Raw genomic sequence first — 53,957 nt, forward strand, 5'->3', positions numbered from 1 at the left:
GCTGCGGTTCTCGTTGCGTCTGCCGCGCCGTCGATGGCCGCCGATCATCAGATTCAGATGCTCAACAAGGGCGCCGAGGGCGTCATGGTCTTCGAGCCTGGGTTCGTCAAGATCGCTCCCGGCGACACCGTCACCTTCGTACCAACCGACAAGAGCCACAACGTCGAAACGTACAAGGGCCTCATTCCGGACGGCGCGGCGCAATTCAAATCGAAGCCGAACGAGGAATTCCAGACCAAGTTCGACGTCCCCGGCGCCTACGTCGTCAAATGCACGCCACATGCCGGCATGGGCATGGTCGCACTGATCCAGGTCGGGGACGCGCCGGCAAATCTCGATGCCATCAAAACGGCAAAGGTGCCGAACCCGGCGCGCAAGCGCCTCGACGCCGACCTCGCCCAGGTCACCCCGTAGATTACAATTCTGGCAAGATCAGGTGGCGGCACAAGCCGCCACTCAGAATGGGTCGAACTTGCCTCCTCCAAGAAGCAACGCCACTGAATGCGCCCCGTGACGCCCGCCGCTCGCGGCTATCGGCTCAACATGGCACTGATGGGAGTTTCCTTCCCGGTGTTCATGAACGTCAGCAGCTTGTCATTTCCATAGATCGGGTTCGTCGCCATGCGTACGCATACCAAGGCGAAACCACTCGCGCAGCTCGGGCGTAATCAGGTCCAAGACGTCTTCTGCGATCTGCTGATAAAATGACGCGTTTCGGCCCTCCATTGAGGTGCCCTGAACCGCGGTGACAGTCAATGTCCACAGGCCCGACACGGCGGGCATCCGCATCGCCTGCACCCACGTCGGATGCTTCAAGCCTTCGAGATATTCGATTAAGCCACCCCCGCCCACCGTTTCCCAATAAGGAAAGCTCGGGCAGAAAACTGCCGACCACAATGGCTGATCAAATTCCAAGACCCGAGCGTCAAGGGAAACAACCTAGGACGCAGGAGCGGGAATCTTGTTTCCAGCCTACTAAGCTTTATAGATAAGCAGCTAGGCCGCTTCAGCTTCAGGCTGGACCGCTGGATCGCCAGGAGGATTATTACCGCCAACGGCCTTCCGGATCATCCGCAGGATTTCGCGTTCGGCCTTAATATGCTTGCGCATCGAGTGGAAGAACGAGCGTAGCAGGTAGCCTACCGCATCCCATGACATGCGGCATCCGCCGTCCTTCAGGGCCGACAGTACCTCTACCACCTCGCGACCGTTGTCCAAGTCGAAAATCCGTTCGCACCTTCTGCCTTCCTCGGCTTCGGCCCTTTCTCCTTCTCCAATGACGAGATGCAGACCTGCCGAAATTACCTGCTCCTCCAGGCGGTGCGTCGCCTGCAATAGCGGAACGAGGCCGATCGTTATCGTATCGCAAAGCCGCTCGTCGACGTGACACGGCAGGAAGTCGGCGATCGCCTCAAGGAGGTCGCACCACGACGCAAGTTGCCCGTAGCAGCCCTCGAGGTCGGCGAACTTTTCGGGATGATGGTTATGCATAGTCTACCTTTGCAGAAAGAGGCTCGCGGCGATGCCGACCGTGGCGATTACGGCAGAAATCACACCGGCGCGCTGGAGAACGCCCATGCGATAGAGCGCTATCGCAAATATGACGATCACCGGAGTGGCGATTGATAGGCCCGTCTGTGCGTCGGTCATTGAGGTTCTCCTTTGCAGTTGAACATATGGCGGCTCGCAAGACCGGTCTTTGAGATCGATCAAACACGGAGAAGATGCGCGAAAAGGGGATCGCGAACGCGAAGGCTGAGACCTTCTCGCTCAGATGGGCTGCCCGGAATACCGGCTAGCAGGTTTGTCCAGCGTGACCGTCGACCTTTGCACCGATCAAGGCCCGCTGCTTCCCGCGTCTTCAATCCTTGCCTTTCGGCAAAGAAGGATGCCGACATAGGTTTTATTCGGAGTGCATGACAGTGACGACGACGCGCTATGAACTGGAATGCGGATCCCGTGCCACGGGCGACGATCTTCTCGTGTGGATCTTATCCTGGAGCGAACTGGCGGCCTTCGGAGCGCTTCTTTCCGCCTTCGTAGCAGTCTCCTGGATTCATCCAGAAGAGGTTGCCGCCGGTAGGGCGAAACTTCACCATCTCATCCCCATCGTCAACACCGTGGTGCTCCTCACGAGCGGCTGGTTCGCCGCGGTCGCAGGTAGCCAGACGACTGTCCTTAGGCAACGAATCGCTCTACTTGGCGCTTCAGCCGGCGGAATGTTGTTCGTGGCCTTGAAGATACACGAATACAATCTGGAAGGCGCCACGCTCCTCGCGGACGACACCTTCTCGACCTTATATGTACTGATGACGGGCTTTCACCTCGCGCACGTGCTGTTCGGTTCACTCGTGCTTGCCTTGCTCATGCGATACCCCTCGCGACAGAACGTCCATATGATGACGACTCTCTGGCATGTGATCGACATCGTCTGGCTAGTCATGTTCCCCGTGGTGTACTTCTTATGAAAATCGACGCCGCCTCAAAACGAGCAACACGGACACTGGCGGTCCTCCTTGGCCTTACCGCCGCGACGCTGGCCGCCGTCTTCCTGCTACAAGACGCTGCCTGGAAAGCAGGTCTGACCGTCGCCGTGGGATTCACATCGATTTGCAAGGTAAGGCTTGTCGTCCTGGATTTTTTGGGCCTTCGGACGTCGGGCTCGGCGCTCATACTGGCACTGCAGGCCTGGGCCGCCGTCGTCCTGATCCTCGCGGCGGCACGACCTATGGCCGCCGCGTTTGCGCTTTTTTGACCGGCCTTCGATCTAACTCCATACCCATCGAGAGTCTCTGCTTTAGCCTCAAGCGGAGGGCATGGCGACGTCAATCCTTCTCCGGAGCGATCGCGCCACGGCGCCCTCGGCCCCTGTTGGACAGATCTTTCGACCCGATCGCAAAATCGATCGGCTCCTTGCGAATCCACAAAGACCGCCCGCGCTCCTTCGATCATCCCATTTCTGCGAGCCAACGGCTCGATTCCGACGTCAAGGCGGCAGCGCCACTGACCTGAAAGGATGATCGATGGCTGAACGCCTGACCAAAACCGCGGCCCGAAACGTGTTCTACGGCGGCTCCGCATTCTTCTTCGCAATTTTCGTGGGCCTGACGGCCCACAGCCACTACTACATCCGCACCGTCTCCACCGATGAAACGACGCTCACCGAGGGCGTCGCCCGCGGTAAGCATGTCTGGGAGAAGAACGCCTGTATCAACTGCCACTCGCTTAACGGAGAAGGCGCCTACTTCGCGCCGGAGCTGTCGAACGTCTGGATCCGCTGGGGCGGCGACAAGGATTCGTCGAGCGCCCGAGAGGCGCTCCACGCCTGGATGGCGGCACAGCCCTCCGGAGTCGAAGGCCGCCGGCAGATGCCACAGTTCAACCTGACCGACCAGGAAGTGGACGATCTCGCCGACTTCCTCGAGTGGGTGAGCAAGATCAAGACCCAGAACTGGCCACCGAACCAGGCCGGCTGAGCGCGAGAGGATCACAAAGATGAAATACAAGACCCAAAGCGTGGCCATGCTCTACTTTTACGGAGCACTCGGCCTATTCATGGCGCAGCTTCTTTTCGGCGTCCTCGCCGGAACGATCTACGTGCTGCCCAACACGCTCTCCGTCGAGCTACCCTTCAACATCGTCCGTATGATCCATACGAACGCCCTCATCGTCTGGCTGCTCATGGGATTCATGGGCACGACGTACTTTCTCATTCCCGAGGAGTGCGAGACCGAACTGTACAGCCCGAAGCTGGCGATCGCCCAGTTCTGGATCTTCCTGATCGCAGCCGCGGTAGCCGTCGTCGGCTATCTCTTCCACATCCACGAGGGGCGCGAGTTCCTTGAGCAGCCGTTCCTGATCAAGGTCGGGATCGTCGTTGTCGCGCTGATGTTCCTGTTCAACATCACGATGACGGCGCTCAAGGGCCGCAAGACCACGATCACCAATATCCTGCTGTTCGGCCTGTGGGGCGTCGCGATCTTCTTCCTCTTCGCCTTCTACAACCCGGTCAATCTGGCGCTCGACAAGATGTACTGGTGGTACGTCGTCCACCTTTGGGTCGAAGGCGTTTGGGAGCTCATCATGGCGTCGGTCCTGGCGTTTCTGATGATCAAGCTCAACGGCATCGATCGCGAGGTCGTCGAGAAGTGGCTCTACGTCATCATCGGCCTCGCCCTCTTCTCCGGCATCCTCGGCACCGGTCACCACTACTATTGGATCGGCGCTCCCGGATACTGGCAGTGGATCGGCTCGCTCTTCTCGACGCTCGAAGTGGCTCCCTTCTTCACCATGGTCGTATTCACCTTCGTCATGACGTGGCGGGCTGGCCGCAAGCATGAAAACAAGGCGGCGCTCCTGTGGTCGATCGGCTGCTCGGTCATGGCCTTCTTCGGCGCGGGCGTCTGGGGCTTCCTGCACACCCTGTCGTCGGTGAACTACTACACCCACGGCACGCAGGTCACCGCGGCCCACGGTCATCTCGCCTTCTTCGGCGCCTACGTCATGCTCAATCTCGCTGCAATGGCCTATGCAATACCGCAGATCCGCGGCCGCGCGCCCTACAACCAGTGGCTCTCGATAACCAGCTTCTGGATCATGTGCGGCGCCATGTCGGTGATGACATTCGCCCTTACCTTCGCCGGCATAGTCCAGGTGCACCTGCAGCGGGTCCTCGGCGAATCCTACATGGACGTCCAGGATCAGCTCGCCCTGTTCTACTGGATCCGGCTCGGTTCCGGCGTCTTCGTCCTCCTCAGCGCGATCATGTTCATTTGGGCGGTCCTCGTTCCAGGCCGCGCCCGCGTTCACAACGTTGCAGCCCAGCCCGCCGAATAGGCGGGCTTCCCCCACTGGAGATCTGAAATGACCATAGCTCTGAACCTTCCGCTGAACCCAAAGTCGGAAATCCCCCACTATTCGCCCCAGGGCAACGAATGCGCGCTGTTCGAGAGCGCATGGACGCGTCAATTGCCAGTGCTTCTCAAAGGACCGACCGGGTGCGGAAAGACCCGATTCGTCCACCACATGGCGGCTCGGCTCGGACTTCCCGTATCGACCGTCTCTTGCCACGACGACCTCACTGCAGCCGATCTCACCGGCCGCTACCTTCTCAAGGGCGGCGAGACCGTCTGGGTCGACGGACCGCTTACGAAGGCAGTGCGCAACGGGGGCGTATGCTACCTGGACGAAATCGTCGAAGCCCGCAAGGATGTCGCCGTCGTCCTCCATCCCCTCACGGACGACCGTCGCATCCTGCCGCTCGAGCGAACGGGCGAGATACTCGAGGCTCAGTCTGCTTTCATGGTCGTCGTCTCGTACAATCCGGGCTACCAGAACCTGATGAAGGCATTGAAGCCGAGCACTCGCCAGCGGTTCGTCTCGATCGAGTTCGACTTCCTTCCCCGCGACAAGGAGATCGCCATCGTTTCGGTCGAGAGCGGACTTCCGGAAGGCAAGGTCGCGCCGCTCGTCGACCTTGCCCGGCGCCTGCGCGTTTTGAAGGGACAGGATATCGAGGAAGGCGTGTCGACGCGACTTCTCATTTATTGCGCGACGCTTGTCGACGCCGGCATGCCCGTCTCAGAAGCCGTTCGGGCGGCCATCATCGAACCTCTCACGGACGAGCCGGACGTCAAGGCTGCGCTCCTCGAAGTCGCCAAGGCGACGTTTGCTTAGGATCGACATCATGTTGGAATTTCTGGAACTTGAAGAGACCGTCGGACGAGCCTGGCATCGCATAATCGGCGAAACGAGTTCGTGGCCGCACCATCCGGATCAGGCTGTGCATCTGGCCGACGTCAAACCGCAGCTTTCCGTCTGCTTTCGAGCCTTCGGGGGGGCGGCCACTTTTCAGATCCAGAAGTCCCGGCAGAAGACCTCCTCACATCGCCTGCGGCTGCGCCAGGTCGTCGGCCTGGGCGAAGAAAGAAGCGAGCATCCGACCTGGGACGACGCGGCCATACATCTCCCAGGCACGATCGACGTCTTCAGCGATCAAGACCTCAACCGAGACCTCTACTTCTGGCTCGCAGGCTATGTCGCGGTGGCCGTCGCTAAGGATCCGCCTTCCGACGCCGCGCTCGCGGACATCGCCCGCGTCGAAGCCGGCAGGCGGAACTCGCGGCGTCTGGTCAAGACATTTCCAGGCATGGCCGGCCGGTACGTGCGCCTCGCCCACGCGCTGACTCCCTGCCGAAAGCGCGGCAGGCTCCCGCTGATCGAGTCCCGTGTCGAGACGTTTGCGATGACCGCCCTGTCGGTCCCGCTCGAACACGAACTTCCGCTCGACGCCCGACCCGCCATCGACGCCGCCCCCGCGGGCTATCTCCCGATGCTTTCCATCCCCCTCTGGCCAGACTTCCGTGGACGGACGGAGATCCAGTCATCCGATCGTGACGATCTCCCCTCCGACGCCGCGCAACGGGACAGTGAGGAAAGGCTCTCGCACGAGGCGAAGCGGCGGAAGGATAGCGACGACCGCAAGCGCGATCCTTTCATTTTGAACAGGTTCGAGAAGATCCTCGCGATGGCGGAGATGGTCAACGTCGACCGACCGACCGACGATCGCGAGGACGACGAACCATCCGCCGCCGACGAGCTCGACGACATCGCGCTAAGCGAGACGAAGGAACGGCCGAAGTCCAAGTTCCATTTCGATCTCGACCTCTCTCCCGAGGCGGTCGACGCGTCCCGCATCGAAGGCGAACTTGTCTATCCCGAATGGAATTTTCGCAAGAACGAATACCTGGAGGATCATTGCCGCGTCATAGTGGGTACTGCTCCCGACGCCAAACACGCGACTTTGGCGACAGATCAGTCCGTCGTCCGCAAAGTCAAGAAGCAGTTCGAAAACCTGCGCCCTAAACGCGAAGTCCGACGCGCGCAGTTGGATGGAAACGATCTCGACATGGACGCCGTCGTCCGCTCGCGTATCGATCTTCTCATCACCGGCGAGCCGAACGACCATATATACGAGTGCGCTCGGCCGGCCGCGCACGAACTTGCGACCACGATACTCGTTGACGTATCGCTGTCGACCGATTCCTGGGTCGACAATCGGAGGGTTCTCGACGTGGAGATGCAGGCCCTCGACGTGCTTTCCCGTGGCCTTGACGCCTGTGGCGACAGGTTCTCCGTCCAGACATTCACGTCCCGTCGCAGGGACTGGATTCGCATCGACACCATCAAGCGGTTCGATGAGAAGTTCTCGCCGGCGGTCGCCTGCCGCATCGCCAGCCTCAAGCCTGGCTACTACACCCGCATGGGCGCCGCGATTCGGCACGTCTCGGGCCAGCTTGACAAGCAGGGCGCTCGCAAGCGGCTGCTGATGATCCTGACCGACGGCAAGCCGAACGACGTCGACCACTATGAGGGCCGGTTCGCTCTGGAAGACTGCAAGCGCGCCGTCATCGAAGCGAGAGGTCGGGGTCAGGCAGTCTTTGCCGTGACCGTCGATCGGAACGCGCAAGATTATCTTCCCGCCATATTCGGACGTCAGGGCTACGCGCTGGTCTCGAACATCGCAAGGCTGCCGAGCGCGCTACCTGCGATCTATCGGAATCTGACCGCATGACGGCGCGGTGTCGCAACGCCGCAGGTGATCCAGATCAATGCGAGGAACTTTGGAGAACCTTAATGGTTCATTCGCCGACGGCTTCTTCCGTCTTTTGAGATCGGTTCTCCAATGTCGACCACATGCTGCGGCCGTTTCTTCTTCAACATCCGATCTGAACAGGATCTGATCCGCGATTACAGCGGCTGCGTTCTCCCGGACATCGAGGCCGCCATTTCCGCCGCCCTAGTAGGCGGCTCGCAGATCCGTCCCGACGCGGGCTGCTTGCGACACCCGCAGCAATTCGAAATCACGTCCGAGGACGGGAAACTCGTCGCAATCGTGCCAATAGATTATTGAACAGTCGTCGGACACTTCCCTAGTGCGTCGATACGCCAATCACGCAGCTTTGCTATGTGTCCTGCCGAGCGCACCAAAGTACGCGTCGAACGCGGCCGCGACTGCGCGCACCATGAAGCGCGAGTCCTTGGCCACCGTGACGCGACCATCGGCTATGCTCGCCACGCCGTCGCCGATAAGGTCCGCGAGGCGTTCGTTTCGCTCCAGGAGAAATTCCTCTTCGTACCCCGCCTCGTGGCTGAGGCCGGCGAGATCGACCTCGAAATCGCACATCAACCGTTCGATGACCCTGGCGCGCAGCTTGTCCTCTTTCGTTAGAAGGTAGCCTTTCGCCGTCGGAAGGACGCCGGACGACACCATCTCGGCGTATCGACCGATCGCCACATGATTCTGATAGTAGCCGGAGTCAAGGCGCCCGATCGACGACGCGCCAAGTCCGATCAGGGTTTCGCAGTCGTCCGTAGTGTAGCCCTGGAAGTTCCTGTGAAGCTTACCTCCCACGGACGCGATGGCCAGTTCGTCCGCCGGAAGCGCGAAATGGTCGAGACCGATGCGGACATATCCGGCTGCAACGAGTTCTTCAGCTATCGCCTCGGCCTGTTCGTTGCGCTCGGCCGCGCCGGCAAGTGCGGCCTCGTCGATGAGCCGCTGATGCTTCTTGAACGCGGGAACGTGAGCATAGCCGAAGACGGCGAACCTTTCCGGACGAAGTTCGATGGCCATCTGCACCGTCTCGACGCAGGAATCGACCGTCTGGTAGGGAAGTCCGTAGATAAGATCGAAGTTCGTGCTCTTGATGCCGTAGGCCCGCAATCCTGCGACCGCAGCCTTCGTCTGGTTGAACGTCTGTATCCGGTTGATGGCCTTTTGAACGACCGGGTCGAAGCTTTGCACGCCGAGACTTGCTCGATCCACGCCATTCTCGCCCAGCGCGACGATCATTTCGCTGTCGAGGGTTCTGGGGTCGATCTCAACCGCCACGCTGGCGTCTTGTTCGAACGCGAACCGGGTCCTCAGCGTCTTCATTAACGCGGCGAATTCGTGCGGCTTCATGATCGTCGGCGTTCCGCCGCCGAAGTGAAGGTTCTTGACGGGAATGCGATCGCCGGCGGCTTTAGCGACGAGTTCGATCTCCCTGCTCATGACGTCGAGGTAGTCGAGGATCGGCGCATCTTGCTTGGTGATCGTGGTGTGACAGCCGCAATACCAGCACATCGACCGGCAGAAAGGAACGTGCAGGTACAAGGACGCCGGCTCGCCCTTTCCAGCCCCCCGAAGAGCCAGCGCATAATCGTCGGGACCGACCGCGGCTGCGAACGCAGGGGCGGTCGGATAGCTCGTGTAACGTGGGAGGCGGGCTTCGCCGTATTTGGCCACAAGCGCGTTCGACATCTTCTTGTCCCTGGATTTCATCGTCCCCCCTTATGACCGTCGGCAGCGAGACTTTCCTTGTCATAAGTCAATGAACGCGACCGCAGATTGTCTGAAACCTTCCTGGTGTTTGCTCGCTGTCAAAGTTCGATGGGCATCTGCCGAGTATCTTCAGGACCGATCGGGGCGAGCCGCCGCTCCGTCATAGACAGAAAGCGGCGATCGAAAGGAATTCGAGTCACATGTCTGAGGCGCAAACTCAAGCAAGCGAAGTCTCGCACATCGATGTGCGGACCCTGCATCCCGGCGAACGTCATCCGAAGATTTTCGGAACGCTTCACACCCTGACGCCGGGCGGCGTGCTGCACATCACGAGCGATCACGAGCCGCGCCCTCTCCAGTACCAGCTCGAAACCGCGCTGCCTGGCAAGTTCTCCTGGGAATATCTGGAGCAAGGGCCTGAAGTCTGGCGCGTGGAGATCACCAGGCTCGACGCGGGCTGCGACTGCTGCTGCGGAAGCCACTAGAACGGAGAAGCACGATGATCCCTACGGGGACGAGCCTATCGCGCTGGACGATGTCCTATTTCGCAGCGGCGCTCTTCTTTCTGCTGTTTGCGGAGGGCCTGCTGGCGGCAGGAGGCTGGTCGCCGTCGCTGGACGTCGCCGATCCTCGTTCGCTCATCATCGTGCACTCGACCACCATCGGTTGGCTTGCCCTGCTGATGATAGGTGCACTCCTGCAGTTCGGCCCGGTTCTGACAGGTCTCGAACTTCCGAAAGGCAGCCTTGGGCTGGTCGTCCTCTGCGGAATGGTCGTGGGCCTGGTCCTGCTCCTGTCGGGCTTCGGACTGACGAGCGTCGGTTCGGCGCTCGCGGGTCCGGTAATGTGCGCCGCCGCCGCTACGCTGGCCGTCTCGTTCCTTTCGATCGCGGCGGCTCTTTTCACACTGTTCTGGCGGGGACGGCATGCGCACGAGGCGTCGCGATTCGTCCTTCTCGCCATCGCCAGCCTTGTCGCTACCGTCGCACTAGGGGCATTCTTCGCGGTCGTCGTTTCCGGCGTTGCCGAAGCCTTCCCGCTCGTCTCGTATGTCGTCGCCGCCGCGCCGCTGCACGCAGGTCTCGGGCTTGTCGGTTGGATGACTTTCGCCGCGATCGGCGTGAGCTACAAGCTGCTGCCCATGTTTCTGCTGTCCGACGACATGAGGCATTCGGACACACTTCGTCGCAGTTGCTTCGCCGTCGTCGGCCTTCTCGCGGCGGCTGCGGCGTCTATTGCCTTCGACGAGGCCGTTGCCGGCGCCGTCGCGCTGCTGGCGACGCTGGCGTTCCCGGTGGCCGCTGCCGCGTACCTTGCCGAACTGGCGAGGGCCTACTGGGGCCGCCGGCGCAGGATTCTGGAACCGAATACCTACTGGTCGCTCCCGGCCTTCGCCATGTTCGGCGTATCCGCAGCACTTTTTCCCGCCGCGCTCGCACTCCATTCCGGTCCGACAACGTTCGCGGCGCTGGGCTATCTCTTCGTGTTCGGTTGGCTGACCGGTCTGGGCCTGGCGCAGCTTCTCAAGATAGTTCCCTTCCTCACCTGGATCGAAGCGTTCGGTCCGCTTCTCGGACGCCGGCCCACGCCGAAGCTGGCGGATCTGGTGAACGGCGCCCGCTCGTCCGTCTGGTTCAGCGTCTTCTACTGCGCGGTGATCGTCGCGTCCGGCGCCATTTTCCTCAGACTTGACGATGTCTTCAGGATCGCCGCCTTCGCGCAAACCTTTTCGACGGCCGCGCTCGCGACTGAGTTGGCCCTGTCGCGAGCTCTGGCTGGCGTCGACGCGGACGCCAAGAAATCTCCCTTCAAACACCCGGCTTTCTTCTTCGCCGGCAACCATAGAGGTGACGCCAATGGTTCAGCTTCGTGAACTAGACGTACGACAGATCCTGCGCGATGGCGGGATGCCCTTTCAACTGATCATGGACACCTTCGCCAACCTTCAGCCGGGCGAAGGCGTGAGGCTTCATGCGATATTCGAGCCAAAGCCGCTGATGCGGCAGCTCGCGGATCGCGGTTTCGAACATACCGCGCGACGTCTCGCCGACGACGACTGGGAAATCGATTTCGTTCCCGCGCCGACGCAGGAGGAGGCCGAACAGGAGGCTCTCTGGCCGGACCCGGTCTGGAACCTCGATCTCACGGATCTACCGCCGCCGGAGCCGATGGAGCGGATCCTTGCAAGGCTGGAGATGATGGACAGCGGCGAGGTGATGTTCGCACTTCTGAACCGCGAACCAGTCTTCCTCTTCAACGAGCTGAAGGAACGCGGCCACGAATGGGTCGGCAACTTCGATGAAACCGGCAAGGTCTATCGTATCATGATCCGCGCGACACCATCGGATTCCGCCTGTGCCAGAACATGAACTCACGCCTGAGGACGTGCTTGCTGCCCTGCGGGACATCGAGGACCCGGAGGTTGGAACGAATATCGTGGATCTCGGACTGATCTACGAAGTTCTTGTTGCGAGGGACGGGATGGTGAACGTCAAGATGACGACGACGGCGCGCTTCTGTCCAGCGTCGGGGTTTCTTGCCGACGCGGTCAAGGTCCGCGTAGAGCATCTCGCCGGCGTGCGGCGGGCGCAGGTCGATCTGGTCTACGAGCCGGCATGGTCGCCGGAGATGGCGCAGCGTTTTTCGCTCGATGATTAAAAAGGTGAACGCGGCATGGACTGCGCAGAACAGATTGACATTGGGGAGCTGACGATCGACGCCGCTTTTCTGGCCCGCCGGTTCGCCATCTCGCCCGACGCCCTTCGACGTCACATGAAGCTGGGCCTCGTCCGCAGCTTGGTGGAGCGGGGCGAGGGTGAGGACGCTGGACGAACCCGGCTGACCGTCCGCATCGGAAACCGCACATGGATCGCGGTGATCGCTTCCGACGGCGCTGTGGTGAGCGAGCGCATGGCGCATGCACCCGCCCATCTTGCTGCAGGATCCAGGCGATCCTGACGGCTAGCGCCAACGCATTCACACGGTCGCTATTCAGGGAAGGATGGAGGTTCGGAGCGGATGTCGAAGTCGGACAACACGGGCGGCACAACAATCCGCGTTGCGGCGGCCAGTTCATTCCCGCGACCACCATTCCGGCGGCTCTCCGCTGGTCGAGGATGAAGCCGGCGTTCACCGGAGAGACGCGAACAGCCTCCTTGGCGTATACAATTCCATCGCCACCGCTTCGGATCTGGCGCTAAGCACCGCTTAGGCTGCTGGCAGGCTCATGGCCAATCCGCGCTGGAATTACTTCCCTCGGACGGTCAACGGCTTCCTGCCGGTGCACAGCATCGACGCATGCTCCACGATGAAGAGGGAAAAGGCCGCGATCCAGCCCGCCGCGGCCACGAGCAAGACCGGAGCGCTGTATTCCGGTAGAAGCTCGGCAGCAGGTCGCACGAGCGCAACGGCGCCAAGCACCACGTAGGAAATATTGGTGACAGGTGCGGACGTCAGCTTTCTGCCTGTGTGGCCGCGGCTCGCACGGGTCATAACAGCGAGCATCATCAGCGAGATAGAACCGATCGCGAAGACGTGCAGGACGGCGAGTTCCGGAAGCCCTATGGCCTGTAGCGCGATGGCCGCGAATCCAAGCGGAACGAAGGCGAAGGCTGCGTGGAGCACGAATACAATGGGCTCCGACCACGTCGTCCATCCACGCCAGCGCACGAGCCTGATGAGGTTGAGCACGGTGGCAGCCAGCCCAAGCAGGCCGCTCAGGAAGGATTCTGGCCCGATGGACCAGACGCCCAGCGAGGCGGCTCCTATAGTGATGGTCGTCGCGTCGAAGCGGTTGTAGGGCACTGGGAAGTCGGTGCGACCGAACTGGTTGATCCAGTTTCGCGTGAAGCTTGGAAGGATACGACCGCCCACGATCGTCACGAGCAGGACGTAGGCGCCGAGACCAAGGCGGATCGGCAGCTCGGGGCTTTCCCCCTGCACGACCTGAAGCTGGAAGCAGGCATTGGCTACAGACAGGACAAGGAGACCGGCAACGACCTTCAGATCCTTCCACTTTCTCCCGGCCACGACCTCCCGAGTGCAAATCACGAGCATGGCCGGCAGAAAGAGGCCGTCGACGAGCGCCGCGGCCATGACGCCAACCGAGCTGCTGACAAGCATGGCGATCCGGCCCGCGCACCACAGTGAAAACAAAGCTATGAGCCGACGTCCGGCGATCGGCAGTCTACCCGTCCAGTTTGGAATGGCCGTGAGAAGAAAGCCCGTCAGGATCGCCGGAGCGAATCCGAAGAGCATTTCATGTGCGTGCCAGTAAAGCGTCCCGTATTGGGTGGCGACCGGCAGGTCCATGGTCAGAAAGCTCGTCCATAGCAGCATGCTCAGGATCGCCCATAAGGCGGCAGCTAGGAAGAAGGGACGGAACCCGTAAGAAAAGAGGACGAGGCCGTCGCGCGACATGCCGCGAGGAGCCCGCGGTTCGGCGTCCATGGTCTTCTGCATGATCATTGTCTCCAGTTGTCACGCAGCAATGCCTGACATCGAAGAGCAGGTCGTTGAGATTACGCAAATAAAGTCTCGGTCACTTTGCGGTGCAGCAAACAGGGAGTTTGCTCCAAATCAAAGAGTTCCGTGCCGGTTCTACTACTCTCCTCCTCGAAACCGGGCGGTGTTCGCCCGCTCTTCAACTAATGGAGATTGGGGCATGACTAATACTCTGCAGATGACAAGACGCACGATGCTGACGGGCGCAGCCGTCGCAGGGGCGCTGACCCCAATCCTGGTTGCGAGCGCTCCCGCCCATGCCGACGAGCACGCAGCGCCCGGCGCCAAGAATAGCGGCAAGAAAGTCGATCTCTCGAAGCTTCCGCGCGAGAAAGTCGAACTCGTGAAGCCTCCGTTCGTCCACGCACACGGCCAGAAGGCTATGGGCGGACCGAGGATCAAGGAATTCACCCTCACCATCAAGGAACAGAAGATGGTGCTGGACAAGGACGGCACCGAAGTCAACGCGATGACGTTCGACGGATCGGTTCCCGGCCCACTCCTGGTCGTTCACCAGGACGACTACGTCGAGCTGACCCTCGTCAATCCCGATTCCAACACGATGCAGCACAACATCGACTTCCACGCCGCCACCGGTGCGCTAGGCGGAGGCGCGCTGACGATCGTCAATCCCGGCGAAAGCACGGTGCTGCGTTTCAAGGCCACGAAGGCCGGCGTCTTCGTCTACCACTGCGCACCTCCCGGCATGGTGCCGTGGCACGTCACTTCGGGCATGAACGGCGCGATCATGGTGCTTCCGCGCGAAGGCCTCACGGACGGCCACGGAAAACCAGTAGTGTACGACAAGGTCTACTACGTCGGCGAGCAGGACTTCTACATTCCGAAGGACGAGAACGGCAAGTTCAAGAAATACGATAGCCCCGGCGAGGCCTATGAGGACACGATCGCCGTCATGAGGACTTTGACCCCGACGCACATCGTCTTCAACGGCGCCGTCGGGGCTCTGACGGGCGACAATGCGATGACCGCGAAAGTCGACGAGACGGTGCTGATAGTCCACTCGCAGGCAAACCGCGACACGCGTCCGCACCTGATCGGCGGTCACGGCGAATACGTATGGGCCACAGGCAAGTTCAACAACGTGCCGGACATCGACCAGGAAACCTGGTTCATTCCCGGCGGCACCGCGGGAGCGGCGATCTGCAAATTCGCACAGCCGGGCATCTACGCTTATGTGAACCATAACCTCATCGAAGCCTTCGAGCTGGGTGCGGCGGCGCACTTCAAGGTCACCGGCGAATGGGACGACGATCTCATGACCTCGGTCAGAGCTCCGTCGGGCAGTTGATGGTCCGAAGTGAGGGTGCGCGGGGCTGACAGGACCCGCGCACCACCTGTTCACAAGGAGGCGCAACCTGCGATATAAGTAATGACTGGGAAAGACGAGGTTTCGGCGATATCCATAGCCATTCCCCTTGCCCTGCTTGCGATCCTGTCCGGTGCGGTCGCGGTCGCGGCGGGGCTCGTCCCGTTCCACGATGTCGACCCCGCTCTCCCGTCTCCCCAATCTGTCTTCATCGAGGGTCGAACCTTCGCCTATCGCGACTCGGCCGAGTACTTTCGCAACGGTCTTGCGGTCGACGCGCCCCGCAAGGACGTCGAAGTCCGCACACGCCTGCAGATCATGAAGTTTCAGACGACCCGTGGCGAGTACAGGCGATGCGTCGACGACGGCGCCTGCATCCCTGCTGACGAACCGGAAGGCGCGGTGACGCCCGACATGCCGGTCACCGGCGTCAGCTATGAAGACGCGGTACGCTACGCGGCGTGGCTGTCCAAACGGACAGGTCAGACGTGGACCCTGCCCACGGACTTCGAATTCGCCCACGCCGCCGCCGACCGTTTTCCGGACGATGCCTTGGGCGTTTCAGAGGATGAAACGAATCCGGCCGTACGTTGGCTTGCCGACTACGAGCGGGAGGCGCGGAGAGCCGCGTCGATGGACCCGCGCCCGCAGCCGAAAGGCACATTCGGCATCAGCATCACCGGGCTTGTCGATTTCGGCGGCAATATCTGGGAATGGACGTCGACCTGCAACAGGCGAGTTGATCTTGATCAAGGAACCCGGAACGAAAAACCGCCAGTTTCCGACTGCGGCATCTTCATCGCTTCCGGCAAGCACCGCGCCCCGATGAGCAGTTTCATTCGCAACCCAAAGGGCGGCGGATGCTCGGTGGGGGCGCCGCCGGACAATCTTGGATTTCGGCTCGTCCGCCACATGACGCTGATGGAAAGCATCTCGGACTTCGCCCGAAGAACCGCGACCGACATTTTCGCCCGGTCCACGAAGGCGTACATGGAGACGAGCAGCAATGAAGGTTGACCGCGCAGTTTTGAAGTCGCTGTCATTGTTTGAACGCATGACGGATCCGGACCTGGATTCAATGCTCGAACATGCGGCACCGCGCCGGGTCGCTCAGGGCGACGCTGTATTCGAGCAGGGTGGGCATGCGAAGTCTTTCTTCCTCCTTATTCATGGGAGGCTGAAGGTCACGCAAGTCACTCTTGACGGTCAGCAGATCATCGTCCGCATGGTGCACCCAGGCGACCTTTTCGGCTTCGCAATGGCCCTCCGTCGCACCGACTATCCCGGCACGGCGCGGGCTGCGGCTGAAAGCCTCATCATCGGGTGGCCGACCGAGATGTGGTCATGCTTCGTCGAGCAGAACCCCCGCTTGGCAATGACCGCGATGCAAACGATCGGACAGCGCCTCGAGGAGGCCCACACACGCATACGGGAGATGTCGACGGAGGAAGTCGAGAAGCGGGTCGCCCATGCGGTACTTCGCCTTTCAAAACAGGCTGGAAGGGCCGTGCAGGAGGGCATACGCATTGACTTCCCGATATCGCGCCAGGACATAGCCGAGATGACAGGCACCACCCTGCATACGGTCTCTCGCATACTGAGCGCCTGGGAATCCAAGGGCATAGTCGAGGGCGGGCGTCAGAAGTTGACGCTGACGGACCCTCCGCGACTTTTGAGGCTTGCCGATGGCGAGAGGCAATAGCGCGCGTGCCTGTACTGCTTTATCTCGGCTGTCGCTAAACCACCAACGCTCCATACGGCGTCGAATCATTGGGTTTGGACGAGATCGCGGCGAGGCTCCAGCAGACAAAGTCGCAGTCGTCGAAAAGGAGCGCGTCCACGGGACAGTGCTGATGGTCGGCGACGGCGTGAACGACGCGCCAGCGCTGGCGGCAGCCGACGTCGGAATCGCGGTCGGCGTCGAGAACCTTGCGGCGGCAGCGGAGGCCGCGGATATAGTACTCGTCCGCGACGACCTCACCAGGATAGCGACGGCGATCGGCATCGCGCGTCGTTCCCGCAAGATCGCGCTTCAAAGCATCCATGCCGGCATAGGTCTCTCGCTCCTCGCGATGGGGTTCGCGGGAGCGGGCTAACTTCCGCCGGTCGGCGGCGCGGTGGCGCCGCCATCCCAGGCGATGGCGGTCGTATCTACACGAGAGCAGACGCTGGTGGCGGGAAACAGCACGAGGGGTCGGCCACTCCCGAACAGCAGCATCTCGGAAAGCTGCCGGGAGAGCTCCGAGGCCTCGACGATGGAAAGTCCGAGGCCGATTGGCGGAAGGTACCGGCAGAACAGCCAAGTTCGCAGCGGTTGAAATCCTTGCCCCCAATCCTTGTCATAGCCAAGCACCTATTGCCGCGTGAAGGTCTGCATCTCCTCGGGCGTGACCTTGCCGTCCTTGTTCGAATCAACCGCGTCGAATACACGCTTGTGGATCGCAGTCACCTCCTCGAAGGACAAGGCGCCGTCTCCGTCCGCGTCGGCGATTGCAAACATGATCTTCATCATGTGCCCCCGCATGCCCATGGCCGGCATGCTTCCCATCATGCCCGATTGCATCATATCCCGCCCCATCATCCCGCCAGGCACCATGTCGGCACCAGGCATTGCTCCGTGGCCCTGTCCAGCCACGGCATCCGTTCCGGATGGCGAGGCTGCCTGCGACGCGTCTGCGGGATGGTGCGGGTCGGAATCGTTCGTCTGTGCAAGCGCGGAACCTGCTGCACCGAACGCAACAAGCGCGGCCAGCAGTGTCCTGTGTGGCAATCTATTCGTTTTCATGTCATCTCTCCTTTAATTTCTTCGGCTCGCCCTGCACGCCGTATTTCGTGGGGGACGGGCGTTTGGAACGTCGTGATCCGGCGGAATAACCGCCGGGCCACCTAGTCGATCGACGAGCGTCGCAGCCGCAACGAGTTGCCGATCACGCTGACCGACGACAGGGCCATGGCGGCTGCTTGCGCGCTCTGGCAATGCCCTGCAGATCTCCCTTTTCGGCGAGCTGGCTTGCGGTGGCGGTCGGGGCCGCGCTGAGGGCGGGCGTCGACACCACGTCCTTGACGCGCCAGTTTCGGGCCTTCACGTAGGCCGACAGCGCATCTTCACGGTCGCGCGTATGTGGTACCGCCCGTCTCGTCCAAGACGACGCCACCCGGCGCAACAGGTCTCCCTCGGTGACAATGCCCGCGAACCGACCTTCGCCATTGGCGATGGGCACCGCGCCAATCTTGTTGGCGTTAACGATCTCGACGGCTTCCCTGACGTTGCGTCCATCGTCGATCGCCACCACCAGGGTCGCCATGATGATGTCTCTGGCAAGCATCACACTATCTCCTTGTTGACCAGACAATTAGGGAGCCAACACACGTCGAGCGCATTGACGTGGATCAAGCCGCGCAAGGAGCACCACGTAGGCCGCCTTCGCGCGTGGGCGTCTCAGGAGCCGACCAAGTGTGGCATCAGGCACGCCGGTCGATGCGTAAGCATGCAGCCTTAGCAGGATTTGAGACAACGAACGGACGGTTCCTCGTATTCGCGACACACTGCTGCAATGCCATTAGCGATCGACGAGTGCCGCCTCGCCGCGTTGATAAATACTGGATGCGCCGGCCTCGAGGACGCGATGGAATCGCATCCGCTGCAGAGCGAGAAGGGGTCAAACAGGCTGAATCTGACGCTAAAAAGCCTTTCTTTTCACGCGGAAATCCCGCCGAGCGCGAGGCTGCTACCTCGCACTCGAATCGTCTCTCCTGCTGGACGGCCTGGCCGCGACAGTATGGCTGGTGGCAGTTGATACCCAATTCCGGTCATCAGTCACCCTGGGAGGAGCGTGCCCAGCGCCAATTCTGGATCTCCTGCATATCTTCTCCACGCTCCCGCACGAACGCCCGGTGCTCGTCGAGCTTTGCATGCAGGTCTGCGATCACGTCTGGGACCTTTTCGGCGAGATCGGGCACCCGCGCGATCGCCTCGAGAGCGAGATGATACCTGTCCAGCTCGTTCAAGACGGTCATGTCGAACGGCGTCGTCGTGGTGCCCTCCTCCATGAACCCGCGCACGTGGATGTTGCCGTGATTGGTGCGCCGGTACGTCAACCGGTGGATGAGATAGGGATAGCCGTGGTAGGCGAAGATGACCGGCCTGTCTTTCGTAAAGATACCATCGAACCGCGCGTCGTCGAGACCATGGGGGTGCTGCTGGGGGTCCTGCATTGCAAGCAGGTCGACGACGTTCACCGTCCTGATTTTCAAGTCGGGTATCGCCTCGTGCAACAGCATCACGGCCGCGAGCGTCTCCATCGTCGGCACGTCTCCCGCACAGGCCATCACGACGTCAGGCGCGATCGAATCCTTCTCGAAGCTGGCCCACTCCCAGACGCCAATGCCCTCCTCGCAATGCTTCACCGCCTCGTCGATCGTGAGGTACTGGGACTCCGGCTGCTTGCCGGCGACGATCACGTTGACGCGGTCGTATGTCTTCAGGCAATGATCGCCGACCCACAGCAGCGTGTTGGCGTCCGGCGGTAGATAGATGCGGACGATGTCGGCCTTCTTGTTGGCGACCAGATCGACGAAGCCGGGGTCCTGATGCGAGAAGCCGTTGTGGTCCTGTCGCCAGACATGGGACGTCAGGAGGTAGTTGAGAGACGATACCGGCTCCCGCCATTCCAATTCTCGCGAAACCTTGAGCCACTTGGCGTGCTGGTTGAACATCGAGTCGATGATGTGGATGAAGGCCTCGTAGCATGAGAAAAGCCCGTGGCGGCCGGTAAGGAGATATCCCTCCAGCCAGCCCTGGCAGAGATGTTCGCTGAGAACCTCCATGACCCGTCCGTCTCTGCCAAGATGGACATCGTACCCTTCGATCTCTTGCATCCAGACACGGTCCGTCTGCTCAAAGACGGCACCCAGCCGGTTCGACTCGGTCTCGTCCGGCCCGAAGATCCGGAAGTTTTTGGCATCTGCATTGAGCCGCATGACGTCCCGCAGATACCGTCCTAAAATCTCTGTCGACTGGACCTGGGAAGCGCCACGAACGTCGATCGCGACCGCGTGGTCGCGAATGTCTGGTAGCTGCAGCTCCTTGCGCAACCGTCCACCGTTTGCGTAGGGCGTCGCTCCCATGCGCTTCTCACCGGTCGGCGCCATGGCCCGCAACTCGTCCTTGGGCCGCCCGTCCGTTTCGAACAGGTCATCGGGATCATAGCTACGCATCCAGTCTTCGAGGATCTTTCGGTGGCCGGCATCCCCGCGGCAATTGGCGACAGGCACCTGATGGGCGCGCCAGAAACCCTCCACCTTCTTGCCGTCGACCTCCTTCGGCCCGGTCCACCCCTTGGGGCTGCGAAGCACGATCATCGGCCACCGCGGCACGCCGGCCGCGGGCGACCCGTTCCTCGCCGACGCCTGCAAGGATTCGATGATGTCGAAGGCCCTGTCGAAGGCGGCCGCCATCTGCCGATGCATGTCCGCCGGCTCGTGACCCTCTACGAAGATCGGCTCATAGCCGAGTCCGATGAACAGGCTGCGGAGATCCCCGTCGCTTGTCCTCGACAGGATCGTAGGATTGGCGATCTTGTAGCCGTTGAGATGCAGGATCGGCAGCACCGCGCCGTCGCGAGCAGGATTGAGAAACTTCGTCGAATGCCAGGCCGCCGCAAGCGGGCCAGTCTCCGCTTCGCCGTCGCCGACCACGCAGGCTACCACGAGGCCCGGATTGTCGAACGCGGCGCCGAAGGCGTGGACCAGTGCATATCCGAGTTCGCCGCCTTCGTGGATCGAACCGGGGGTCTCCGGCGCAACGTGGCTCGGTATCCCACCGGGAAAGGAAAACTGCCTGAACAGCTTGCGCATGCCATCGGCATCCTGCGAGATGTCGGGATAGACCTCGCTGTATGTTCCCTCCAGATAGGTGTTCGCCACCATTCCCGGCCCGCCGTGGCCCGGCCCGCACACATAAAGGACATCTCCGTCGCGATCCTTGATGACGCGGTTGAGATGGGCGTAGATGAAATTGAGGCCGGGCGTCGTTCCCCAATGTCCGAGAAGGCGGGGCTTTATGTGTTCCGGTCGAAGCGGCTCGCGCAGAAGCGGATTGTCCATGAGGTAGATCTGTCCGATGGACAGGTAGTTGGCGGCCCGCCAGTAGCGGTCGATGAGTTCGAGCTCGCGCTCGGTGGGAGGTAGGCTGTTACGTTCAGGCATGATGTATCCTCAAAGCTTGTGGCGGCTGATGACTTCGATCGCTTCGTCGGCGATCACCTGTTCCTCGTCGGTCGGAATGACGAGGGCGACGATTTCGCTTTCTCTCGCGCTGATTACGGTCGCGTTCATCTTGTTCGCCGGCTCGCTAAACGAGAGACCCAGCCAACCCAGATGGTGGGCGACGCCATTGCGTATCTCCGGCTGATGCTCGCCTATGCCGGCGGTGAAGACGATGGCGTCGACCCCGCCCAGAGAGACCGCGAGCCTTCCTATCTCGCCGGCGGTCCTGAAGCAGAAGAGATCGAGGGCTTCCCTGGACGCCGGATGGAAGTCCTCCAGCAGGACACGGACGTCGCCGCTTTTGCCGGAGACGCCGAGCAACCCGCAACTGTGATAGAGGAAATCCTCGAGACGATCCGCGTCGTGGAAATTGTTGCGCAGAAGGTGGACGACAGCGCCGGGGTCGAGGGAACCAGGCCGGGTCGACATCGGAATTCCGTCCAGCGGGGAGAAGCCCATGCTGGCGTCTATGCTCACGCCGTCGACCATTCCGCAAAGGCTCGCGCCGCTTCCAAGATGCGCACAGATGACACGGCCGGCGGCCAGGTCGGGATCGTGTTTCCTGAGTTCGCCGGCGACGTACTTATAGGAAAGACCGTGGAAGCCGTATCTGCGGATCCCGGCGTCATGCAACTCTCTTGGAATGGCGAGCCGTGCGGCAAGACTGCTCTGCGACGAATGGAACGCGGTATCGAAGGACGCCGTCTGCGGTATGTCCGGATATGCGCTCCGCACTGCGCGGACGATCGCAAGCGCCGGAGGGAGGTGCACCGGCGCGAGGTGCCTCAGATCCTCCATTCTGAGGACGACCTCGGGCTCCAGTAGAACGGGGCCATCGAAGACCCGTCCGCCGTGGACGATGCGATGGCCGGCCACCACGGGGTCGAACCCTCTGCGGACGATGCAATCGACGACCTGCGAAACCAGCCGCGCGTCGATCGCTGTCCCGGACGGAAGATCGACAGTCTCGTCCCCGTTAGAAAATCGGAAGGTGAATCTTGACTGGTCTCCGAGCGTGGCAACACCGCCTCCCAGCCGGAGTGCCCGACCGTCCTTCAGCCTGAAGACGCCGACCTTTAGGCTGGAGGACCCGGCGTTGAAAGTGACGGCAACCCTATCCATGGACCGAACCCTTAGGGCGTGCAGTCCCAGCAGATTTCGTAGCCACCTTCGTTGCTCCCTGCCTGCCTGCCTCCTTGCTTGCCTCTTCGAAGAACTCGCATGCGTACTCCAAGGCGGCCTTCTCGTCTTCCGACGACAGACCGAACGGCGCGCACTGCACCTTCATCGCCCGCAGAACCTTCTTCTTCAACGCGGCGACCGCAAAGGCATTCTTCGAAGCGAGAACCTCCCGCAGGCAGGTTATAGCGACGACCTCCAGGACGACAAGCTTGCCTTGCACCTCCCCCTGGCTCGGTATCGCGAAGCGTTCCCCGCCGCGCTTGCAGTCACGATCCATGATTAACATTGCCGTCTCTCCTCCCTTGGACCGCCGGAGCATCGTCCGGGTCCAGTGCGCGTCGAAGCCTGCGCAGCACGATGGCGCGGCCCTTTTCGTCGGCGACGGATTTCAGACGATCGGACAGGTCCAAAACGAACCGCTGATAGTCGTTGTTCCAGTCGGGCCTGCCGGGCACGACCGGCTTGATACGTGCGGGCGTCCTGTCCTCGATGAGGCGTGGGCCCGCCGGTGAAAGCTCGTAGGCGTCGTCCAGCGACGGGCAGACGACCTTTGCGGAAACTTGCTTCGAGAGACGCGCGGCCATCGCTTCACGAGCGCTCTCCTCTCCATGGACAAGGAAGACCGCGTTCCGGATCGGCTCCCGCTCGGCAACCCACGCATCCAGTTCGCTTGCATCCGCATGTCCGCTGTAGGCGTCGAGCGTGGCCATCCTGGCGCAGACGTGAATCTCCTCGCCCTGGATGCGGACGTCGGTTGCGCCCTCCTGCAGGATGCGGCCAAGCGTCCCCGCCGCCTGGAAGCCGACGAACAGCACGGTGCATTCCCGTCGCCAGAGCCAGTTCTTCAGGCGGTGGCGGATCCGCCCCGCCTCGCACATTCCGCTTGCCGCGATAATGATGTGAAAGCCCCGGACGAGATCGAGCGCCTTCGACTGCTCGGCCGTCTCGGTGAAACGGACGTTCGGCGCGTTGAGCGCGCGAAGGAACGCCTTGCCGTGACCGAGGTTGGCCACATGCTTCTTGAACGCCTCGGTCGCTCGCGACGCGAGCGGCGAGTCTATCATGATAGGGCACCGCGGCACCTCTCCCTCCCCCATGAGGGCGACGAGATCGGTCAGCACCTCCTGCGTCCTCTCGACGGCAAAGGAGGGAATGAGAAGAACCCCGCCGGGGCTGTTCGAGCTCGCCACCACTTCGCGCAGCCGGTCCCGTCGATCTTTCAGGGCGTACTCTTCCCGTTCCCTGTCTCCGTATGTGCTTTCGCAGATGAGGTAATCGACCCCGGAAGGCGCCAGAGGGAGGTTTTCGAACAGCTTGTTGCTCGCGCCGACGTCGCCCGAGAACAAAATTCTTGTCGCCCCGTCGGCGCCGGGCGTCTCGACTTCGATGGATGCCGAACCCATCAGATGTCCGGCATTCCAGTAGCGGAACCTTACGCCGCCGACGGTCTCCCGCCACTCGCCATACTCGACCGCGATGAACTGCGGCAGCATGCTGCGGGCGTCGTCGGCGGTATAGATGGGCTCCACCGTCTCTCGCGCCCTTCTGCTATTCCTTCGGTTGAGCTGTCGGACCTCCGACTCCTGGATGTGACCCGAATCCTGCAGCATGATCGTGCAAAGGTCGATCGTTGCTGCCGTTGCAAAGATTGGCCCGCCGTATCCCGCCTTCGCGAGCTTCGGAAGCAGGCCCGAGTGGTCGATGTGCGCGTACGTGAGCAGCACGGCGTCGATCCGCAATGGTTCGAAGGGGAATGGCTTATAGTTGAGCTCCTTCTCAGACTTCGAGCCCTGGAACATTCCGCAGTCGATCAGAATGCGCGTGCCACCGGTCTCTAGAAGGAGACATGATCCGGTGACCGACCCCGCGGCGCCGTGGAAATGGAGAATGGGATTGGCCATGACAATTCCTACTGTTGTCACGAACCTACGCCGCCGCAGGCGATCGTACGTTGACGAAGGTCAAAGACAAGCTAGACGACGGATCCATAGCAGTCGGACGCCTAAGAGTTGCTGCAGGATGGCCTCATTTGCATCCACAAGAGACGCTGGTGACGCATCGGATGCGGCCGCCTTCGCCATCGAGATATTTTGATCTTGGCGATCGATCGCGTTGCGAAACCTCCGTCGCGTGTAGCCGGTGAAGCCGGGCTCGGCGCATAGACTATCGCGACCCGCAGCGCCCGCGGGCGTGGCCCAACCCCGAGGCGAAGCGTACGGCTTACTCGTCAAGCACCAATTGCCCTAAACGTGTCCCTCCACAATCAGAATCTCATCATCGCCTCCCCGACCTTGGCTTGATCCTGGTGAAGCATCCGGATTGATGCTCGTCAAAGACGGATTGCCTTGGGGCAGATAGGCTCCTGGACACAGCGCCACGACCTCATCCAAAGGAGACGGACATGCGCGAACACGAAAAGACCTGCAAGACAGCAACCGACGCAGCCATGACCATTCCCCCGGTCGAGCGAACCTCCGCAGACCTTGTTCTCGGACGTCGGGACGAGGATCGCTGGGAGGTGACGGCGGCGACGCCGCGAGGCCAGGCATGGGCGAGAGACCATTTCTGCTGCGCGCTCCGGCAATCCTTCACTGGCACCATGTGTCTCGACATCATGAGCGCCGATCGTCTTCTCAAGGAAGCGCATGACGATGGACTGACGACCGAGTTCGTTAGCCTGTCTGGAAAGGACATATACTGACATGTTCGCCACCGTCGTCTGCGCCATCGGCCGGGGATCCCGGCAACGCATGCTCCAGCTCGTCGAAACGGCCCGCGCGCAGCTCACCCCCAACGGAAGCCTCCACCTCGTTCACGTGGTGGAGGGCCTACCGTCGTCGGCCTCGCCGGATGATTGGGCGATCGAGGTGATGGCCGCCGCCGAGACCAGACTTTCGGAAGCTCTGCGGTCGGCTGACACTGCTGCTTCGATACACGTCCGCGCGGGTAACCCGTCTCAGATCATCGTCGCCATCGCGAAGGAGATCACCGCCGATCTCGTCGTGATCGCTTCTCACCGGGACGACGTGCTCGACCGGGTCTTCGGCTCGGTCGTGGATCACGTCGTGCAGCGCGCACCATGCTCCATCCTCGTCTTGCGAACAACCCGGTGACGCTGTGCGCTTCACAAGAGCCTTTTCGCTTCAGCCTCACTGGCCTGACCGGCGGCAACGTCGCGACACAGTTCGGCGGCTTGCGACAACGTTCGTGACCCGGCCTCCCACAGCCGCGCCACCTCCCTGGGATACTCTTCCAACTCGCTCTCAACATAGTCCGAAAGAACCTCGACCGCATCGGCGTGGTCGATACTGCAGGCAAGTCGAGTCAGAAATTCAAGGCATCGAAGCCCTCGCCGGGCGGCGGACGCCGTCAAATCTGCAGTGACCGTGGCTGACCCGGCAAAAATCTCGTCGTGAATCAGAGCGCCCGAGCGAAACGCGGGTGCGAGGTTGAAGTTAAATGTGGCGCTTGGATATAGGCCGCGTAGATATGGCATGTGGTGCTCCGATTGTGGGATGTAGGTTCGGCTCGAGCCTCGACGGTCATTCCGTTCTGACTGCGCTGCGTCCCGACACGGCCGTGACGGCAACGCCGTAGAAGACGTGAGGAGAGCCATCGTGCATGGGAAGCTCCTGGGGCTTCATAGAGCCGATCTCCCACCAGTCCGAAAACTTTTGGAGAAGCGACCACGCATGAAGCCTTTCGCTTCGTCGCGCGTCGCTGTCGGGAAATTCCTCGAACCTGCCTTCGACGACGATGCTCGTCCACCCGCCGACGCTCGAACGCTGCTCGACGTGAAGGCAGACCTTGTCGTTTCCCCGCATCCAGTCGAGCTTCTTGCCGGGCATGGTGAAGCTATAGGCGACGCCGCTGGAAAAGGCGAAATAGATCGCCGCCACGTAAGGCTGTCCATCCTTGCAGCATGCTAAATGACCGAAGCGCTCTTTCTCAAGGATCCGGTAGCACTCACCGGGGTTGATCTCTGTCAGCTTGATCGCCATGGCCGAGTCCTCCAGCTTTGATGAAGGCACGATTATAGGAGCTTCATTGAGCCGCGACATTGACAAAGCGCAATGCGAACTCTCTCGACGGCATGCATCATGACGGCAGTATAACCTCAGGAGTCCAGCATGAAGCCGCAGTTCCATCTTCCGTTGTCAACCTATCCCGACCCGAGTTCGTTCACCATCATCGACAACGCGATCGACCTCGCTCGGCAGAACGACGCCGATCTCGTCGCCAGCATCCCGCAAGTCCGAATCCCTCAGGTCCATCAGCCCTTCCCCACCTTTATCGATGTCGACACATGGCGGGAACGAGCAGAGGGGTATAGCCGAGACAGCGGGACTTCGCTGCGGGCACACGTCGCCGACGCTGTTTCGGAAACTGGCTTCGAGGTGCGAATCCACGGATTCGAGGTCAGGGAACCGTTTGTCTATGAACGCTTTTCCGAAATTGCCAGGTGCCATGACCTATCCATCGTCGAGACTTCGGAACTGTCCCCACAGTTTTCCGAGACGCTGCTGTTCGGGAGCGGCCGTCCACTCGTGCTATTTCCTGCGACCAGCGTCTGCTCTCGTGTGGACACGATCGCCATTGCCTGGGACGGCAGCGCCACCGCAGCACGTGCCCTTTCCTGCTCACACATCTTCATCGAGCGTGCGACCAAGGTGCAGGTCATCTCGATCACCGACGACAAGGAGATCGACGAGGCGAACCGCGCACTCCTGATCTCTTCTTTGAAGCACGCAGGATTGGACGTGGAAGACGTTGCGATCCAGGCAGGCGGCGAGACCGCGACCGCTGCCATCCAATCGGCCGCTCTAGAACGAAAGGCAGACCTCCTGGTCGCAGGCGGATTTGGCCATTCCCGGCTTCGTGAGTTCATCCTCGGCGGCGTCACTCGGGAACTGCTCGTCAAGGCCGAACTGCCGGTGCTTCTCGCCCATTAGAGGGCGCGAAGGGCGTTGAGAATGACCGCGACGTCGATGGCCTCCTGAAGCAATGCGCCGCCGACCGGCGGAAGGTAGCCCGCTCCTGCGAACCCCATCGCGAGGAGCGAGAGACCTATGCCGGCATAGATGCTTTGAAGCGCGATCTTGCGCGAACGACGCGCAATGCCTATCGCCGTCGCTATCCTGGTGAGGTCGTCGCGGACGAGCACGATATCCGCGGCCTCCGCGGCCGCCGCAAGGTTCTCGACGCCGACCGCGATTCCGACGTCGGCTGCCGCCAGCGCTGGCGCGTCGTTCACGCCGTCGCCGACCATCAGCACTTTCCCGTGGACGCGTTCCTTTTCGACGACTGCGACTTTGTCTGCTGGAGCGAGCCTCGCCGCGACCTCGTCCAAACCCAGCGCGCGAGCTATGGCTGTCGCGATAGCCAACTCGTCACCAGAAGCCAGGACTACTCGAGAGATTCCTGACGCCCTGAGCTGGGCGACGAGTTGGATAGCATCTCCTCGAAGACGGTCTTCGAGCGTGATCGTGCCAGCGGGCGTGCCGTCAAATAGCACCTTTACACGCATTGCACTGCCTGACCCGTTAGGCCCGGACGGCGGCGCCTCTCCGAAATACGTGTCTCCTCCGACGCCGACACGCACGCCATCGACGATTCCGGAAATTCCGGATCCCGCGGTCTCGGTCACCTCCGATGGGCGGCTCAGTACCAACCCACGTCTATGCGCCTCGTCCACCAGCGCGCGTCCAACCACGTGCCCCGACGCCTGGTCCAGCGAGGCGGCGAGCCGCAGGATTCTGTCGGGATGCTCCGGACCCGCTATCACGCCGACTTCCGGCTGTCCCGCGGTGAGCGTCCCCGTCTTGTCGAACACCGCCACTGTGGCCTGGGCGAGTGCCTCGAGAGGTCCCGCACCCTTCACCAGAACGCCCTCCTTGGCGGCTTTTGAAGTGCCGGCCGCAAGTGCGACGGGTACGGCAAGGATCAACGGACAGGGGGTGGCGACGACCAGCACGGCCACGATCCTTGAAAGATCTCCGGACATGAATGCCGAGCCTCCTGCAATCGCTACCGTGGCGAAGAGGAACCAGACCGAAAACCGGTCGGCCAGGCGCATCAGCTTCGCCTTGGAACGTCTCGATGCTTCCACGAGCCTGACTATTCCGGCATAGGTGCTGTCCTCGGCGCGGCTCAGAACGAGGATTTCGATAGCGTCCCCCTCGTTCGTGGCGCCGCTCGAAATCTTGCCGCCCCTGGCAATGCGCACCGGGAAAGGCTCTCCAGTCAGCACCGCCTGGTCGATCGTCGCGGCATCGCCGACGAGGGCCCCGTCGGCCGGTACGACGTCGCCCTTGCGTATCAGGAGCATGTCGCCGACTGCGACCGTCTCGATCGGAATTTCTTCGAGACCGGCTCCGGCAAGCCGCAGGGCCGTTCGCGGAACTTGAGCCAGCAAAGCCGACATGCCCTCGTCGGCGCGACGGTGTGCGTATGCCTCCAGAAACTGACCGCCGGAATACATGAGACCGACGATCGCGCCGGCAAGATATTCGCCGAACCACAAGGAGGACCCCATGGCCAGGGCCGCAATCAGGTCCAGGCCGTATTCCTCTTTCCGCAGCTTCCTGGCGATCTCAATACAAAGAGACAGCAGGATCAGGCTGGTGCAGCCCACGAGAACTGAACGATATCCAAGGCCATGATCCGCGAGATAAAAGAGGAGTGCGGCCACAAGCGCAAGGAGCGACGACAGCACCAGAAGGCCCGACCGGGAGCCTGCCGCCCTCAGTCGCGACATGCCGCCGTGAGGCCACGTCCACCTGCCAGCCCTCCAAGCCGCCGCTGTAGCCACCTCTCACCCTCCCATCGATTAGAATTCAGCGGAACGATTTTGCGCAATCGATGCAGAACGGCGTGTAGGGAACGGCCGCAAGCCGCTCATTGCCGATCGGATGGTGGCACTTGGCGCATTGCCCATATGTGCCGCCGTTCAGCCGGTCGATCGCCGCGTCGATGGCCGCGATCTGATCGCGCCCCTCGGCTTGCATCTCGCGAAGAACTTCGTCGTTCTCAACCTGGGTCGCGCGCTCCTCGCTGTCCTTCTCGAGTGCCACGCAGAGATCTGCATCGATCGCTCCAAGACGACGGAGAAGATCATTCTTCATAGTCTGCAACACGCTCTGTGCCGAGCCTTTATTCATTTTGATTGCCTTTCAATCTTGCAGGATCAATCTGGGTCTACGCAATGCCGTCGGAATACCGATCCAAGCGCAGCGTCTTCGAAACGGAGTGGCCGCATAAGCCGCGATCCACAAATCGTCTGCAGCATATCTCAGTCCGGTCGAAACTCCTTGATCCCGGTCAATGACCCATGCGCGGGTGCACGTAGGCTGTCGCGCGAGCTTTCAATGAATCGTTGCGACAAGCCCGGAGCCCATCATGAATCTCACGGCGCAGACACCCGCCCCCACGACGCCCAGAGCGAACGGACTGACGAGCGTCGAGGCCGAGCAACGCCTTGCCGAGCTCGGGCCAAACACGCTGCCCGAGCCTGAGCCCCCATCGCCGCTGAAGGTCTTCCTCGTTCAATTTCGCAACCCGATCATCTACATCCTTTTGCTGGCGTCGGGGCTCTCGTTTGCGACCGGCAGGATCGAAGACGCCCTGTTCATTCTCGTCGTGCTTCTGATCAATGCCTCAATCGGCACGTTCCAGGAGTATTCTGCGGATCGGGCGGCCACCGCCCTTCGCAAGCTCGAGCAGCCGTCGACCAGGGTCATCCGGGACGGCGTGGCTTGCCGGATCGAAGCCAAGCGGCTGGTCGTCGGCGATCTCGTTCTTCTGGAATCCGGCGACCGAATCCCTGCCGATCTGATGCTTGTCGATGCAAGTGATCTCCGGTGCGACGAATCGCTTCTGACCGGCGAGTCGATGCCTGTCCCCAAGGGGCGCTCCGTCGAAGGCTCGTCGGATGAAACTCCCAGTTCCATGCTGCTGCTCGCGGGCTCCCTGGTCACGCGCGGACGAGCCCAGGGCGTCGTGACCGCCACTGGCACGGCGACTATGCTTGGCGGCATCGCCGCCGAGTTGGGAAGAGCCAGTTCGTCGCAGCCCCCGCTCGTCGCCCGTCTGGCCAGGTTCACGAACGCGCTCGCGGTTTTCGTGGGATTGGCAGCTTTGGCGCTGGTCGTCGCGGGCCTGATGCGGGGCCTCCCTCTGCACGATCTTGTCATGATGTCCGTAGGTCTGGCGGTGAGCGCTGTTCCTGAAGGGCTTCCGATCGCGATCTCCGTCGCGCTTGCCGTCAGCATGCGACGGATGGCTGCCCGCAACGTCATCGTCCGAAGCATGCCGGCCGTGGAGGTCCTGGGTTCGACCACGATGATCGCCACGGACAAGACGGGTACCTTGACCAGCAACGTACAGACGGTGACCGAAATTCGCCTGCCTGATGGCACAGACATCGCCCTGGACGCCCATGCCGATCTCGACAGGTGCGAGATCAGGGCGAGCGGCCTGGACGGCGACCTGGTCCGCGAGAGGGCGCGCAGGCTGCTACGCGCTGCACTGCTCGCAAACGAAGGAAGCCTCGTTCGCCGGGACGATCTCTGGGTCGCCGCCGGCGACACGGTCGACGTGGCGCTTCTTGCAGCAGGGCGAAAGGCAGGACTGGCACAGGAAGAGCTGAACGACCGATTCCCGCTGGCTGCAAGGATCGCCTACGAGCCCGAGCAAAAATACGCTGCATCTTTCCATCACGGCAGCGATCGGATCCATGTCTTCGTCAAAGGGGCGTCGGAAGTGCTCATCGAGATGGCGGATCGGATGGACGTTGCGGGCAGCGCGGTCGAGATCGACCGCGCTTCGCTTTTGGCGCAGAAGGAAGAAATGGCTGCTCGGGGCCTCAGGGTGCTCGCCTTCGCCGAAGGGGAAGTCGGCGCGACGCTCGCCGGCAATCTCGGACACGGCCACCTTGTCGATCTCGTGTTCTTGGGGCTGGCCGGACTGCAGGACCCGGTCCGGCCTGAAGTGCCGAATGCTATGAAAGACTGCCACGCGGCCGGCGTGGAGGTCGTGATGGTGACCGGGGACGACCCGCGGACCGCTGCCGCGATCGCCAGAGATGCCGGCCTGGGCTTTCACGCCAGCCAGGTCGTTTCGGGCCACGACATCGATGAGGCTGCACGAGCGGGCGACCGACGCCTAGACGAGATTACGAGAGAGGCCCGCATCTACGCCCGCGTGCAGCCGGCGCAAAAATCGGCGATCGTCGCATCCCTGATCCGCAATGGCCACATCGTCGCGGTGACCGGAGACGGTGTGAACGACGGTCCGGCGCTGAAGAAGGCGCATGTCGGCGTCGCGATGGGGCTCAGGGGAACCGAGGTGGCGAAGGAGAGCGCCGATTTGGTCGTCACCGACGACAACTTTGCATCCATCGTCGCGGGGATCGCGGAAGGCCGGTCAGCCTATCGCAACATACGCAAGGTGGTGCTGATGTCGGTCGCAACAGGCGCCGCCGAGGTCCTGCTCTTCATGCTCGCGCTGCCATTCGGCCTGCCCATGCCGCTCCTCCCCGTTCAGCTTCTATGGCTCAATCTCGTGACAAACGGTATCCAGGACGTTGCTCTTGCAGGTGGCAGGCCGGAAGGAGACGAGCTGGCGGGTCCGCCGCGTTCTCCGCTAGAGCCCGTCCTCGACCGGACGATGATCCGGCGCGTCGTCCAATCGACGATCGTGATCGGCGGAGCAGCGTTCCTCGCCTTCCAGTGGATGATTGCGCATGGATATGGCGTTCCCGAAGCCCGCAACATAACGCTTCTCATCTTCGTGCTGTTCGAGAACGTCCAGACTCTGGCATGCTCCTCCGAAAGACGGTCGATATTCTCAATCGATATCCTTCGGAACCGCTTTCTACTCCTCAGCGTGCTCGCGGCACAGACGATCCACATCTCGGCGATGTACATACCTTGGCTCAGCGGAACTCTTGGCCTTTCGCCGATCACGCTTCTTGAATGGGGTCTCAGCATGCTGATGGCCAGCTCCCTCGTTTTCGTGACCGAGGTCGACAAGTTTTTCTCCCGGAGACGCCGCGATCGTTCATCCCGTGTTGCTTGACGAAGATCAAAGACGTCGCCGCAAGTGCCGTTATCCTCTCGATATTCAACAAGAGAGGTGATCGAAATGTCCATTCGCACGGTTTTGAGCATTCTGAGTCCCAAGTATTTCGGTGACGACCTGAAGGCTGCCGCGGAGTTTTGCGAAGCCTCAGGAGCGCATCTCAGCGCGGTCGTGATCTGCATGGGAGCGTCGCCAACGACGGGAGGATACAGCTCCCTGTCGACCGTCTGGCTGGAAGAACGCCAGCGCGAAATCGAGGAACTCGTCAAGCAAGCCGAAGAGATCAAGGCGTTTCTCTCGAGCACCGAACTGTCCTATGACGTCCAGGACGTCTATACGGAATATGCTTTTGCGCGGGAGGATATCGCAGAACGGGCACTCTATGCTGACGTCGTACTCGTCGGTCGCCAAGCCTGCAAGGACGAAGAACTCCAGAGACGTGTCATTGAAGGCGCTCTGTTCCAGACGCCGACGCCGGTCATCATCAACCGCGGACGGCGGCCGCTCTCTTCCACTTCCAAGTCGATCTTACTGGCGTGGGATTCGAGCGACGAGGCGTCGCGGGCCGCAAGGCAGGCCCTCGACCTGCTGAAGACGGCGGACTGCGTCTACGTGACGATGGTCGATCCAGTCTCGCGAGAGCGGGTGAATGGAGAAGAACCGGGCGCCGACATCGCGAGGTTCCTCTCCCGTCACGGGGTCAAGGTTCAGGTGGACCGCGTGGCCAGCGGCGGAAACGCGGCCGACGAGGTCCTGAGGCGGCATGCGATGGACGTGAACGCCGATCTGATCGTCATGGGAGCATACAATCACCCTCGCTGGCAGCAGACCCTCTTCGGAGGCGTGACGCGCAACATGATCGAGCAAAGCAGCATGCCAATATTCATGGCTCACTGAAGGGATGAACCCGGCGGCACGCGTGCGTCCCGCCGGCTCGCTCAGGCCGACGCTGTTGTCGAGGTGGTCAGCGAAATAGCCGACCGCCGACGTATCTGCCGCCGAGAAGAGCGACGTCAACTCCTTTACGCGGCGCCCGCCGTCGCACGCTCAGTCTCGAAAAATCTGTCGAGTACCGCCTCTTCGGGCGAAGCATGTTCTTTGAAGCAGACTATACCTTGTCGAGGGCCGACTTCACTTGCCGGCACTACTTCCCGGCCGACACTACTTTCCGATCGAGCCGCTCGACAACCAGCGGCCTGCTTTTCCTTGCTCGCGCCAGGCAGTCCGATCAACACGAATCTCATCAACGCAGTTCTTTGCTGCAGATCGGTCTTTAGTTTTTCGTGGCAGCAAGGCGGCGAGGCGTCGCTTCATCGAGCACCTAGTGCAAGCGCGACCGTTCCAGCTTCCACGCGGTGACGTCGCTGGCGGAGACGCTTAACCGGGAGTGGGGGGAACCTTCGTCACTCAGGATTTTCGAAGTCGCTATTTCGCAGATCGCGCCGAGGCTCTGCTGAAGCCGGGTCTCGTCGGCCCGAGGCGGGTTGGCCATCTCGCAGAGCGCGGCGCGATCGACTACGATCACACGATGGGCGCCTGCATGTTCCATCACCACGACGCCCGCCTCGCCGGATGATTTCAGAAACGCGGTAACGAACCTCGGCAGCATCGCACTCTCCATGTCGTGCAGTTGATGGAGAGCATGGTAGACGTCCGCGCAAATCCGTCTTTGAGGGATGTCAAAGAAGGGAACGCTCTCCAAGTCTATAGTCGTTGAAAATCTTGGAGATGAAGATGCGTACCCTGATGATGACGGTCGCCTGGGCCTCGGTCGCCGCTGCAATCGTCGGTATTTTCCTGCCTCTGCTTCCGACGACGCCATTTTTGCTGCTATCGGCGGGAATATTCGCCCGCACCTCGCCAAGGTTCGAGTCCTGGCTTCTGGATCATCCATGGTTCGGCGCTTCGGTAAGGGCATGGCGCGAGCGTGGAGCGATCAGATCAAGGGCGAAGGCTGTGGCGGCGCTGACCATCGCGGCCAGCTTCCTGCTCCTCGTCTGGCTTGATCCCGGTCCCTTGCCACTCGCAGTCGCCGCTACCATCCTCAGCGCCTGTGTCGCATTCATCATCACCCGTCCGTCGGCGTGACCTTTCTGCAAGAACCTCAGCAAAGAACCGTGACAATGCAAAAGAAATCAAGACCATTCGTCGTCGAGATCAAAAAGTCTCGGCAACGGAGGCCGCAGTGCGTCTCGACCCCTCCCGTCGCCGCGCCAATTGGCGACCGCCCGCAAGAGCAGCTCTTGGTCGTGGAATGGTCTTCTACAGGAACGAAGCCAGCCAGGTCGCGCAGAACAAGGCGGTCGCTATGACCGCCGGAACCGTAGCGAGGATGCGGCGGGCGATTTCTTTGCTATAGACGCCCCCAATCCTGAAAAACAGCGCCGACGACCATACGCCGCAAAGAACGACTGCTGCTCCGCGGCTCGCATCGACTCCGGGAAGAACTACGCCATCCGAGCCTAGCTGGCTCGTGGTCAGCGCAAGGAGGCCGCAGAAAAGCGACGCGCTGGCGAGCGGAATGAAAGCCTGCGCGAGATGATTAACGATCCGCCTCGGACGACGAAGGATCGCAGCGGCGGCGGCGAGAGGAAGCGCGAACGCGACGGTGGCGGCGAGCGCACCCAGGCACACGAGTACTAGAAAGGAGACCGCGTCTACGACGTTCATGACGTCGTTGACCGATGGGTAGTTGGTGAGAAGCCACCAGGGAATTCGCAGAGAGAGCGGCCAGGACCAGCTCATGTCGACGCAGAGTTCGACAAGCCATTGCCGAATGGACTGGAACACGCCGCTAGCCGTCCAATGAAGCGCCGTTGGCACCAGACCCAAAAGCACCGGGACGATGAGGATCGTGTCCCAACGGGTCGCCATCCGCCCGGAGCCGAATACGATATCCGAGGACGGCTTGCGCCAGGCGAGCCGTATCGCGCCCCGATGCCCGCTGCAGCGGCCGCACATATGACAGGCCGAACTTCCCTGCATCGTCTTGATCGGAACGAGCGGTGCGCAATTCACACCTGAGCCGCCCACTGCGGCCGAACGTTTCCAAACCTCCGGGTACACTCGAAAATGCAGCGGCGCGATTTTCGAAACGACCCCGAGGACCCCGCTCACCGGGCACAAGAACCTGCACCATACGCGCTTTGACTTGCCATATCGGGCTCCGACGACCGTCGCCGCGAGCGTCGATCCTCCGAGCAGCAGTGCGGCGGGCTTAGGGTACTGGTAGACGCTCGTGAGCTGCCCATAGATGGTGGTCGTAACGAATGCGACGACAGGCCAGCCGGACCATTTCATCCAGCTCGGAATGGCCCGACCTGCACCTCGCTCGCTCGCAAACTCCGAGAGCGATCCTTCGGGGCAAAGGAGTCCGCACCAAAATCTGCCGACTAGCGCCGTCCCCAGGATCACAAAGGGCCACCACACGCCCCAGAATACGAACTGTACGAACCGCGACAGATTATTCCAGATGTAGTCGCTGCTGCCCGGCAGCGGAAGCAGCAGCGGGATGACGAGGAGCGATAGGTAAGCCATGATCATGACCCATTGCGCTCGGCGGATAAGGCCCTGATGCGCGAGAAGGACGTCGCCGAGACCACCGGCAAAACTGCGCGTGACTGTCTGGACAGCGTTCATGCGTGAGCCTTGTCCCCGGCCGCCTGTGCGTAGGCCAGCGACGCCGTCATCCAGTAGAAGCCCAGAGCGAGGAGTGGGAGAAGCTCGGGTCTCGAGCGATAGCCTGCCAGACCTGAGAAGAAGGCGCCCGCCCCCGCCGCATCGTCCAATATCCAGCTCGTGTCCCAAAGCGGCGACGTCAGCGTCGACACGATCCCAAGCGAGATCGCTCTGTCAACCGCAGTCATCATCAGGCCACTTCCGAGGATCAGGATCAGCACCTGGCTCGTCATCGACAGTGCTCTTTTGGAGAATACCGACGCGCCGGATCTAAGGGCCAGGAAGGTCAAACACGCCGTCGCGAGCCCGAGTGCGCCGGAACCGGCCACGAGCGATGCGCTCTCATCCGAGCCGGAAAGCATTCCGTACAGGAAGACGACCGTTTCGGCGCCTTCTCTCGCCACGGCAAGTGCGGAAAGCAGACCGAGCGAGGCCCAGTTCCGGGCTTTCCCAAGTCCGGCAGCCTGCGACTTCAGGTCCCTGGACTGGCTGCGCACGGTCCCCTGCATCCAGAACACCATGCGGAGCATGAGGCAGGACGCCAACGAGGCGAGCACGAGTTGAAGGGCGTCTTCGCCGTCACCATCGAGGATATCGGCTGCGCTGGTCATGAGGAAGGCCAGTCCCACGGCGGCGATCAGTCCGACCGCCGCGCCGCCGGCGATCGACCTCGCCGCTCGCCGCCGGACGGCCGCCCCCTCGTGTACCGTCCAGGCGAGAAGGATTCCGATGATCAGCAGGGCCTCGAAGGATTCCCTCCACACGACGGAAGCGATCCTGAAGGATTGGAGGAGGACGTCCGCTGTCATCGCGCAATCAGTTTGGCTGGTGGCATGTCGAGGTGAAAGTCGTCGAAGAAGGCGTACTCGCCCACCTGCAAAGATCTGAAGACGAGAAAGCTCGAAGCTCCCGGCGCGAGCACTTTTTCCTTGCGGAGCGGGATGCTCTCGAACTCGATCGGAGTGGAACCGTCGTTATGAAGTTCCAGCTTGAAGCGCTTGTTCGCCGGAACCGCGATAACCGCGGGCGAAATCACGCCGTTGCTGAAGTGGACGTCGAAGACCGGGTCCTCGTCCTCGGCGGCCGCAGGAGGCGGCCCGACAAGAGCTGCCGCGAGCGCCAGCGTCAGGACGGTCGAAGGTCTGATCGCCTCCATCAGTAACCGCCCTTCTTTCCGACCCCCGCGAACACGAACTGATAGTCTAAACTGAATGCCTCCGGCCACTCGGCGACGCCAGTTTCCTTGTCGACGTGCCGACCGAACGACATCATCCCGTGCCCTCCCGGATGAACGGTCAGCTCGAGGGCGTAGCGGCCCGGACCCGAAAGTTTGACATTGTCTCCGTAGTGCGGGCCGTCGCTGGCCACCATCGCCTCCAGAGCGCCGGCCGCTTCCGCACCGCTGTCCAGGTTCTTCACTTTATATTCGACGTGAAGATTGGGAACCCAGTCGCCCTCCGCGAATCCATTCGCGTTGTCGCCGGTGGCGTGAATGTCCGCTTCCAGATGGACGTCTGACTCCGCGGCGGGCCGCATCATTCCGGGAGGATCCATCTCGATCGGCTGCAGGTACACCGCGGCCACTTCCATCCCGCCGGCAACCTGAGGTGCGCCAATGGGAAATTCAGCGGCATTCAGGACTAGCGGCATCGCGGCCAAGGCAACGGGAGCGAAACAAATGGAACGAATTCGGAGCATGATCACAGGCCTTCAAAGATGACTAATGCCGTCACCTTTAAGTGGGTGAAAGACCAGGCTCTTTGCGCTGGCGCAAAGACGCACGCAGATCTCGGCGTCGAGCCGGTCCGATCCAACCTGTCTTCGGATTGTCGAGGATTTCAGCCGCACAAGGTGTTGCAGATTATGATTGACGGCGATCAAATTTGGCGGAAGGCGGATCTGCTATGGATGGAGGGTCTCCAGGAGGCCCTCATGATTTCGTTCATTGCTGCATTTGCAGTCTTCCTACTTCTCCATTCCATCCCCGCGATCCCAGCGGTGCGGGCTGGCGTCATTTCACAGGTAGGCAAACCAGTCTATCTGATCAGCTACTCGGTTGTATCGATAGCGGCGCTCGTCTGGCTGTTTTCAGCCGCACTGTCTCTCGATTACGTTCCGCTTTGGGATCTGCGGCCATGGCACGCGGCGGCAGCCTTCGTCCTCGCACCGCTGGGTGGCTTCCTGGTGCTCGCCGGCCTGTTTAGTGAAAACCCGCTTTCGGTCGCAGTGAGGTCCTCGGAAAGAAGCGGGGCCGTGGTGCAGGTGACAAGGCACCCGGTACTCTGGGGCTTCGCCATCTGGGCGTCTGGACATATCGTCGCGAACGGGGACCTCCGGTCGCTCCTGCTGTTCGGAGGATTCGCGCTCTTCGCTCTCGCGGCCATTCCCATGGCTGAGAAACGAGCGCGCCGACGCCTCGGCGGTCGGTGGCGGGCGTTGTCGGAAGGGACCTCGATCGTTCCACTCGCGCGTCTTTTCTCGTGGCGGCGCCCAAGAGTGGACCCGCCCATGCTTCTCGCCGCCGCACTTACCGCCGGAATTTCATGCTGGCTCCTCCTGGGAGACGGTCATGCGACGCTCTTCGGAGCGGACCCGATCGCCGTCCTCGGCTGAACGAAAGAGGCCTCTCCCGTCCATGGTCGCGACTGATGTGGCATGTTAAGGCCGAGGAGGTCGATGGCCCGGCCAGCCAGATGGTCGACGACCTCCTGGAGAGACTGTGGCAGGTTGTAGAAGGCAGGCACCGGCGGCATGACGATGGCCCCCATTTCGGTAACGGACGTCATGTTGCGGAGGTGACCGAGATGAAGGGGCGTTTCACGCGTCAGGAGGACCAGTCGTCGACGCTCCTTGAGTTGGACGTCGGCGGCACGTGTCAGAAGGTTTTCTGACAAGCCCGTCGCGACTGCGGCAAGCGTCTTCATCGAGCAAGGCGCGACGATCATGCCGGAGACCGGAAAGGAACCGCTCGCGATCGCCGCGCCGACGTCCTTGTGGTCGTAGCATCGATGCGCCTTGAGAAGCATCCTGCCGTGAGCCTCGGGGCCGAGCTCGTGTGCCAGGGTGCGCCGTCCGCCGGCTGTGACGACGAGATGCACTCTGACACCTAGGGCCGTCAGTCGTTCCAGAACTGCGACACCAAGCGCCGCGCCCGATGCACCGCTCACTCCTACGACCACGTCGTGATCACCGTGCGAGTCCACGTCCGATCCTTTCCCAGATTTCGTCCGCGCGTTTTGTCAACTCTTCCGGCATGCGAAGTTCCCGTCCCCATTCCCGCTCTGTCTCGACGCCGATCTTGTTGGTGGCGTCCATTCCCATTTTCGTGCCCAGTCCAGCTTTTTGAGATGCGAAATCGAGGTAGTCGATCGGTGTGTTCTCGAGGACGACGAGATCGCGCGCGGCGTCAAAACGTGTCGAGATCGCCCAAAGCACGTCGTCCCATCGGCGGACCGGAACGTTGGCATCGACGATAATGACGAGCTTCGTGTAGTTGAACTGCGGGAGCATCGACCACAACCCCATCATCACGCGGCGAGCCTGGCCGGGGTAACTCTTGTCGATGGCGACGACGGCGGCACGGTAGGAGCAGGCCTCCGGTGGCAGCCAGATGTCCGTTATCTCCGGGAACTGGCGTTTCGCGATGGGGACGAACAGTTCGTTCATCGCTTCGCCGAGTACGGAAGGCTCGTCCGGTGGACGGCCGGTGTAGGTGGTCAGATAGACCGGAGACCGCCGGCTGGTGATTGCGCTCAGATGGAGGACGGGGAAGGATTCCACGCAGTTGTAATAGCCGGTGTGGTCGCCATACGGCCCCTCCGGCGCCGTCTCGTCCTTGGACACGAATCCTTCGAGGACGATCTCCGCGTGCGCGGGGACGGACAGCGGCACGGTGCGACACTTCGTAACCTGGGTACGCGATCCCCTTAGAAGGCCGGCGAAATTCAACTCGCTCATTCCTTCGGGCAGTGGAATGACCGCCGAGAGGATCGTCGCCGGATCGGCGCCGATGACGACCGCCACCGGCATGTCCAATCCCTTCCGTTGCCACTGCCGGAAATGTTTCGCACCGCCCCGATGGGCAAGCCAGCGCACGATCAAGGAATTCCTGTCACGGACCTGCATGCGGTAGACGCCCACGTTGACGTCCTCCGGGTCGTCGGGGCTGCAGGTGATGACCAACGGCCATGTGACGAGCGGCGCTGGTTCGCCCGGCCAGCACCATTGGATCGGCAGCCGACCCAGATCAATTTCGTCTTCTTTGACGACCACCTCCTGACACGGCGCCTTTCCGGAATAGCGAGGACGCATGGCCGACGCGGCCTTTAGAAGCGGTATCTTGCTCCAGGCGTCGACAAGGGATTTCGGCGGGCTCGGCCGCTGCAGCTCCGCCAGCTCGTCCGCGAGACGAGGAAGGCCGCCGGTACAGAGGCCGAAGCCCAGTTCGATCCGTTCCCGCGTCCCAAAAAGATTGGCGACGACCGGCACGTCCGACGTTCTCCCGGAGGCGTCGACCGGCCGCTTGAACAGCAGGGCCGGCCCCGCCTCGTGCAGCACTTTTTGATGGAGGGCCGTAACCTCGTGCACAAGCGACACCGGCTCCTCCACGGCGACCAGCAGTCCCCGCCTCTCCAGGTCGAGAAGGAATCCCTGTAGGTCGACATGCTTCTGAACGTTTCGAAAGTCTTTCAACATCCGTCAGCAATCGCATCGCGAAACGGTCCGGTCTTTGTCGAAGATCAAACAGCTACCCGTCGAACGAAACTAAAGTGCCCCGTCAAACCAAAGAGGCCCCAATGCTCGCTCCAGCCCGCCTGATGGCGACTGCAAGGTTGGTCCCGTTGCCGATCGCGGCGCGGATCGCCGACCTGCTTCTACAGCAAGTCCTACGAACTCACCCGAAACTGTTCGACCGCCTGGGCGAACATCGGACCACGCGTTTCGCGTTCGTTCCGACGGATTTTCCATTTTCGTTTTCAGTTCGGCCCACGGAGCGCTCGGTGCAGACGGCCAGACGTGGCAAGCTGCCCGAGGCGGACGCCACCATCACCGGACCGCTGGTGCTGATGCTGGCGCTCGCCGAGGGCCGGGTGGACGGAGACGCGCTCTTCTTCGCCCGTAGGCTTGTCGTGACCGGAGACATGGAAGCAGTGCTCGCCCTGCGAAACGCGCTCGACGACAACGAGATCGATCTCGTCCGATCGATGAGCAAGCTCGCCGGACCAATGGGCGGCTTGACTGCAAAGGTCATGGACGCAGCTCGACGCCAAGCCCTCAAGACGCAGGGCGTGCGATGGAACTGATCTGCCCCGCAGGAACCCCGGCCTCGTTCCGGGAAGCCGTCGACGCTGGCGCCGATGCCGTCTACTGCGGCTTCCGCGATGAGACGAACGCCCGCAACTTTCCCGGTCTGAACTTCGACGTCCCCGAGCTTCGCGGGGCCATCGCATACGCCCGCGCCCGCAAAGTGAAGACTTTCGTGGCCCTGAACACGTTCATGACCGCCGGCAAGGAGGACCTCTGGTATCGGCGAGCCAATGAAGCGACGGAAGCGGGCGCCGACGCCCTGATCGTCGCCGACTTCGGCCTCATGGCGCATGTGGCCGAACATCATCCGGGGCAGCGGCTGCACGTCTCCGTCCAGGCCTCGGCCTCGAATCCGGATGCGTTGGCCTTCCTTGTGGAAAGTTTCGGAGCGGCGCGCGTGGTCCTGCCACGAACCTTGACGATCCAGGACATCGCCAAGATCGCCCGACGCGTCGCATGCGAGCTCGAGGTCTTCGTGTTCGGCGGGCTTTGCGTAATGGCGGAAGGCCGTTGCTCACTTTCCTCGTATGCAACGGGGAAGTCGCCAAACATGAACGGCGTCTGCTCCCCGGCCAGCCACGTGCGCTATCACCAGTCGGGAAACGACATGGTTTCGGATCTGGGCGGCTTCACGATCAACCGCTTCGAGGCGGGAGAGGCGACGGGATATCCGACTCTCTGCAAGGGGCGATTCGAGATCGGCGACAGCAAAACCTACGCCTTCGAAGATCCCGTCTCCCTCGACGTGATGGACCAGCTCGACGAACTCCGGGATGCAGGAGTGAAGGCGCTGAAGGTCGAAGGTCGGCAGCGTGGCAAGGCTTACATTTCCGAAGTCGTATCTACGCTGCGCGCCACCTTGAAGGCGGCCCCGGCCGACCGCGCCCGCCTGATGGCGCGCCTTAAGGCACTGAGCGAGGGCCAGCAGACGACGCAAGGCGCGTACGTGAAGCGGTGGAGATAGGACGTGATGAATCCCCTCCACCTCACCCTTGGGCCGCTCCTCTACCTTTGGCCGACTGAAAAGTGGCGCGACTTTTATTACAGGATCGCCGACGAGGCGCCCGTCGACGTCGTCGTTCTTGGGGAGACGGTCTGCTCCAAGCGGCTCCACTTCATGGAAGGCGAAATGGCCGCGGTCGTCGATCGGCTAGAAAACGCCGGCAAGATCGTAAGGTTCTCGACACTCGCCCTCGCCACGCTCGACCGGGAATCGAAGTACCAGAGGACGGTGGCCGAAGAGGACACCCACCTCGTCGAGGCGAACGATCTTTCGGCCCTCCAGCTCCTGAAAGGTCGCCCACACTCGATCGGTCCTTTCGTCAACGTCTACAACGGCGCTACGGCGAGGCTTCTCGCACGCAACGGAGCGACGAGTATCTGCCTGCCGCCTGAAATCCCGGCGGCGTCGGTGATGGAGATTACGAGGTCGTGTCCCGGTCCGGAGTTCGAGCTTTTCGCCTTCGGCCGGATCCCGCTTGCCATCTCGGCGAGATGCGCTCACGCCCGTTCGAAAGGCAAGATGAAGGACAACTGCCAGTTCGTCTGCCAGGACGATCCCGATGGCCTACCCGTCAACACGCTCTCCGGACAGCCGTTCCTGGCGTTGAATGGCGTTCAGACGGTTTCGCATGCCTGCCAGGCCCTTCTCGAAGGGCCGGCCGAAATGCTTTCGCTCGGAGTCTCGTCTTTGAGGCTTTCTCCACAGAACTGCGACATGGCGCTCGTGGCCCGGCTTTTTGTCGATCTCTGTCGAGGAAATATCGAATCGGACGAGGCAGCCGCCTGCTTGCGGAACGTCTTTCCGGCCGCGCCGCTTTCCAACGGCTTCCACTACGCCGTGGCTGGTGCGGAGTGGGTATCGAGGCTCAAAAACTCTCAAGGACACACGCGATGACGAGACTGATGGAATCACCGTGCAGCAAAGACAGAGCCTTGTCGGCTCTTCGCCAGATCAAGGCGTTCGCGAAGCAGCCGGAGGTGGGCTGCGGCTGCTCGACCGTCGTGGGCGAGGTCCTGACCAACCTCGGGCCGGCGGAGCGCGCGGCGGTCGTCCGGGAGCTTTTCGCGTCGGCGGTTCGGCAAAGATCGAAAGCGGGGACGCTGCTGGAACTTCTTCGCGAGTTGGATCAGCTCGGACCTGCGACGGACATCGGGGAACTGGAGGAGGCGGCGATGATCTTCGATGATCTCGCCGAGCAGGCACGTCTGGGCTCTCAACTTCTTCGCGCTTTCACCTTCAACAGACGCGACCTCCGTCGACCGCCGGATGAAAGTCCCGCCTTGGCAGCGGAGGCGGGACGATGACGTATTCATGCCGCCAGAACCTCCATCTAGATATTCTCGAACTGGTTAGTTCGGGCGTCTTTCTCGGAGGCGAAGCTCAATCAACCTTGGAAGCCTATCTCCTGGATGCGCGAACGTCCTTCCGCATCGCAAGTTATGCAGCGGCAGCGCCGGATAGCCGCCCGAGAGGCGCTTGGTTCAAGCGGGACCGCCCGTCATGAAGCCGTGGTCGTCCATCGAGTTCGACGGGGGAAGCATGACCGGGAGCCTTTTCTTGCAGATCGGTCAGAAAGCATCGTGCGGAATTGTCGTCAAGGTAACCCGGCGGGCCATCCTAAACGTCGCATCGCCTCCTCGGGCCACCGAGGAACGCTTCGCTCAACACGTCGAATTCTTCAAGACGATCGCATTGGAAAAGTTTCACCGCGTCGCTTCCTGCGGACGGATCGACGTCACCGCCGAAGATGTGCGGGTCTGGCGCAGCCGCTACGGCCCGCCTCTTCCGACCGACGGGCAAAGAAGCGGACGCATCTCGCCTTTGCCGCGAATATCTTCATCGTGATCGCGCAGCCGATTGATCTGCAACAAACGAGAGTGCATCAGCTTCGGATAGTCTATCGGCGTCCAATGAAGGGAGACGTCCATGGGAAGTTTTAGCGCGTGGCACTGGGCCGTTGTACTTGTCGTAATCCTGATCTTTTTCGGACGAGGAAAAGTCCCTGAATTGATGGGCGACGTCGCCCAAGGTATCAGAGCCTTTAAGAGAGGCCTCCGCGACGACCAGCGGACCGATGGCGAACTGGACCAGCAGGACAAGCTCTAGGAGTTGCAATCTCGCCTAAATGCGACGATCGCCGCATGGAAGGCAGATCCGCCATGAAGTGACGCCGGACGTTGACGCAAGTCAATGAGCTTTGTCACCCCAGGCGGACAAATAGCTGACACCCGCGTCAAAGGTAAGGAGACACGAGATGATGCCAGTGGTCGTTCATGCTGCTCTTGACGAACGCGAGCGGTCGGGAAGAATTGAATTCCGTCGTGAGGGGCGAGCGGGTGTCGTAATCGTCTCACGGCGGGCGCTTTTGGCAGTCGCGTCACCCCCGAAGGCCACGGAGACCAGGCTAATTCAATACGCGGCCATCTTCTGCGAAATCGCAGTCGCCCGCTCCAGGATCATCGACGGCAACCGGGACATCTTTCTGGTTACGGCGAACGATGTCATGAACTGGCTCCGGGGTTGGCGGCCTGCGGAGTCGGTTATGTTGCACCGACACACAGCCAGAGCGGCGTCGCCGAAAGCAGAAGTCCTTTCGCCACGTCTCGTTTGGGACGCAGGCAAAGCGGTGTAGAGGCTGTTGCTACCTGCATTGAAAGCGTCCGCGGGCCTGCTGCTTGGAGAGGCCCCGAAGCGAACCGTCGTCGCAACGTCTTCTGTTGGCGAGGATGAGCTTCAACAGCTCCCATTCCGTAACGGCGGTCCGTTTAAACCACGGTTCCGTCGCGATTTCTTCATGAATTCGGCCAACTAGAGCAGCTTCATCCGGTTCCAGATTGAGCACTGAAATTGTCCTTTTCGGTATTTGTCGGTGAAACTGCAGCCCGATCTGAACCGGGTGGATGCACGACAGCTCCTTAGTCGATGTGAGCCGTCGTTGCGTGGAAATGGATGGCCCCTTCTCTCCTGTCAGGGCGGCCATCACTCGGACTTGCCATGGTCATCGGGGAAACTCACCCGAGGTAGCCGATCATCGCTCCCTCGACAATTGGACGTCTTTGATGCAGGTCCACCACGCGTAAGCTTTCAATCGTCATTCTGGAAAAGAGCTGTCGCCAGGTAGCCCCCGCCGATCGTGCTCGCGAAAAGGTAGATGAACAGGCCCTGCGCCAGCCATCGCTCCGAAACGTTCGAGGGAAACATTTCCGAGAGGCCATTGATCCAGACAATGGCGCCCGCGATGCCGCCTATCGCGAATCCGATGGCGAGACGAGTGAGCATGAAAGAGATCAGCGGCGGCATTCGAACCTCCATCCCGATCTCGGGAAACGAGCTCGAAGGCAAGCGGTTCCGAACATGATCTGAATCAATTACACGCACAGAGAAGAGTGCGAGGTAGCGGCACGAAGGAGACAACCGTGGAACATCTTGCATTCGCTTCCGCATCATTCGCCTTGCTCGTGCTTCCCGGACCCACGAATGCGATGCTCGCTCTCTCAGCCACTGAGCTGAGCACGATCCGCACACCTCTTCGTGTCGGAACAGTCGTCGTGGGATATCTTGTAACCATCGTCGGCATCGCCAGTATCGCCGGCCCGCTTCTCCACGATCATGTGGCGGTCGAGCGGATCGTCAAGCTGGCCTCCGCTTTCTGGGTGCTTTATCTGGGGTTCCGCCTCTGGGCCCCTGTGCAGTCTTCGGAAAAGTCTCTGATCGGAAACGTTCGCCTGCTGGTTACCACGCTGCTTAATCCAAAGGGCGTTGTTCTTGGCCTGACGATGATCCCGCCGTCCCAGAACTTGTTGCCGTCTGCAGCGATCGCAACGATTGCCGTCGTCGTGACCGTGACATCCTGTCTGTGGCTTCTCGCCGGTCGCCTTCTCCTCGTTGGCAGTCGTCGCGTCGCTGTTGCTCGCAAGGCCGGTTCCGCGATTCTGTTGCTATTCTCCACCTTGCTGGCCAGCAGCGCCCTATCCTGAGGACCGACGGGTTCCGCGCTCCTCAGGCTTCAATCTCCCACTAGAAGCAAGTTTCGTTATGTCAATGATCGCTCTTAGATATGCTAATGTTGCCATCGACGGTCGCAGGAGGAATCTGATGATCGGAGATGATGGGAACTGGCGGACTCCCTGTCCGCACTTGCAAAAATAGCTATCTCCCGCGGTGATTCGAACCCTTGCCGACGGCGAGATTTCAGTCAAGGCACTTGCCCGCTTGCGTAGGCCTCAACCAGTCGGCCCTGTCGCGGCATTTGAACGTTAACGGGCGCAAACTTCAATTGCCTCACGAGTTCCCTTGCGCAGGAGAAACGGCTGCAGGATGGTTTTCACCCACGAAAGCGCCTTAGGGCGCGACCACAACAAGTGGTTCCAAGGCATTGCGCGCTGCCGGATACATTCGCGACAATTTTCAATGGTTGTCAACGGCTACCCGCTCGATGGTGCCAGGCTAACCGCACGTACTTGAAGTCGGCATCATCTATGTATCTGGCCATCCGTTGCCGCTGCGAACTGCAAGCTGCTGAGGACACTCTCGCGCAGTGGCACCCATGCACGGATCCGTTGGCGCTCCCACGTCACAAACCGATGAAATTGCCTGGCGCCCGATGTACTTCCTGAATGACCCCAGGGCCTTCGAGCCGCCCTTCGACCTGGGCCGCCCGCAAAGATCGACACTCGAACGTCCGATGGTGATCGCAACCACTCAGTCGACCAACCGAAGGATCACCTTGGTGAAGCCGAATTTCAAGGGTTCGAAAGACGAGGAGAATCTCCGTTACAGCGACTCCTGGGGAGCTCGAGAACCTGTGGAGAGACCCTGGATCGGCCAGTTCACACCCTCCCATCTTTTTCGACATCGCATGGACTAGAGGGTCCGGGAAGGGTGCATCGCGGACAGATCAACGTCCGACACCGATACCTGGGGAAATCTGCCTCCAGGGTACGTCGGCCGAAGATTTCATCAGCCAGACGTGCTCTGGCTACGCTAACCTCGGTCGCTGGATAATTCTAAGGAAGCTAAATACCGATGCCCTTTTTTCTGGTCAATCATACCTCCCTTGTCGAGGCGGATGACGAGATTGCAGCTGCCGAAAGGATACTGAAGAGGCTCCGAGATGGAGGTGCACAGACGTTCACCGTCAAGTTCGATGAGGAAAACGTGCACCAAGTTGTTCTACAGGTTGCGCAAGCGGTGCCGCTCTCTGATTCGCATCCCATCGAGCCGGAAGTCGGTGCCAGCGACGCTCTTGAAAAAACGCCCGCGCTTATCGCCGATCGCGACATCCCCAGTGCAACGATGAACAGGGGCCATCTGAGCAGAGCGATCACCAGCCTTCTTATTTTTGCGGCTGGCCTTTCTCTGGGCTTCGGTGCCTACGCCTTCACCCAGTAGTATCGCTCGTCCAGGAAATCCCGTCCGCGGCGTTGACTATGGACGCCGCCCGTCCATATGGTTTCGCAACCCCATGGAACTGGCTGCGTACATCATTGTGGCTACGTGGGCGCAGCCGAGCCGAGCGGCAATGGCGTAAAAAGGCAGGAATTCCCGTAGTATTCGGAGCTTGGCCTGAATGTTCGAATGGGGGGTATGAAATGGGACAGCTCACGACAGGGGAACGGGACCTCGCAGGAGGGGTTCTGGTTTTCATGGCCGTTGTCGGGATAGCAATGGCAGCTATGGGGGGAATGGAGCCGCTCGGCATTCACGGCGTCATGGTGCTCTTGTGCAGCGTTGGCCTTCTGTTCGTGCTCATGTCCAGTGCGTTTGGTCCAGCTCCCGATCCCGCCCGGTTGAGCAAGTACTATGACGATCCGATCAAGGTCGGTGTGGGCTTTACCCTCGCATGGGCGATCTTCGGCATGTTCATCGGCGTCTGGGCTGCCGCCCAGCTTGCATGGCCGAGCCTGAACTTCGACACGTCCTGGGCGAGTTTCGGCCGCATCCGTCCCGCTCACACCTCTGGCGTGATCTTCGGCTTCGGCGGGAATGCCCTGATCACGACATCCTACCACGTCGTCCAGCGGACGTCCCGCGCACGTCTCGCCGACCAGTTTTCTCCCTGGTTCGTTCTCCTTGGCTTCAACCTGTTCTGTCTGATCGCGGTTTCCGGCTACTTTCTCGGCGTCACCCAGTCGAAGGAATACGCGGAGGCGGAGTGGTACGCAGATATCTGGCTGGTTGTCGTCTGGGTGGCATATTTCGTCCTCTATGTGAGAACGCTGGCGCGGCGGAAGGAGCCGCACATCTACGTCGCCAACTGGTACTACATGGCCTTCATTCTCGTCGTCGCCATTCTGCACATCGTCAATAACCTGGCGGTACCGATTTCATTCACGCAGGCGAAGAGCTATACGATCTGGGCGGGGGTACAGGATTCGATGGTGCAGTGGTGGTATGGCCACAACGCCGTCGCCTTCTTCCTGACGGCCGGCTTTCTGGCCATGCTCTACTACTACCTACCCAAACGGGCGGAGCGGCCGATCTTCTCCTACCGCCTATCGATCCTGAGCTTCTGGGGCATCACCTTCTTCTATATGTGGGCCGGTTCCCACCATCTGCACTATACGGCCCTGCCGCACTGGGTGCAGAACCTCGGAATGACCTTTTCGGTGATGCTGCTAGTGCCGTCCTGGGCTTCGGCGGGGAACGCCTTGCTGACGCTCAACGGGGCGTGGCACAAGGTGCGGGACGACGCTACGTTGCGCTTCATCATGATGGCGGCGTTTTTCTACGGGCTTTCCACGTTCGAGGGGTCCTTCCTCGCGATACGTCCCGTCAACTCCCTGTCCCACTACACCGACTGGACGGTGGGGCATGTTCACGCGGGCGCGCTGGGGTGGGTCGCGATGATTACGTTCGGGTCGCTCTACACACTTGTGCCGTCGATCTGGAAGCGAGAACGGATGTACTCGGCGACACTCGTGGAGGTCCACTTCTGGCTCGCTCTCGTCGGTACGCTCATCTACGTCTTCGCCATGTGGAATTCCGGCATCATCCAAGGGCTGATGTGGCGGACCTATTCCGAAGACAATGCCCTTGTCTATTCCTTCGTCGATACTCTGGTCGCGATGTACCCCTATTACATCGCGCGCGCGTTTGGAGGGTTGCTGTTCCTTATCGGCGCGATCGTCGCGTCGTACAACGTCTGGATGACCGTCCGGACTCCGAACGCCGCGCCGTCTCCTGCGGGTGATGATGTTCCCGTCGGGGAACATCCAGCCACAATTCCATCGGCCGCGGAGTAAGCACATGACCGATACGCCCCACAGGAAACTGGAACGGTCCGCGACTGGCTTCATGCTGGCTATCGTGGCCGCCGCCAGCGTCGGCGGGATCGTCGAAATAGCTCCCCTTTTTACGATCGACAACACCGTCGAAAACGTGGAGGACATGCGCCTCTACACGCCGCTGGAGCTCGCCGGACGTGACATCTACGTCCGCGAAGGATGCTACGCATGCCACAGCCAGATGATCAGGACGTTGCGTGACGACGTGGAGCGGTATGGCCCGTATTCGCTTGCTGTTGAGTCAAAGTATGACCACCCGATGCTCTGGGGATCGAAACGCACCGGACCGGACCTCGCCCGCATCGGTGGCAAATACTCAGACTTCTGGCATGTCGCCCATCTGAGCAACCCGCGGGACGTCGTCCCGGAATCCAACATGCCGTCTTACCGTTGGCTCGCCACGACGCCCCTGAAGCTCGGCAACCTGCCTCTTATGCTCCAGGCGCAGCGCGCCGTGGGCGTGCCTTATACCGACGAGATGATCGCCAGCGCTTCTGCCGATGCCCGTGGCCAGGCCGTGCCGGACAGCGAGCAGTCTGCTGGCGTATCGGAGCGGTATGGCGCGGCAACGCAGGTTTCCGCATTCGACGGCGTGGCGACGAACGTCACCGAAATGGATGCGCTCGTCTCCTATCTTCAGGTGCTGGGACAGCTGACGAAAGCCGCTTACGATAGCACCGCGGCCCCCGAACGGATGCCCAACCCCAACAATTAGGAGGACGCGATGGAGTTTACGCACGACACGGTCGTCGCAATCTCAAAAAGCTGGGGCCTGTTTTATCTGATCGGATTTTCGATCTGCGTGATCGTCTACACCTTCCTGCCCTCGAACAGGAAAAGGTTCGAAAGCGCCGAGAGGGAAATTTTCGACAAGGACGATGGCCCATGGAAGTAGAAGAGGTCGATCCCGTCAGCGGCCGCAAGACGACGGGCCACATCTGGAACGGCATCAAGGAGCTGGATACCCCGATACCGCGGGGCGTTCTGCTGTTCCTGATCGTCACGCATGTATTCGCGGTGCTCTGGTGGTTCCTACTTCCCACATGGCCGCTCGGCAGGACCTACACGAAGGGGCTGCTCGGCATTGACCAGAAGACGACCGTGGAGGAGACCTTGCGTGAAGGGACGGACGCCAGAGCCTCGTGGATGAGCAAGATCGACAGCATGTCCTACGACGAGATACGGGCGGACGAGCGGCTCATGGCGACGGTGCGGACCACCGGTAACCAGCTCTTCGGCGACAACTGCGCAGCCTGTCATGGCCGTGACGGCAAGGGTGGCAACAACTATCCCGACCTGACGGACGATGACTGGCTTTGGGGAGGCGGGCCGGAGAAAATCCAGCAGACCCTGATGGTGGGCATCAATTCCAGGCATCCCGAAACCCGCGTTGCCCAGATGCCCGCATTCGGCAGGGACGAGATGCTCGATCGTCAGCAGGTTCTCGACGTCGCCGCCTACGTCATCTCCCTGAACGATCCGACAACGTCGACCGCCAAGAACGTCAACCAGATCGACAAGGGCCGCGAAGTGTTCCTCACCACCTGCGCCGCCTGTCACGGTGAGAACGCGAAAGGAAAACCGGATGTCGGCGCACCAAACCTCACTGACGGTCAGTGGGTGTATGGCGGCAGCCTGCAGAGCATCGTCGATACCATCCACGGAGGGAGACAGGGGCATATGCCGACGTGGGACGAACGGCTTTCGCCGTCCGAGATAAAAATCCTCGCGCTCTATGTGAACGCACTCGGACAACAGGAGCCCTGAATGACGGAGACGGCGGGAAAAAGTCGTGGATGGGTCAGGCCATTGTGGATACTCTCGGCTGCTGTGCTGCTCGTGCTGCTGGCGAACGCACATCTCGTCTACGTCGCCGTCTCCTCACAGCCCGACTGCGTCCCCCATCTCAAGGAGAGGGGCGGTTCACCCGGAGCATACCGGGCCGCCAAGTCGGCATGTTGATGTCAGGAGATCACGATGGCCACTAGAGACAACACGCCCGTTCTGGTTTCCGAGCTATCGGACATCGAGGAGACCCGTAACAAGCGATACAAGCGTGACGTCTCCTACGAAGCGCCTTTCCGCTGGCTTGCGGCTGGATGGCGTGATCTCTGGACCCGGCCTGTCCCGAGCCTCATCTATGGTGTGGCAGTGTTTGTCGCCTCCTTGGTCTTCATCGTCTACATGTACGATACCGGGAGAGACTACTTCCTGTTTCCGGCGCTTGCGGGCTTTATGATCGTGGGGCCGCTTGTCGCCGCGGGGCTCTATCTGAAGAGCCGCAGTATCGAAAGCGGCCAACGCGTCACCCTCGGGTCAATGCTGTCCGTGCAGCCTCTCGCGGGAGCTCAGGTGTTCTTTACCGGAATGGTCCTCACCATGCTCATGCTCCTGTGGATGCGAGCGGCCGTCCTGGTCTACGCGCTGTTTTTCGGGGTGCGACCCTTTCCGGGGCTCGACCACGTCGCGGCCATGCTTGTCATCAGTCCGGTCGGCTGGGCGATGCTTGTCGTCGGCAGCCTGATCGGCAGCCTGTTCGCGGGCTTCGCATTCGCCATCAGCGTGTTCTCGATCCCGATGCTCCTCGACCGCAGGGTGGATGCAATGACGGCGATGGGCGTGAGCATGGCGATCGTGTGGAACAACCTCAGACCGATGTTGCTTTGGGGCGCGATTGTGCTGGCGCTCTTCCTGATCTGCGTTGCCACGGGGCTTATTGGATTGATCGTGATTTTTCCCTGGCTCGGACACGCGACGTGGCACGCTTACAAAGAGATGCGGTAGACGGACATGACGTGCTGCACCTCGAGCACTGCTGCGATAGGTATCGGGCATTCTGACGGATGTTCGCCGGAGGAAGTCGCGTTCTCAAGCCAAGAGCTGAGAGACGGAGTTCGACAGATCACCCTGTCCGTGCCCGAAATGCACTGTGCCTCCTGCATCCGGGCGATTGAGAATGCCTTGGCGGCAGTCGACGGCGTTGAGGCCGCCCGCGCCAACCTTTCTCTTCGGACGGTTGTCGTGAACTGGAAAGGAGATCGCGGGGCACCCCCCGATCTCACGGGCGCGCTGTCGGCTGTCGGCTATTCGTCCCATCTGCCGACCACCGATATGGGGGAGGAGGATCGCGTTCATTCGCACCTGTTGCGCGCCCTTGCCGTCGCAGGGTTCTGTTCCATGAACATCATGCTGCTTTCGGTTTCTGTCTGGGCCGGTGCAGACGCAGGAACGCGGCAGGCCTTTCACCTGCTATCTGCCGCTTTGGCTCTTCCCGCCGTCGTGTATTCCGGCAGCGCCTTTTACGCCTCGGCGTGGCGCGCGCTGGTCCACGGCCGGATGAACATGGATGTGCCGATCAGCGCCGGCGTGCTCCTGTCATTCGGCCTTAGCCTCTACGACGCCATTGGCAACGCGGCGCAAGCGTATTTTGAAGCAAGCACATCGCTGTTGTTCGTAGTTCTCGGTGGGCGTATGCTGGATCACATGATGAGGCGAAGGGCGAAGTCGGCAGTAGCAGGACTGGCGCGCATCATGCCTCAAGGTGCAAACCTCGTGGAGGCCGACGGATCGGTCGGTTACGTCCCCCTGAAAGAGGTTCACCCCGGATCGCGGTTGCTGGTGGCAGTCGGCAGCAGGGTTCCCACGGATGGCATCGTCGTCGAGGGCCGGTCAGAAGTGGACAGCTCCCTCGTCAGCGGGGAAAGCGCCTGGCAGACGATCGATCTCGGAAGCCGGGTTCGGGCGGGCGCGATCAACCAGGGTGCACCCTTCGTGTTGACCGCCTCCGTCGCTCCTGCGGACTCGCTTCTCTCGGAAATGACAAGGATGCTCGCGGCCACAGAAAACAGTCGTTCGACCTACCGACGCCTGGCGGATCGCGCGGCGGCCCTTTATGCCCCTGTGGTCCACTCCCTGTCTCTGCTCGCCCTGATCGGCTGGTTCTACGGCACAGGCGATATTCATAGAGCGTTGACGATTGCGATCGCCGTTCTTGTCATA

General features: G+C 61.3%; 61 protein-coding genes and 2 pseudogenes (1 of these 63 running past the window's edge). 39 read left to right on the forward strand and 24 right to left on the reverse strand.

Annotated elements, in window-relative coordinates; translation table 11 throughout:
* The coding region (locus A7X77_RS09825; RefSeq protein WP_064682765.1) for a pseudoazurin at positions 1-414 on the forward strand (414 nt) is incomplete at its 5' end.
* 180 nt (positions 415-594) lie between these two features.
* On the opposite strand, the gene A7X77_RS09830 is transcribed toward A7X77_RS09825, so the two are convergent.
* From A7X77_RS09830 to A7X77_RS33445, 3 genes are all read right to left on the reverse strand, one after another.
* Positions 595-915, reverse strand: a complete 321-nt coding sequence (locus tag A7X77_RS09830; protein ID WP_156665779.1) for a hypothetical protein — start codon at positions 913-915, stop codon at positions 595-597.
* Between the two features lie 81 nt (positions 916-996).
* Positions 997-1,491 (reverse strand): hypothetical protein, encoded by a 495-nt coding sequence (locus tag A7X77_RS09835; protein ID WP_064682767.1) that lies wholly within the window; start codon positions 1,489-1,491, stop codon positions 997-999.
* A gap of 3 nt (positions 1,492-1,494) precedes the next feature.
* The gene (locus A7X77_RS33445; protein ID WP_097545300.1) at positions 1,495-1,650 is read right to left on the reverse strand and encodes a hypothetical protein; all 156 of its coding nucleotides are present in this window, start codon (positions 1,648-1,650) and stop codon (positions 1,495-1,497) included.
* Between the two features lie 266 nt (positions 1,651-1,916).
* On the opposite strand from A7X77_RS33445, the gene A7X77_RS09840 reads away from it, so the two are divergent.
* The 7 genes from A7X77_RS09840 to A7X77_RS34375 all read left to right on the forward strand — a co-directional run bounded on the left by A7X77_RS09840 (position 1,917) and on the right by A7X77_RS34375 (position 7,912).
* Positions 1,917-2,468, forward strand: a complete 552-nt coding sequence (locus A7X77_RS09840) for a cytochrome c oxidase subunit 3 (protein ID WP_064682768.1) — start codon at positions 1,917-1,919, stop codon at positions 2,466-2,468.
* Positions 2,465-2,755 (forward strand): cytochrome C oxidase subunit IV family protein, encoded by a 291-nt coding sequence (locus A7X77_RS09845; RefSeq protein WP_064682769.1) that lies wholly within the window; start codon positions 2,465-2,467, stop codon positions 2,753-2,755. Before A7X77_RS09840 ends, A7X77_RS09845 begins: the two co-directional genes overlap by 4 nt.
* 268 nt (positions 2,756-3,023) lie before the next feature.
* Positions 3,024-3,476, forward strand: coding sequence for a c-type cytochrome (locus A7X77_RS09850; protein ID WP_064682770.1), 453 nt, complete (start codon positions 3,024-3,026; stop codon positions 3,474-3,476).
* A 19-nt stretch (positions 3,477-3,495) separates the two neighbouring features.
* On the forward strand, positions 3,496-4,836 hold the full coding sequence (locus A7X77_RS09855) for a nitric-oxide reductase large subunit (protein WP_064682771.1): 1,341 nt from the start codon (positions 3,496-3,498) through the stop codon (positions 4,834-4,836).
* A 27-nt stretch (positions 4,837-4,863) separates the two neighbouring features.
* Positions 4,864-5,676, forward strand: coding sequence for a CbbQ/NirQ/NorQ/GpvN family protein (locus tag A7X77_RS09860; RefSeq protein ID WP_064682772.1), 813 nt, complete (start codon positions 4,864-4,866; stop codon positions 5,674-5,676).
* Between the two features lie 10 nt (positions 5,677-5,686).
* A complete protein-coding gene (locus A7X77_RS09865; RefSeq protein WP_064682773.1) occupies positions 5,687-7,573 on the forward strand; it encodes a nitric oxide reductase activation protein NorD in 1,887 nt (628 codons plus the stop codon).
* A 111-nt stretch (positions 7,574-7,684) separates the two neighbouring features.
* Complete coding sequence (locus A7X77_RS34375) at positions 7,685-7,912, forward strand: DUF6894 family protein (RefSeq protein ID WP_064682774.1); 228 nt, start codon at positions 7,685-7,687, stop codon at positions 7,910-7,912.
* A gap of 39 nt (positions 7,913-7,951) precedes the next feature.
* On the opposite strand, the gene hemN is transcribed toward A7X77_RS34375, so the two are convergent.
* Positions 7,952-9,304 (reverse strand): oxygen-independent coproporphyrinogen III oxidase, encoded by a 1,353-nt coding sequence (gene hemN, locus A7X77_RS09875; protein ID WP_064683080.1) that lies wholly within the window; start codon positions 9,302-9,304, stop codon positions 7,952-7,954.
* Positions 9,305-9,525: 221 nt separating this feature from the next.
* Between hemN and A7X77_RS09880 the strand changes: the two genes are divergently transcribed.
* The 5 genes from A7X77_RS09880 to A7X77_RS09900 are packed head-to-tail and all read left to right on the forward strand — an operon-like array spanning position 9,526 to position 12,283.
* On the forward strand, positions 9,526-9,810 hold the full coding sequence (locus A7X77_RS09880; RefSeq protein WP_064682775.1) for a DUF2249 domain-containing protein: 285 nt from the start codon (positions 9,526-9,528) through the stop codon (positions 9,808-9,810).
* 14 nt (positions 9,811-9,824) lie between these two features.
* Entirely contained in the window at positions 9,825-11,198 is a 1,374-nt protein-coding gene (locus tag A7X77_RS09885) for a hypothetical protein (protein ID WP_064682776.1), read from the forward strand.
* Entirely contained in the window at positions 11,182-11,694 is a 513-nt protein-coding gene (locus tag A7X77_RS09890; RefSeq protein WP_064682777.1) for a DUF2249 domain-containing protein, read from the forward strand. The genes A7X77_RS09885 and A7X77_RS09890 overlap by 17 nt, the downstream gene beginning before the upstream one ends.
* On the forward strand, positions 11,681-11,983 hold the full coding sequence (locus A7X77_RS09895; protein ID WP_064682778.1) for a metal-sulfur cluster assembly factor: 303 nt from the start codon (positions 11,681-11,683) through the stop codon (positions 11,981-11,983). Before A7X77_RS09890 ends, A7X77_RS09895 begins: the two co-directional genes overlap by 14 nt.
* A gap of 15 nt (positions 11,984-11,998) precedes the next feature.
* Positions 11,999-12,283 (forward strand): DUF6522 family protein, encoded by a 285-nt coding sequence (locus A7X77_RS09900; RefSeq protein WP_064682779.1) that lies wholly within the window; start codon positions 11,999-12,001, stop codon positions 12,281-12,283.
* Between the two features lie 288 nt (positions 12,284-12,571).
* Here A7X77_RS09900 and A7X77_RS09905 read toward each other — a convergent pair whose 3' ends face one another.
* Positions 12,572-13,786 (reverse strand): NnrS family protein, encoded by a 1,215-nt coding sequence (locus A7X77_RS09905; RefSeq protein WP_064683081.1) that lies wholly within the window; start codon positions 13,784-13,786, stop codon positions 12,572-12,574.
* A gap of 202 nt (positions 13,787-13,988) precedes the next feature.
* Between A7X77_RS09905 and nirK the strand changes: the two genes are divergently transcribed.
* From nirK to A7X77_RS09925, 5 genes and pseudogenes are all read left to right on the forward strand, one after another.
* On the forward strand, positions 13,989-15,137 hold the full coding sequence (gene nirK, locus A7X77_RS09910) for a copper-containing nitrite reductase (RefSeq protein ID WP_064682780.1): 1,149 nt from the start codon (positions 13,989-13,991) through the stop codon (positions 15,135-15,137).
* Positions 15,138-15,218: 81 nt separating this feature from the next.
* The gene (locus tag A7X77_RS09915; RefSeq protein WP_064682781.1) at positions 15,219-16,172 is read left to right on the forward strand and encodes an SUMF1/EgtB/PvdO family nonheme iron enzyme; all 954 of its coding nucleotides are present in this window, start codon (positions 15,219-15,221) and stop codon (positions 16,170-16,172) included.
* Positions 16,162-16,857: a Crp/Fnr family transcriptional regulator gene (locus A7X77_RS09920; protein WP_064682782.1), complete on the forward strand. Its 696-nt coding sequence runs from the start codon at positions 16,162-16,164 to the stop codon at positions 16,855-16,857. The genes A7X77_RS09915 and A7X77_RS09920 overlap by 11 nt, the downstream gene beginning before the upstream one ends.
* Positions 16,841-17,008: pseudogene (locus A7X77_RS34380) on the forward strand (hypothetical protein); the annotation flags it as partial. The gene A7X77_RS09920 and the pseudogene A7X77_RS34380, both read left to right, overlap by 17 nt.
* Entirely contained in the window at positions 17,009-17,251 is a 243-nt protein-coding gene (locus A7X77_RS09925; RefSeq protein ID WP_064682783.1) for a hypothetical protein, read from the forward strand. It abuts the pseudogene before it with no gap.
* Between the two features lie 17 nt (positions 17,252-17,268).
* Here the strand turns inward: A7X77_RS09925 and A7X77_RS32140 are convergent.
* From A7X77_RS32140 to A7X77_RS09960, 7 genes and pseudogenes are all read right to left on the reverse strand, one after another.
* Positions 17,269-17,418, reverse strand: a pseudogene (locus A7X77_RS32140) (universal stress protein); the annotation flags it as partial.
* A 90-nt stretch (positions 17,419-17,508) separates the two neighbouring features.
* On the reverse strand, positions 17,509-17,940 hold the full coding sequence (locus tag A7X77_RS09935) for a hypothetical protein (RefSeq protein WP_064682785.1): 432 nt from the start codon (positions 17,938-17,940) through the stop codon (positions 17,509-17,511).
* Positions 17,941-18,082: 142 nt separating this feature from the next.
* Complete coding sequence (locus A7X77_RS33450; protein ID WP_197486822.1) at positions 18,083-18,481, reverse strand: CBS domain-containing protein; 399 nt, start codon at positions 18,479-18,481, stop codon at positions 18,083-18,085.
* A gap of 487 nt (positions 18,482-18,968) precedes the next feature.
* Positions 18,969-21,362, reverse strand: a complete 2,394-nt coding sequence (locus tag A7X77_RS09945; protein WP_064682786.1) for a phosphoketolase family protein — start codon at positions 21,360-21,362, stop codon at positions 18,969-18,971.
* A gap of 9 nt (positions 21,363-21,371) precedes the next feature.
* A complete protein-coding gene (locus A7X77_RS09950) occupies positions 21,372-22,544 on the reverse strand; it encodes an acetate/propionate family kinase (protein WP_064682787.1) in 1,173 nt (390 codons plus the stop codon).
* A complete protein-coding gene (locus tag A7X77_RS09955) occupies positions 22,537-22,890 on the reverse strand; it encodes a hypothetical protein (RefSeq protein WP_064682788.1) in 354 nt (117 codons plus the stop codon). Before A7X77_RS09955 ends, A7X77_RS09950 begins: the two co-directional genes overlap by 8 nt.
* Positions 22,871-24,505 (reverse strand): MBL fold metallo-hydrolase, encoded by a 1,635-nt coding sequence (locus A7X77_RS09960; RefSeq protein ID WP_064682789.1) that lies wholly within the window; start codon positions 24,503-24,505, stop codon positions 22,871-22,873. The genes A7X77_RS09955 and A7X77_RS09960 overlap by 20 nt, the downstream gene beginning before the upstream one ends.
* A gap of 500 nt (positions 24,506-25,005) precedes the next feature.
* On the opposite strand from A7X77_RS09960, the gene A7X77_RS09965 reads away from it, so the two are divergent.
* Together A7X77_RS09965 and A7X77_RS09970 are read left to right on the forward strand one after the other, a co-directional pair.
* Positions 25,006-25,305, forward strand: a complete 300-nt coding sequence (locus tag A7X77_RS09965; RefSeq protein ID WP_064682790.1) for a hypothetical protein — start codon at positions 25,006-25,008, stop codon at positions 25,303-25,305.
* A 1-nt stretch (position 25,306) separates the two neighbouring features.
* Positions 25,307-25,717, forward strand: a complete 411-nt coding sequence (locus A7X77_RS09970) for a universal stress protein (protein ID WP_064682791.1) — start codon at positions 25,307-25,309, stop codon at positions 25,715-25,717.
* Between the two features lie 11 nt (positions 25,718-25,728).
* Here A7X77_RS09970 and A7X77_RS09975 read toward each other — a convergent pair whose 3' ends face one another.
* Together A7X77_RS09975 and A7X77_RS09980 are read right to left on the reverse strand one after the other, a co-directional pair.
* Positions 25,729-26,100, reverse strand: coding sequence for a hypothetical protein (locus A7X77_RS09975; protein ID WP_064682792.1), 372 nt, complete (start codon positions 26,098-26,100; stop codon positions 25,729-25,731).
* 46 nt (positions 26,101-26,146) lie between these two features.
* Positions 26,147-26,605 (reverse strand): pyridoxamine 5'-phosphate oxidase family protein, encoded by a 459-nt coding sequence (locus A7X77_RS09980; RefSeq protein ID WP_064682793.1) that lies wholly within the window; start codon positions 26,603-26,605, stop codon positions 26,147-26,149.
* Between the two features lie 129 nt (positions 26,606-26,734).
* Between A7X77_RS09980 and A7X77_RS09985 the strand changes: the two genes are divergently transcribed.
* The gene (locus A7X77_RS09985) at positions 26,735-27,556 is read left to right on the forward strand and encodes a universal stress protein (protein WP_064682794.1); all 822 of its coding nucleotides are present in this window, start codon (positions 26,735-26,737) and stop codon (positions 27,554-27,556) included.
* Here A7X77_RS09985 and A7X77_RS09990 read toward each other — a convergent pair.
* Together A7X77_RS09990 and A7X77_RS09995 are read right to left on the reverse strand one after the other, a co-directional pair.
* A complete protein-coding gene (locus A7X77_RS09990) occupies positions 27,553-29,415 on the reverse strand; it encodes a heavy metal translocating P-type ATPase (RefSeq protein WP_064682795.1) in 1,863 nt (620 codons plus the stop codon). The two genes, A7X77_RS09985 and A7X77_RS09990, sit on opposite strands and share 4 nt — an antisense overlap.
* 25 nt (positions 29,416-29,440) lie before the next feature.
* Positions 29,441-29,764 (reverse strand): TraR/DksA family transcriptional regulator, encoded by a 324-nt coding sequence (locus tag A7X77_RS09995; protein ID WP_064682796.1) that lies wholly within the window; start codon positions 29,762-29,764, stop codon positions 29,441-29,443.
* Positions 29,765-29,999: 235 nt separating this feature from the next.
* On the opposite strand from A7X77_RS09995, the gene A7X77_RS10000 reads away from it, so the two are divergent.
* Together A7X77_RS10000 and A7X77_RS10005 are read left to right on the forward strand one after the other, a co-directional pair.
* Complete coding sequence (locus A7X77_RS10000; RefSeq protein ID WP_064682797.1) at positions 30,000-32,681, forward strand: cation-translocating P-type ATPase; 2,682 nt, start codon at positions 30,000-30,002, stop codon at positions 32,679-32,681.
* A gap of 66 nt (positions 32,682-32,747) precedes the next feature.
* Positions 32,748-33,581, forward strand: coding sequence for a universal stress protein (locus A7X77_RS10005; protein WP_064683082.1), 834 nt, complete (start codon positions 32,748-32,750; stop codon positions 33,579-33,581).
* 424 nt (positions 33,582-34,005) lie between these two features.
* Here A7X77_RS10005 and A7X77_RS10010 read toward each other — a convergent pair whose 3' ends face one another.
* A complete protein-coding gene (locus tag A7X77_RS10010; RefSeq protein WP_064682798.1) occupies positions 34,006-34,293 on the reverse strand; it encodes a hypothetical protein in 288 nt (95 codons plus the stop codon).
* Positions 34,294-34,418: 125 nt separating this feature from the next.
* On the opposite strand from A7X77_RS10010, the gene A7X77_RS10015 reads away from it, so the two are divergent.
* Entirely contained in the window at positions 34,419-34,772 is a 354-nt protein-coding gene (locus A7X77_RS10015) for a YbaN family protein (RefSeq protein WP_082928084.1), read from the forward strand.
* A 174-nt stretch (positions 34,773-34,946) separates the two neighbouring features.
* Here the strand turns inward: A7X77_RS10015 and A7X77_RS10020 are convergent, their stop codons facing one another.
* The 4 genes from A7X77_RS10020 to A7X77_RS10035 are packed head-to-tail and all read right to left on the reverse strand — an operon-like array spanning position 34,947 to position 38,060.
* The gene (locus A7X77_RS10020; protein ID WP_064682800.1) at positions 34,947-36,323 is read right to left on the reverse strand and encodes a 4Fe-4S binding protein; all 1,377 of its coding nucleotides are present in this window, start codon (positions 36,321-36,323) and stop codon (positions 34,947-34,949) included.
* Positions 36,320-37,171: an FTR1 family iron permease gene (locus A7X77_RS10025; RefSeq protein ID WP_064682801.1), complete on the reverse strand. Its 852-nt coding sequence runs from the start codon at positions 37,169-37,171 to the stop codon at positions 36,320-36,322. The genes A7X77_RS10020 and A7X77_RS10025 overlap by 4 nt, the downstream gene beginning before the upstream one ends.
* Positions 37,168-37,518, reverse strand: coding sequence for a cupredoxin domain-containing protein (locus A7X77_RS10030; RefSeq protein WP_064682802.1), 351 nt, complete (start codon positions 37,516-37,518; stop codon positions 37,168-37,170). The genes A7X77_RS10025 and A7X77_RS10030 overlap by 4 nt, the downstream gene beginning before the upstream one ends.
* Positions 37,518-38,060 (reverse strand): iron transporter, encoded by a 543-nt coding sequence (locus A7X77_RS10035; protein WP_064682803.1) that lies wholly within the window; start codon positions 38,058-38,060, stop codon positions 37,518-37,520. The genes A7X77_RS10030 and A7X77_RS10035 overlap by 1 nt, the downstream gene beginning before the upstream one ends.
* Before the next feature lie 234 nt (positions 38,061-38,294).
* Between A7X77_RS10035 and A7X77_RS10040 the strand changes: the two genes are divergently transcribed.
* On the forward strand, positions 38,295-38,975 hold the full coding sequence (locus A7X77_RS10040; protein ID WP_064683083.1) for an NnrU family protein: 681 nt from the start codon (positions 38,295-38,297) through the stop codon (positions 38,973-38,975).
* Here the strand turns inward: A7X77_RS10040 and A7X77_RS32145 are convergent.
* A complete protein-coding gene (locus tag A7X77_RS32145; RefSeq protein ID WP_064711977.1) occupies positions 38,930-39,565 on the reverse strand; it encodes a UbiX family flavin prenyltransferase in 636 nt (211 codons plus the stop codon). The genes A7X77_RS10040 and A7X77_RS32145 overlap by 46 nt on opposite strands.
* A complete protein-coding gene (locus A7X77_RS10050) occupies positions 39,549-41,057 on the reverse strand; it encodes a UbiD family decarboxylase (protein ID WP_064682805.1) in 1,509 nt (502 codons plus the stop codon). Before A7X77_RS10050 ends, A7X77_RS32145 begins: the two co-directional genes overlap by 17 nt.
* Positions 41,058-41,158: 101 nt before the next feature.
* On the opposite strand from A7X77_RS10050, the gene ubiT reads away from it, so the two are divergent.
* From ubiT to A7X77_RS10080, 6 genes are all read left to right on the forward strand, one after another.
* Complete coding sequence (gene ubiT, locus A7X77_RS10055) at positions 41,159-41,665, forward strand: ubiquinone anaerobic biosynthesis accessory factor UbiT (protein WP_064682806.1); 507 nt, start codon at positions 41,159-41,161, stop codon at positions 41,663-41,665.
* Entirely contained in the window at positions 41,656-42,633 is a 978-nt protein-coding gene (ubiU, locus tag A7X77_RS10060; protein ID WP_064682807.1) for a ubiquinone anaerobic biosynthesis protein UbiU, read from the forward strand. Before ubiT ends, ubiU begins: the two co-directional genes overlap by 10 nt.
* A 6-nt stretch (positions 42,634-42,639) precedes the next feature.
* The gene (ubiV, locus tag A7X77_RS10065; RefSeq protein WP_064682808.1) at positions 42,640-43,566 is read left to right on the forward strand and encodes a ubiquinone anaerobic biosynthesis protein UbiV; all 927 of its coding nucleotides are present in this window, start codon (positions 42,640-42,642) and stop codon (positions 43,564-43,566) included.
* On the forward strand, positions 43,563-43,976 hold the full coding sequence (locus A7X77_RS10070; RefSeq protein ID WP_064682809.1) for a hypothetical protein: 414 nt from the start codon (positions 43,563-43,565) through the stop codon (positions 43,974-43,976). The genes ubiV and A7X77_RS10070 overlap by 4 nt, the downstream gene beginning before the upstream one ends.
* A 196-nt stretch (positions 43,977-44,172) precedes the next feature.
* A complete protein-coding gene (locus A7X77_RS10075) occupies positions 44,173-44,517 on the forward strand; it encodes a hypothetical protein (RefSeq protein ID WP_064682810.1) in 345 nt (114 codons plus the stop codon).
* An 81-nt stretch (positions 44,518-44,598) separates the two neighbouring features.
* Positions 44,599-44,778 (forward strand): twin-arginine translocase TatA/TatE family subunit, encoded by a 180-nt coding sequence (locus tag A7X77_RS10080; protein ID WP_064682811.1) that lies wholly within the window; start codon positions 44,599-44,601, stop codon positions 44,776-44,778.
* Between the two features lie 978 nt (positions 44,779-45,756).
* Here the strand turns inward: A7X77_RS10080 and A7X77_RS10095 are convergent.
* Positions 45,757-45,972, reverse strand: coding sequence for a hypothetical protein (locus A7X77_RS10095; protein WP_064682814.1), 216 nt, complete (start codon positions 45,970-45,972; stop codon positions 45,757-45,759).
* A 116-nt stretch (positions 45,973-46,088) separates the two neighbouring features.
* On the opposite strand from A7X77_RS10095, the gene A7X77_RS10100 reads away from it, so the two are divergent.
* The 8 genes from A7X77_RS10100 to A7X77_RS10140 all read left to right on the forward strand — a co-directional run.
* Positions 46,089-46,649 carry a hypothetical protein gene (locus tag A7X77_RS10100; protein ID WP_064682815.1) on the forward strand — a complete coding sequence of 187 codons (561 nt, stop codon included), beginning with the start codon at positions 46,089-46,091 and terminating at the stop codon, positions 46,647-46,649.
* Positions 46,650-47,697: 1,048 nt separating this feature from the next.
* A complete protein-coding gene (locus A7X77_RS10110; protein WP_064682817.1) occupies positions 47,698-48,063 on the forward strand; it encodes a hypothetical protein in 366 nt (121 codons plus the stop codon).
* A 200-nt stretch (positions 48,064-48,263) separates the two neighbouring features.
* Complete coding sequence (gene ccoN, locus A7X77_RS10115; protein ID WP_064682818.1) at positions 48,264-49,916, forward strand: cytochrome-c oxidase, cbb3-type subunit I; 1,653 nt, start codon at positions 48,264-48,266, stop codon at positions 49,914-49,916.
* A 4-nt stretch (positions 49,917-49,920) separates the two neighbouring features.
* A complete protein-coding gene (gene ccoO, locus A7X77_RS10120) occupies positions 49,921-50,673 on the forward strand; it encodes a cytochrome-c oxidase, cbb3-type subunit II (RefSeq protein WP_064682819.1) in 753 nt (250 codons plus the stop codon).
* A 9-nt stretch (positions 50,674-50,682) separates the two neighbouring features.
* Entirely contained in the window at positions 50,683-50,853 is a 171-nt protein-coding gene (locus tag A7X77_RS10125; protein WP_064682820.1) for a CcoQ/FixQ family Cbb3-type cytochrome c oxidase assembly chaperone, read from the forward strand.
* Positions 50,844-51,725, forward strand: coding sequence for a cytochrome-c oxidase, cbb3-type subunit III (ccoP, locus tag A7X77_RS10130; protein ID WP_064682821.1), 882 nt, complete (start codon positions 50,844-50,846; stop codon positions 51,723-51,725). The genes A7X77_RS10125 and ccoP overlap by 10 nt, the downstream gene beginning before the upstream one ends.
* 210 nt (positions 51,726-51,935) lie before the next feature.
* Complete coding sequence (locus tag A7X77_RS10135) at positions 51,936-52,742, forward strand: DUF2189 domain-containing protein (protein ID WP_064682822.1); 807 nt, start codon at positions 51,936-51,938, stop codon at positions 52,740-52,742.
* A gap of 6 nt (positions 52,743-52,748) precedes the next feature.
* A protein-coding gene (locus tag A7X77_RS10140) for a heavy metal translocating P-type ATPase (RefSeq protein WP_064682823.1) crosses the window boundary here: on the forward strand, positions 52,749-53,957 show its 5' portion. Its footprint extends 1,065 nt past the window's final position; only the first 1,209 of its 2,274 coding nucleotides appear in the window; the start codon lies at positions 52,749-52,751; its stop codon lies off the right edge, out of view.

It is taken from the genome of Rhizobium bangladeshense (genome assembly GCF_001662075.1).
Lineage (GTDB): Bacteria > Pseudomonadota > Alphaproteobacteria > Rhizobiales > Rhizobiaceae > Rhizobium > Rhizobium bangladeshense_B.

What these genes read in the sequence shown, in the direction of transcription:
- A7X77_RS09835 (WP_064682767.1), bottom strand. Translation starts at nt 1,491, where the DNA reads ATGCATAACCATCATCCCGAAAAGTTCGCCGACCTCGAGGGCTGCTAC.
- A7X77_RS33445 (WP_097545300.1), bottom strand. Translation starts at nt 1,650, where the DNA reads ATGACCGACGCACAGACGGGCCTATCAATCGCCACTCCGGTGATCGTC.
- A7X77_RS09840 (WP_064682768.1), top strand. Translation starts at nt 1,917, where the DNA reads ATGACAGTGACGACGACGCGCTATGAACTGGAATGCGGATCCCGTGCC.
- A7X77_RS09845 (WP_064682769.1), top strand. Translation starts at nt 2,465, where the DNA reads ATGAAAATCGACGCCGCCTCAAAACGAGCAACACGGACACTGGCGGTC.
- A7X77_RS09850 (WP_064682770.1), top strand. Translation starts at nt 3,024, where the DNA reads ATGGCTGAACGCCTGACCAAAACCGCGGCCCGAAACGTGTTCTACGGC.
- A7X77_RS09855 (WP_064682771.1), top strand. Translation starts at nt 3,496, where the DNA reads ATGAAATACAAGACCCAAAGCGTGGCCATGCTCTACTTTTACGGAGCA.
- A7X77_RS09860 (WP_064682772.1), top strand. Translation starts at nt 4,864, where the DNA reads ATGACCATAGCTCTGAACCTTCCGCTGAACCCAAAGTCGGAAATCCCC.
- A7X77_RS09865 (WP_064682773.1), top strand. Translation starts at nt 5,687, where the DNA reads ATGTTGGAATTTCTGGAACTTGAAGAGACCGTCGGACGAGCCTGGCAT.
- A7X77_RS34375 (WP_064682774.1), top strand. Translation starts at nt 7,685, where the DNA reads ATGTCGACCACATGCTGCGGCCGTTTCTTCTTCAACATCCGATCTGAA.
- hemN (WP_064683080.1), bottom strand. Translation starts at nt 9,304, where the DNA reads ATGTCGAACGCGCTTGTGGCCAAATACGGCGAAGCCCGCCTCCCACGT.
- A7X77_RS09880 (WP_064682775.1), top strand. Translation starts at nt 9,526, where the DNA reads ATGTCTGAGGCGCAAACTCAAGCAAGCGAAGTCTCGCACATCGATGTG.
- A7X77_RS09885 (WP_064682776.1), top strand. Translation starts at nt 9,825, where the DNA reads ATGATCCCTACGGGGACGAGCCTATCGCGCTGGACGATGTCCTATTTC.
- A7X77_RS09890 (WP_064682777.1), top strand. Translation starts at nt 11,182, where the DNA reads ATGGTTCAGCTTCGTGAACTAGACGTACGACAGATCCTGCGCGATGGC.
- A7X77_RS09900 (WP_064682779.1), top strand. Translation starts at nt 11,999, where the DNA reads ATGGACTGCGCAGAACAGATTGACATTGGGGAGCTGACGATCGACGCC.
- A7X77_RS09905 (WP_064683081.1), bottom strand. Translation starts at nt 13,786, where the DNA reads ATGCAGAAGACCATGGACGCCGAACCGCGGGCTCCTCGCGGCATGTCG.
- nirK (WP_064682780.1), top strand. Translation starts at nt 13,989, where the DNA reads ATGACTAATACTCTGCAGATGACAAGACGCACGATGCTGACGGGCGCA.
- A7X77_RS09915 (WP_064682781.1), top strand. Translation starts at nt 15,219, where the DNA reads ATGACTGGGAAAGACGAGGTTTCGGCGATATCCATAGCCATTCCCCTT.
- A7X77_RS09920 (WP_064682782.1), top strand. Translation starts at nt 16,162, where the DNA reads ATGAAGGTTGACCGCGCAGTTTTGAAGTCGCTGTCATTGTTTGAACGC.
- A7X77_RS09925 (WP_064682783.1), top strand. Translation starts at nt 17,009, where the DNA reads ATGGTCGGCGACGGCGTGAACGACGCGCCAGCGCTGGCGGCAGCCGAC.
- A7X77_RS09935 (WP_064682785.1), bottom strand. Translation starts at nt 17,940, where the DNA reads ATGAAAACGAATAGATTGCCACACAGGACACTGCTGGCCGCGCTTGTT.
- A7X77_RS33450 (WP_197486822.1), bottom strand. Translation starts at nt 18,481, where the DNA reads ATGCTTGCCAGAGACATCATCATGGCGACCCTGGTGGTGGCGATCGAC.
- A7X77_RS09945 (WP_064682786.1), bottom strand. Translation starts at nt 21,362, where the DNA reads ATGCCTGAACGTAACAGCCTACCTCCCACCGAGCGCGAGCTCGAACTC.
- A7X77_RS09950 (WP_064682787.1), bottom strand. Translation starts at nt 22,544, where the DNA reads ATGGATAGGGTTGCCGTCACTTTCAACGCCGGGTCCTCCAGCCTAAAG.
- A7X77_RS09955 (WP_064682788.1), bottom strand. Translation starts at nt 22,890, where the DNA reads ATGTTAATCATGGATCGTGACTGCAAGCGCGGCGGGGAACGCTTCGCG.
- A7X77_RS09960 (WP_064682789.1), bottom strand. Translation starts at nt 24,505, where the DNA reads ATGGCCAATCCCATTCTCCATTTCCACGGCGCCGCGGGGTCGGTCACC.
- A7X77_RS09965 (WP_064682790.1), top strand. Translation starts at nt 25,006, where the DNA reads ATGCGCGAACACGAAAAGACCTGCAAGACAGCAACCGACGCAGCCATG.
- A7X77_RS09970 (WP_064682791.1), top strand. Translation starts at nt 25,307, where the DNA reads ATGTTCGCCACCGTCGTCTGCGCCATCGGCCGGGGATCCCGGCAACGC.
- A7X77_RS09975 (WP_064682792.1), bottom strand. Translation starts at nt 26,100, where the DNA reads ATGCCATATCTACGCGGCCTATATCCAAGCGCCACATTTAACTTCAAC.
- A7X77_RS09980 (WP_064682793.1), bottom strand. Translation starts at nt 26,605, where the DNA reads ATGGCGATCAAGCTGACAGAGATCAACCCCGGTGAGTGCTACCGGATC.
- A7X77_RS09985 (WP_064682794.1), top strand. Translation starts at nt 26,735, where the DNA reads ATGAAGCCGCAGTTCCATCTTCCGTTGTCAACCTATCCCGACCCGAGT.
- A7X77_RS09995 (WP_064682796.1), bottom strand. Translation starts at nt 29,764, where the DNA reads ATGAATAAAGGCTCGGCACAGAGCGTGTTGCAGACTATGAAGAATGAT.
- A7X77_RS10005 (WP_064683082.1), top strand. Translation starts at nt 32,748, where the DNA reads ATGTCCATTCGCACGGTTTTGAGCATTCTGAGTCCCAAGTATTTCGGT.
- A7X77_RS10010 (WP_064682798.1), bottom strand. Translation starts at nt 34,293, where the DNA reads ATGCTGCCGAGGTTCGTTACCGCGTTTCTGAAATCATCCGGCGAGGCG.
- A7X77_RS10015 (WP_082928084.1), top strand. Translation starts at nt 34,419, where the DNA reads ATGCGTACCCTGATGATGACGGTCGCCTGGGCCTCGGTCGCCGCTGCA.
- A7X77_RS10020 (WP_064682800.1), bottom strand. Translation starts at nt 36,323, where the DNA reads ATGAACGCTGTCCAGACAGTCACGCGCAGTTTTGCCGGTGGTCTCGGC.
- A7X77_RS10025 (WP_064682801.1), bottom strand. Translation starts at nt 37,171, where the DNA reads ATGACAGCGGACGTCCTCCTCCAATCCTTCAGGATCGCTTCCGTCGTG.
- A7X77_RS10030 (WP_064682802.1), bottom strand. Translation starts at nt 37,518, where the DNA reads ATGGAGGCGATCAGACCTTCGACCGTCCTGACGCTGGCGCTCGCGGCA.
- A7X77_RS10035 (WP_064682803.1), bottom strand. Translation starts at nt 38,060, where the DNA reads ATGCTCCGAATTCGTTCCATTTGTTTCGCTCCCGTTGCCTTGGCCGCG.
- A7X77_RS10040 (WP_064683083.1), top strand. Translation starts at nt 38,295, where the DNA reads ATGATTTCGTTCATTGCTGCATTTGCAGTCTTCCTACTTCTCCATTCC.
- A7X77_RS10050 (WP_064682805.1), bottom strand. Translation starts at nt 41,057, where the DNA reads ATGTTGAAAGACTTTCGAAACGTTCAGAAGCATGTCGACCTACAGGGA.
- ubiT (WP_064682806.1), top strand. Translation starts at nt 41,159, where the DNA reads ATGCTCGCTCCAGCCCGCCTGATGGCGACTGCAAGGTTGGTCCCGTTG.
- ubiU (WP_064682807.1), top strand. Translation starts at nt 41,656, where the DNA reads ATGGAACTGATCTGCCCCGCAGGAACCCCGGCCTCGTTCCGGGAAGCC.
- ubiV (WP_064682808.1), top strand. Translation starts at nt 42,640, where the DNA reads ATGAATCCCCTCCACCTCACCCTTGGGCCGCTCCTCTACCTTTGGCCG.
- A7X77_RS10070 (WP_064682809.1), top strand. Translation starts at nt 43,563, where the DNA reads ATGACGAGACTGATGGAATCACCGTGCAGCAAAGACAGAGCCTTGTCG.
- A7X77_RS10075 (WP_064682810.1), top strand. Translation starts at nt 44,173, where the DNA reads ATGAAGCCGTGGTCGTCCATCGAGTTCGACGGGGGAAGCATGACCGGG.
- A7X77_RS10080 (WP_064682811.1), top strand. Translation starts at nt 44,599, where the DNA reads ATGGGAAGTTTTAGCGCGTGGCACTGGGCCGTTGTACTTGTCGTAATC.
- A7X77_RS10095 (WP_064682814.1), bottom strand. Translation starts at nt 45,972, where the DNA reads ATGCCGCCGCTGATCTCTTTCATGCTCACTCGTCTCGCCATCGGATTC.
- A7X77_RS10110 (WP_064682817.1), top strand. Translation starts at nt 47,698, where the DNA reads ATGCCCTTTTTTCTGGTCAATCATACCTCCCTTGTCGAGGCGGATGAC.
- ccoN (WP_064682818.1), top strand. Translation starts at nt 48,264, where the DNA reads ATGGGACAGCTCACGACAGGGGAACGGGACCTCGCAGGAGGGGTTCTG.
- ccoO (WP_064682819.1), top strand. Translation starts at nt 49,921, where the DNA reads ATGACCGATACGCCCCACAGGAAACTGGAACGGTCCGCGACTGGCTTC.
- A7X77_RS10125 (WP_064682820.1), top strand. Translation starts at nt 50,683, where the DNA reads ATGGAGTTTACGCACGACACGGTCGTCGCAATCTCAAAAAGCTGGGGC.
- ccoP (WP_064682821.1), top strand. Translation starts at nt 50,844, where the DNA reads ATGGAAGTAGAAGAGGTCGATCCCGTCAGCGGCCGCAAGACGACGGGC.
- A7X77_RS10135 (WP_064682822.1), top strand. Translation starts at nt 51,936, where the DNA reads ATGGCCACTAGAGACAACACGCCCGTTCTGGTTTCCGAGCTATCGGAC.